Here is a 55,880-nt window from a genome sequence, read left to right as displayed (position 1 = left end):
CCTGGTCAAACTGGCCAGCAGCAATACCTCCGTTGGCGTAGACCTGCCGGCAGACTTCTTTAGCGGCAGCGTGAATATGAGCGGCGCATCCGGCAAGGTGGCGCTGGTCAATAACAATACGGCCCTGACGGGCGCGCAGCCAAGCAGCGCGTCGATCCAGGATGTGGTCGGCTACGGCACGGCCAACTTCTTCGAAACGGCGGCGGCGCCGGCCATGAGCGCGACCACCAGCCTGCTGCGCGCGGATGGCGGCTGCACCGACGCCAATAACAACGCGACCGACTTCAGCGCCGTGGCGCCGGCCTTCCGCAGCGCAGCCTCGCCGGCCAATGCCTGCAACAGCGGTCCTGTGCCGCAGCCTATCGTGACGTCTTGCCCGGCCAGCGCCTCGCTGGCATACGGCAGCGGCGGCAGCATTGCGCTGTCGGCTTCGGATGCGGACGGCATCGTCAACGGCGCAGTGATTACCTCCGCAGCAGTTTCAGGCATGAGCCTGGGCAGCCTGACGCCGGCTGCCGGAGTCGGCGGCAGCGCCAGCGTGTCGCTGGTGGCTTCGCCATCCGTGATGGCGGGTGTTTATCCGGTTGCCGTCAAGTTCACCAACGACCAGGGCCAGGATGCCAGCTGCACCATCAACGTCACAGTTGATGTGGGTTCCAGCGTCGTGCGCGTGCCGCAGATCCAGGGTTCGGGCGCAACTAGCCCATTCAATGGCGTGAAACTGACCGCCGAAGGCGTGGTGACGGCCAAGGTTGGCAGCGGCTTCTTCATCCAGGATGAAGCGGGCGACGGCGATCCAGGCACGTCGGACGGCATGTTTGTTTACATGGGGGCCGCGCCGGTGACTGTGGCGGTGGGCGATCTGGTGCGCGTGTCCGGCACCGTGACCGAATACAAGCCGAGCGGCGCCACCCGTTCCTACACCGAGCTGTCGACCGTGACCTCGGTGGTGACCCAGGGCAGCGGCCACTCCATCACTGCGGCAAATATCGACCTGCTGGACGTGAACCTGGCCAATTACGAAGGCATGCTGGTGCGCTTCCCGGGGCAGTTGACCGTCAACGCGACCGACTCGCTGGGCAGCCGCGGCGAACTGACGCTTTCCGTTGGACGCCGCGAAGTGCCGACCAACCGCTATCCTGCGCGCAGCGCCGATGCGGTGGCCATGGCGGCAGCGAATGCCGCCAATATGATTACGCTGGACGACGGCCTGTTCGTCACGCCGACCACCGTGCCTTACCTGGACCAGGATGGCACCGTGCGCGCCGGATATACGGTCAGCGGCCTGACCGGCGTGCTCGACTTCGGCGCGCTGGGCAGCGGCGGCGCGGGCTTCAAGGTGCAGCCGACCGAGGCGCCGATCTTCTCGCGCGACAATCCACGCACTGCTGCGCCGGTACTGGTGGCGGGCAACTTGCGCGTGGCAAGCGCCAATGTGCTGAACTTCTTCACCACCTTCACCGACGGCAGCAATGTGCTGGGCCAGACGGGGCAGGGCTGCACCCTGGGTTCGGGTACCAGCAAGTCCAATTGCCGCGGCGCCGACAATATGACGGAGTTCGTGCGCCAGCGCGATAAGATCGTCGCTGAACTGAAGGCGATCGATGCCGACGTGGTGGGCCTGATGGAGATCCAGAATAATGGCGACTATGCCGCCGGCTACCTGGTCGACAGCCTGAACGCCGCTTACGGCAAGGTGGAATATGCCTATGTGCCAAAACCAGCGGCCACCGGCACCGATGCCATCCGCGTAGCGATGATCTACAAGCCGGCCAAGTTGGCACTGGTGGGCGGCGCGCTGTCCGATGCAACTGCTGTCAATGACCGTCCGCCGATGGCTCAGACCTTCAAGGCCGGCAACGGCGCGAAGTTCAGCCTGATCGTCAACCATTTGAAGTCGAAGCGTTGCAACGGTGCGAGCGGCGCCAATACCGACCAGGGCGATGGCCAGAGCTGCTACAACGCCGACCGCGTGGCGCAGGCGCAGCAACTGGTGGACAACTTCGTACCGCAAGTGGTGGCAGCGGCCGGGGATCCGGACGTGCTGCTGATCGGCGACTTCAACTCGCACGGCTTCGAAGACCCGATCCTGTACCTGACCGCAGCGGATCGCCAGGTCCAGTTCGAGAACCAGCTGGAGCGCTTCGTGCGCCCGAACGGCATCCCGTACTCCTATGTGTTCGACGGCGAGAGCGGCTACCTGGACCATGCGCTGGCAAGCACCTCAATGAGCTCGCAAGTGGCAGGTGCGATGGAGTGGAATATCAATGCCGACGAGCCGGAAGTGTTGGACTTCAACCTGGATGGCAAGAACACTGCCGCACAGAACCTGTACAACGCGCTGCCATACCGCGCATCCGACCATGATCCGGTGGTGATCAGCCTGAACCTGGCGCCGGCCTATGTGGATGTGACGACCAGCGTGCAGGTCCAGCGCTCGGGCGTGGTGCAGGGCCGCTTCAGCAACGTTGGTACCGCCACGGCGTGGATCAGCAATACCAGCGGCGCCAACATGAGCGCATCGGTGCAATACGTGCTGCAAGGTTTGCCGGCTGGCGTCACCGTTGCCAACGCGACGGGCTATTTCAACGGCATGCCTTATATTACGGCCGCGCCTTCACTGGCCGCCGGCGCCCAGGCCACCGTGCAGCTGCAATTCAATAATCCAGGCCGCGTAGCCATCAACTACACGCCAAAAGTCTACAACGGCAGTTTCTAAGGACCAGAACCATGCAAATCAAATTCTTCTCCCGTTTCCTGCGTGCGCTGGCGCTGTTGCTGGCGCTGGGCGCCAGCAGCCATGCAATGGCCGATGTTGCGCGCCTGGTGACCCTGGACACTTCCGTCTATGGCGCCGGCCGCGCGGGCTACCTGGACTTCACCTTCAATGGTGTGGACGGCGCCCCTGCCGCTACTGCCACCATGACGCAGCTGCATGGCTTTAATATGGACCCGTCCAATTTCTCGCCTTGGGGCGACGCGTCGGCGGTGCCTGGCGGTTTCGCGATGCTCAATTCCATCAACTTGAACGACGTGTTGTACCAGGGCGTGTTCGGCGGTATGTTCAGCTTCGTGCTGACGATTTCGGGCGACGCTTCGGCGCTGCTGAATTCCGATTTCGGCGTGGTGGCGTACGACGACCAGTTCAACCAGATCAAGGGCAAGATCCTGGACCTGATGTTCGTCGCCGCACCGGATGGCAGCCCGGACCTGCAAGTCCTCTCCATCAACAACGCGATCGCCACCGTTGGCGATGCCCCGGCAGCCGCCGTGCCGGAGCCGGGTTCGCTGGCCGTTATCGCCCTCGGCCTGCTGATGCTGGCGCTGGCGCGCCGCCGCGCTTAAGCCCAGTCGGTTGCGCAAACGCCACAGGCACCTCGAGGGTTGCGGCCCCGAGGTGCCTTTTCACTTGAAAGTAACAGAGCGAAATCGGGATTTATTTCTTTCGAATATTAATACTTAAACAAAATTGTATTAGTGTGCATGACTTGGCATGCCTCATAGTTTTGCCATGTCCTTCCAAGTACTCGTCATCGACAGCGATCCTGCCGTGCAGCAGCTGCTGGCCCATAACCTGGGGCAGGCCGGCTACACGGTGCTTTGCCATGGCGATGCGAGCACGGCGCTGCAAGGAGATTTGCCCGAAGCGGTGCTGCTGGAATGGGATTTGCCGGGTGAATCCGGACTGTCATTAATCCGCCGCTGGCGCGCCGCGCCGCAAACCAGCGAACTGCCGATCCTGATGTTGAGCGCTCGCTGCGCCGAGCAGGACAAGGTGCTGGCGCTGGAAAGCGGCGCCGATGACTTCATCTGCAAACCCTTCGGCCCGCGCGAAACCATCGCCCGTCTGCACGCGGTGCTGCGGCGGCGCCGCCCGGCCGCCATGCCCGGCGCCTTGCAACTGGCCGGTTTGCGGCTCGACCCAAATACCCTGAGCGTGACGGCGGGCGAGCGCCAGCTGAACCTGGGCCGCGTGGAATTCCGTCTTCTGAACTACCTGATGCACCATCCAGGGCGCGTGCATAGCCGCGCGCAATTGCTGGACCAGGTGTGGGGCAGCCATGTCTACCTCGATGAGCGTACGGTTGACGCCCATGTGGGGCGCTTGCGCAATGCGCTGCAACCGAGCGGCCTGCACGATGCGATCCAGACCGTGCGCGGCAGCGGTTATCGCTTCCACGCCTAATGCTAAACACTAACTCCCGCGAGCAGGAGTACCTGCTGCACGCCATCGATGCGGCGCACGGCATCGCTACCCAGCGCGAACTTTTCCTATGGAGCCAGGGTGCTTTGCAAACCTTGCTGCCACACGGCGTGCTGCTGTGCATACAGCTCGACGACCAGGGAAGGGCGCGTAAGGTGGACTGCTTGCACAGCATGGTGCTGGCGCCGTCCGAACGCGCCTTGCTGTGCGATGCAGCCCAAGGGCCGGTTTCGGCTTGGCTGCGCCAGTGGCAGCAGGGCGGCGGCCAGCCGCTGGCGCTGCAGGCGGGCGATATGGGACATGGGATGGTGCACGGCAGCGGGGCGTTGGCTGCTGGCGGGAGCGCCTTCGTGCTGCTTGGTATGCCCTCGGTGGCCGGTTTCCGGGAATCGTGGCTGCTGCAATTGCTGCTGCCTTACCTGCACCTTGCGCTGCAGCGGATTGCTACTGCTGCCCTGGCGCCAGCAGTGGCGCCGTCGGTTTCGCCGCGGCAGGCGGAAATCCTGCAGTGGCTGCGTGAGGGCAAGAGCAACGAGGAGATCGGGTGCCTGCTGGGAATCAGTCCTCTTACCGTCAAGAATCATTTGCAGCGCTTGTACCGCCAGCTAGGCGTGAACAACCGTACCCACGCGGTGGCGCGTAGCGTGGGTTGACCGCGGGCGCTTGCGGCGCGATGATGGCCCATTCTTTCCTGGAGCTTTGCTATGAAACGTTTAGCTTTCCTGTTGGCCTGCCTGATGGCGGGTGCTTGCAGCCATGCCACCCCGGGCGGGCCGAAAACTCTTACTGAGCTTAAATCGCTGGGACGTGCGCTTGAGTGTCATTCGGATCAGCAGTGCAAGACGGTGCCGGTCGGGGCGAAGTCTTGCGGTGGACCGGAGTCGTTTATGGTGTATTCCACGCTTCATGCCAGTCCGGAGAAAGTGAATGCGGTGGCGGAGCGCTATCGCAAGGAGCGGGATGCGGAGAATAAGGCGAGTGGGATGGTGAGCGATTGCAGGATGCTCATGGATCCGGGGGCGCAGTGCAAGGCGGGTGCTTGCCAGTTGGGCGGGCCGAATGGGGCTTTGCAGTAAGAACCGGTAAAACGGTGTCTGACCCGCGGGATCAGACACCATTCACGCTTAGTCGCGGCGGGTGCTGGTGATGCGTTCCTGGGTCTGCTCAGGGACCGGGACGGTGGTGTCGACTTCCAGCAGGGTGCTGCTGGTCGTGCCGCCCGGGGCGGCGAACACTACTGCGCCGAGGTGCTTGGCGTTGCCAAGGCCGGACCAGGAGGCGCCAATGGTGGCGGTGGCGCCGGTGAACACCATCGATGGCAGGCCAAGCTTCAGGCCTCCGCCCATTTCATCCTTAGCGACGGTCCACGAGGACAGCGTGTAATTAGCGCTGCCGCCCAGCGGGGCGTAGCCGACTACGCATACCTTGTAGTCGCCGGCCGCTGGCTGACTCAGGGTCACCACTTCGTTGGAGGTCGAACCGCCGCTGGAGCCTACCTGCGTTCCGGCGCTGTTCAACACCACCAGGTCCAGGTCGTCGTGGTCGCCGGCCTGGTAGCCGGATGTGTCCACGTCGTACAGGGCGAAGCGCGCCACCAGGGCGTTGGCGGGCACGCTGACCGTGTGCATCCTGACGCCTGCGTTGCCGCCGGCCTTGCAGGCTGCCACGCCGCCGTCGCTGGAGGCATCGGTGCTGACGCTTGCCGCGCTGCGGGTAGCCGGTTTCAGTCCGCCCTTCATCGCCGCCAGCGGGCCGGTGAAGCCTGCTCCGATGGTGAAGGAGGTGCTGCCGGTGGCCGCTTCGTTATACACCTTCGATGGCACCGAAATCATGGCCGGGCGCGCGGTCAAGGGGCTGCGCACCACGTGGCCTGCATTGTCGGTCCAGGTCAGGTTGCCGTAAGCCCAGGCGTTGGCCGGAGCGCTGACATTGGTCAGGCTGACCGTGAAGCTGGCCTTGGCCCCCGGCGCCAGCGTCAGGCTCGATGGGCTGACCACCACATTGAAGCCGGGCAGGCTGGCATTGGCAGTGTAGGTCGCTTCCTGGCTGCCGACGTTGGTGACGGTGCGGCTCATGGTCAGCTTGCCAAGCACGGCGGACGCGGTCAGCGATGCCAGGTTCAGGTTGTACGGCTGGATGGCGCCGTATGGCGCGCAGAAGCTGGCCGTCAGGGTGCCTGGGATGCCGCACATGAAGCGGATCCAGTCGACCGGCCCAGAGTCATACACCAGGCCCGGGTCGGTTGCCTTGTTCGGGCGAACGTGGCCCGCGCCCTGGCCCCATGGCAGGGTGCCGGCCGCCATGCCTGGCTGGCCGTCGGCGAAGGTGTCATAGGCGGTGGTCATCAGGGCCGATTTGATGGCGGCCGGCGACCAGTCCGGGTGGGCCTGGCGCAGCAGGGCGCCGAGGCCGGCCACGTGCGGGCTGGACATCGAGGTGCCCTGGTAGCTGGCCCAGTTGGCGTCGGGGACCAGGGTGCCGTTGGCGATGGCGTCGCGGTCGGCCGGGTTGTTGTAGTCGGCGGTGACGGCGGCCAGAATATCCACGCCCGGCGCGGTCAGGTCGGGTTTGAGGATGTTGGCATTGTGCTTGTTAGGGCCGCGCGAGGAGAAGCCCGCCATTTGCGGCGCCGGCACGGTGCTGGTGGTCAGCACCGATTTGCCGATATTGCTCGCACCACTTGGGTGGTCCGTGATCCAAGTGCGGGCGGCGCTGCCGTCTGCAAAGTTCAGGTGCACGGCCGGGATGCTGTGCGGGTCGGCCACCGGCGCCTGGGCGGCGGAGGTATCCATCAGGATCATGCCGGCGCCGCCGGCTTCCTTGACGGCGCGCGACTTGTCGACGCGGGCGCTGTTGCCACGTTCGCACAGCAGCACCTTGCCGCTGGCCTTGGCCGGATCGAGGGCGGCGTCGCCGCCGCCGCCATAAGTAACGCGGTCTGCGGCGGTGTAGCACAGCCGGGCCGCGGCCTTGTCGGCGGTGCTCAGCTGGGCGTACGGCTTGATCGCTGCGTCGCGGGCCAGGATGGTCGGTGTGTCCGGCAGCGGGTTCTGGTTGTAGGAGGCGCCGCTGTAGCTGCCGCCGCCGACCAGGTTGATGGTGGCGATGCTGGCGCGGTTATGCGTGGACGCGGCCACGGTGGTCAGCCAGGGTGACAGGTGGGCCACCGCATTGCTCGGGCCGGAGTTGCCGCCCGAAGCAGCGACGAAGACACCGGCGGCAGCGGCATTGAAGAAGGCCATTTCAACCGGGTCGGTGACGCTGGTCTGGGAGCCGCTGATCGAGAAGTTCAGCACATGCACGCCGTCGGCCACGGCCTGGTCGATGGCGGCCACGCTGTCGGAGTTGAAGCAGGAATTGCGGGTGCCGGTGCCGTCGGTGGCGGTCGCGTCCGGGTAGGTCCAGCACACCTTGTACATGGCCAGGCGTGCACGTGGAGCCATGCCGGACATGCTGCCGATCGGGATGCCCGACAGCTTGCCCACGGCGCCAAAGTTGCCGCCGGCGGTGGTCGAGGTGTGATCGCCGTGGCCGCCATGGCCGGTGCTGCCGGCGATCGAGTCGCGTGGCGAGACGAAGTCGGTCCAGTGCAATGGACGGCCGCTGGCGAGGAAGCCGGAATTGAAGTAGCGCGCACCAATCAGCTTGTTGTTGCAATGGGAGGCGGTGAAGCCTTCGCCGGTGATGCAGGCGCCATGCCAGTTGCTCGGGGAGTCATATACCAGGGTGCCGCTGATATCGAAGGTAGGCTTGCCCTGTTCGTCCACGCGGTCGGCGTAGGAGGTGTGCTCGGGCCAGACGCCGCCATCGACAATGCCGATCACCACGTTCTCGCCGGCCTTGTCGATGCCGCCGGCCTTGGCCCACAGGCCGTCGCCCAGGCTATCGAGGCCGAGGAATTTCGGCGTGTAGTTGGTATCGAGGGAGCGCGCTTCGTCGGCGCTGATGCTCGCCACTGCGCTGGATTTCTTCAGGGCGCGCACTTCGGCATCGGTCAGGCGGGCGGCAAAGCCGTTCAACACCAGCTTGTACTTGTGGACGATCAGGGCGTCCGGCACCAGGGCGGTGGCGCTGCTTTGCTGCTGGTCCAGGTAGGAGATGTAGTCCTGCACGTTTTGCGCGGTGACGTCCAGGCGGGCGCCGGAGGCCGGCTTGGTGGCGGCCAGGCCATTCACGCCGCCGGCGTAGTTGGCGACCGGCGCGTCGGCCAGTTGCACGATATAGGAGTGGCGCGCTTCTTCGGCGCCGGCTTGCAGGGACAGGCCGGACAGGACGGCGATGACGGCCAGGGTCAGGGGTCTCATTTTCATGCTCTTATCCTTTCGTTTGGCGGTTGCGGCGACGCATGGCGCCCAAGCCGGCGAGGCCCAGCAACATCAGTGGAGCAGTGCCGGGCAGCGGCATCTCGACATCCAGGTCGTCGACCGCAAATTGGGCGGCGTAGGGCGCCCAGTCGGCCATATTGAAGCAGCCGCCATTGCCGTCGAACAGGCAGGCGCTGATGTTCATGCTGCGCAGGTTCAAGGCGGCGAAGCCGGCATCCAGGTTCCAGGTCGAGAACATGAAGTGGCCGTTGGCGTCCTGGCCGGCGAAATCGGCGCGGCGCACCACGCTGCTGCCATCCTGGGTGGTGGCATTCAGCACCAGCTGGCCGTAGCTGCCGTCCGGCTGGCCGCCGACCGGCGCGAAGAAGGAGAAGCGCAGCGAGCGCAGGGCAAAGACACCGCCGGGGCGGTCGACATCCACCGAACCATCGTTCCAGCCGGCGTAATACATGCTGCCATTACCGGACGGGCAATCGATCACCGCACCGCAGCTGTTTGGATTGCTGCCATCGAGGATTTCTCCGCCCATGCCGTCGCTGATGCCCAGCGACTGGACATAAGCTGAAATACGCGAGGTGAAGGTCAGGCCGCCATCCTTGAATTGCTCGCCATGGTTGTAGACCATGGGCGCCAGGGCGTCGAGGCTGGCGACGCCGGCGTGGGCCGGTGCCGCCAGGATGGCTGCGGCCCCCGCCAGCGTGCAGGCAGCCAGTTTGATGCGGGTGAAATGTCTCGTCATGATGCGTTCCCTTGCTCTTTTAAGTGGTCGAAAACGGCTTTCCCTGCGTTGCACAGGTTGCAAGAAATATAGCAACCGCACGATTGAAAGTGGTTAAAAATTCAATGACAAATATTCAATTTTATAAAAGGAAAAACAAACAATGTTCGGCAAGGCCTATGGCCGGAGGGCATTTGCTTTCGATTTCACTTGTGAATAAATCGCGACACTTTTAATAACAAACAAGCGAAAAATGTCTCAGCTGAGACAAGCGTCCCGCACACCGTAGAAAATGTTGTCGGAACCCAAACCTGCGTGGTAGCCTCTGCCTTCTAACTTGGCGGAGGTTTCCCGGATGTTTGCAGCACGGATTCATAGCAAGGCTGGTCGAGGTTTCACCCTGCTCGAATTGCTGGTGGTGATCGTCATCATTGGCCTGCTGGCCGCCTACGTAGGGCCCAAATATTTCGGCCAATTGGGCAAAGCTGAAGTCACAGCCGCCAAGGCGCAGATCGAGGCCTTCGAAAAGGCGCTCGATGCCTACCGCCTCGATGTGGGCCGCTACCCGAGCACCGAAGAGGGCCTGAACGCGCTGGTCGCGGCGCCTGCCACCGCCGGCGCGAAATGGAATGGTCCTTACTTGAACAAGGTCGTACCGCTCGATCCTTGGGGCCGTCCATATCAATACAAGGCGCCCGGCGCCAAGGCGGAATTCGAAATCATCTCCCTCGGCAAGGATGGACAGCCGGGCGGCGAAGGCCAGAACGCCGACATCGGCGTCCAGTAATCGCAGCGCGGCCTGACGCTTATGCAGTTCGAAGTTCGCACTCTGTCGCCCGACATGGCGATCGGCCAGTTGGTGATCGATGGCCGCGACGAAGCCGATGCACGGCGCCAGGTGGAGGCGCGCGGCCTGTTCGTCAGCGCCATCACGCCGCGCCGCTCAGGGCTGGGCACAGGCAAAGCCAAGGCGATTTCCCTCGTACTGTTCAGCCAGGAGCTGCTGGCGCTCTTGAATGCGGGCCTCGGTGTCGTGGAAGGCCTGGAAGCCTTGCTGGAAAAGGAAGCGGCGCCTGCGACGCGCGCCGTGCTGGAACGCTTGCTGTCCGGCCTGCGCGAGGGCCAGCGTTTTTCTACCGTACTGGCCGAGCAGCCGCAGTTGTTCCCGCCTTTATATGTGGGCATCGTCAAAGCGGCCGAAGGCACCAGCGACCTGCCGCGCTCCCTCGAACGATTTATTGATTACCAGCTGCGGGTGGACCTGGTGCGCACCAAGCTGGTAAGCGCCGCCATCTATCCTTGTATCCTGATGCTGGTGGGCGGCGGGGTGTCGCTTTTCCTGATTTCCTATGTGGTTCCGCGTTTCGCCGAGGTGTACCAGGGCGCGGGCCGCAACCTGCCTTGGATGTCGCAGGTGATGTTAAGTTGGGGCCAGTTCGCGGCGGCCCATACCACGCCGCTGCTGGCCGGTATCGCCGCCCTGATCGGCGGTGCGGTGTTCGGCGTGCGGCGCCTGGTGCGCAGCGGCGGCATGGCCCGTTTGCTGGCGCGCTTGCCGGGTGTAGGTGAACGCATACGCATTTATGAATTGTCTCGCTTGTACCTGACGCTGGGCATGCTGAGCGAAGGCGGCATCACCATCCTGAATGCGGTCGATACCGTGCAGGCCATGGTGTCGGCGAATGTGAAGGATGGCCTGCAGGGCGCGCGCGCCATGATCGAAGCGGGGTTGCCGCTTTCGTCGGCCTTTGAAGCGAATGGACTGACCACGCCGATTTCCCTGCGCATGCTGCGCGTCGGTGAGCGCACCGGCGAGATGGGCGCCATGCTGACGCAGTCTGCGGCCTTTTACGACGGCGAGATCTCGCGCTGGATCGACCGTTTTACCCGCACTTTCGAACCCTTGCTGATGGCAGCCATCGGCATTGTGGTGGGTGCTATCGTGGTGCTTTTGTATATGCCGATTTTTGACCTGGCCGGAGAAATGGCATGACAGTCCCGGTACTTGACGCAAATGTGCTGGCCAAGGCGCGCGCACAATGCGCGCACTCCAAGCGCAGCCTGGTGGAGGAGCTGGAGGCCCTGACCGGTATCGAGCCGCGCATGGCCGTGCGGGCGCTGGCGCTGCCCTTCGGGCTGGCCGTGCTGGAGACGGCGGATATGCTGGCCTTCGAGCCGGCCTTTGACCTGATGCCGCTGTCGCAGGCGATGGCGCGTCATTGCGTCTTGCTGCGTTCCCACGATGGCGCGGCGGTGGGCGTGATTGCCGATCCTTTCGACCTCGATTTGCAAACCTGGCTGGCGACGCAGGCGCGCTGCTCGGCTTCTGCGCCGCTGCAATTGCGGCTGGCGCTGCAGTCCGATATCCAGGCTTACCTGTCCAAGCAGGAGGAATCGGCGCGCGCCGTCGATACCCTGGTGTCGGGCGCGGAAGGGCAGCGGCGCGATGGCAAGACAGCCGCTGTGCTGTCCTTTGCCTCTGTGTCGGAAGGCGCTAGCCCGGCGGTGCGCCTGGTGAATTCGACCCTGTACGATGCGCTGAAAGCCGGCGCGTCCGACATCCACCTGGAATCGACTGCCGGCGGCCTGGCTGTGAAATACCGGGTCGACGGGGTGCTCGACCATGCGACAGCCGTCAACGGCATCGACGTGGCGGAGCAGATCATTTCGCGCCTGAAGGTGCTGGCCGAGCTGGATATCGCGGAACGCCGCGTACCGCAGGACGGCAGCTTCCGCGTCGAATCGATGGGGCGTGAGATCGACTTGCGCGTGTCGATCATGCCTTCCATCCATGGTGAAGACGCGGTGATCCGTATCCTGGATAAGCGCGCCATGATTGAATCCTACGGCGCGCTGACGCTGGAGGCGCTGGGCTTTGATGCGGCGTCGCTGGCGACCTTGCGTTCGCTGGCGCAGGAAGCTTACGGCATGCTGCTGGTGACCGGTCCGACCGGTTCCGGCAAGACCACAACGCTGTATGCGGCGCTGACCGAAATCCATAACGGCCGCGAAAAGATCATCACCATTGAAGATCCGGTCGAATACCAGCTGCCGGGCATTCTGCAGATTCCGGTCAACGAGAAGAAGGGCCTGACCTTCGCCAAGGGTTTGCGTTCGATCCTGCGCCACGACCCAGACAAGATCATGGTGGGCGAGATCCGCGACCGCGAAACGGCGGAAATCGCGGTGCAGTCAGCGCTGACGGGTCACCTGGTGCTGACCACCGTCCACGCCAACAATGTGTTCGATGTGTTCGGCCGTTTCACCCACATGGGCATCGATCCGTATGCCTTCGTGTCGGCGCTGAACGGCATCTGGGCGCAGCGCCTGGTGCGTATCAACTGCCCGCATTGCGCGGTGGAGGTGACGCCATCCGACGATGAACTGGCTAGCGTCGGCCTGGCGCGCGGCGATGTCTATGAGTACACCTTCAAGGAAGGCAAGGGTTGCGGCGATTGCCGCGGAACCGGCTTCAAGGGCCGCCGATCGATCGCGGAAATCCTGACCCTGAATGATGAAATCCGCGAGCTGATCGTGGAAAAACGGCCAATCCGCCAGATCAAGGCTGCCGCCTACGCCAACGGCACTCGCAGCCTGCGCCACGCCGCGCTTGAAGTGGTGCGGCGCGGCGATACCACGCTGGCGGAAATCAAGCGGGTGACCTTGCATGCTTAAGAATTTTACCCAGTCCCTGCGGATCGAAGTCACGCCGCAAGCCTTGCGCCTGCTGCGTGTGCGGCGCTGGAGCAAGGGCGCGCCGGAGTTGCTGGCCGAGCAGGCGCTGGCCGCGGAAGCTTTGCCTTCGGGCGCTGTAGCCGAAGTGCTGCCAGGCGCGCTTGCCGGCTTGCTGGCCGGACAGGACGCCAGCGGAAGCGCTGCCTGCTTTGTGCTATCGGACGAACTGGTGCGCCTGTGGCAAGTGACGCCGCCGGTGCAGGCCGCACGCCTTGCCGACCTGGAAGGCGCCACGGCGCTGCGCTTCCACACCCTGTACGGCGAAGCGCCGGCCGCCTGGCATATCAGCGCGGACTGGAACGCCTCAGCGCCCTTCATGGCTGCCGCCATCCCGCGCCTGCTGAAAAGCGTCATCGAAAACGCCGCTGCACAGCATGAGCTGACGGTCACCGCCATCATGCCTAACTTCGTCGCCGCCTGGAACCGCCATGCCGGCGCGCTGAAAAACGGCGCATGGTTCGGTGTCGCGCAGGCGGATGTGCTGGCGCTGGCTGCCTGCGAAGAGGGCCAGTTGCGCGCATTGCGCCATATCGCCATTCCGCACGGCGCCGACCATTACTGGCTGACGCAAGCCGCCCAGCGCGAGGCCCTGCTGCTAGGACTGCAGCAGCCGTCCCTGATCCAATTGAGCGGCGATGTGCCGGCTGCCCTGGCAAAACCCGCCGGCAGCGACAAGCACATCGCGACCGCAGCCCTGGGAGTCGCAGCATGAAGCCGATGCTGATCGACTTTGCCACGCCAGGCTGGCGCGCCGTGCTATACCGCACCCATCCCGCCATGCTGGCGGCTGGCGTGCTCGGCACGGCATTGCTGCTGGCCGGCGCTGCAACCGGCATACAGGCTGCGCAGCAGCAAGCTGTCCGTGAGGAAGCCCTGCACGCGCAGCAGCGCAAGCTGGCGGCCGCTGCGCGCACCCCGGAACGCAAGCCGGAAACCGCGATTCCTGAAGCACAGGCCGCGGCGGTCAACGCCGCCATCCTGCAACTGAACCTGCCGTGGCGCCAGCTGCAGGACGCGATTGCCGCCGCCAATTCGCCCGCCGTCGCCCTGTTGTCGCTCGATCCCGATCCGCGCAAGCAGACGCTGAAGATCACCGCCGAGGCCAAAAACAGCGATGATATGGTTGGCTATATCGAACAGCTGAAGCAGCAGGAATTTTTCACTGGCGCCGCCTTGCTGCGCCATGAGACCAATGAGCAGGACCCGAACCACCCGCTGCGCTTCCAGGTCGAAGTGCAATGGAGGGCGCGATGAACGCGGCCGCCCTGATGTTGCGCCTGCGCCTGGCCGCCATGCGCCTTGGTGTCGTGGGTTGTGCTGCGCTGGCTTTGCTGCTGGCCGGCGCACTGGCGCTGGCATGGTCGATCAAGGCGCGCCAGCTGGCTGATGCCCCTTTGCCGCCGGCACCGGCGCAGCTTGCCCAGGCCGCGCCGCCCCCAACATCCAACGAGAACCTGGATCACTTCTACGTCTCGCTGGGTGACAAGCGCTACGCCGAACAACAGGTCAAGCAATTGTTCGACATTGCTGCCAAGACCGGCCTGGCTCTGGACCAGGGCGATTACAAATTCAGCGTGGACAAGGCCAGCCGCGTGGCTGCCTACCAGGTCACATTGCCGGTCAAGGGCGCTTACCAGAACATCTGGCAATTCAGTCTGCAGGCGCTGACGGCGATTCCGTTCGCGGCGCTGGACGATATCGCCTTCCGCCGCGAGACGATCAGCGAGCCGGTGGTTGAGGCGCGCCTGCGTTTCACCTTGTACCTGAAGGAGAAGCCATGAAGCCGCGCCATATCGTCATGGGTGTGACACTGGCTGGCGCCGCCGCGCTGGTAATCTTCGGCGACAAGTCTCCCAACAGCACCGTGGCGGAAGCTGTCGACCGCCGGCCGGCGCGCGCCACGCCTGCAACGGCGCGCTCACCTGCGGCAACGGCGACCACTGCGAACGCGCGTCCTGGCGAAACAGCCATCCTGCGCCTGGTGCCGCGCGAAGAATTGATCGGCGACGCCGGTGAAGGCTCCTTCAAGAGCAAGGACGGCGTCTTCGGCGGGCAGTCCTGGAACCCGCCGCCGCCACCGCCATCGGCAGCAGAATTGAGACCGGCGCCACCGCCGCCGCCAAGCGCGCCGCCATTGCCATTCCAGTACCTGGGCAAGGCGGCAGCAGACGGCCAATGGGAAGTTTATCTTGGCCGGGGCGAACAAACCTTTGTGGTGAAGAAGGGCATGCAGATCGACGGCGCCTACCGCGTGGACGCGATTGCCCCGCCAACCCTGACCTTGACCTACCTGCCCATGAACCAGGTGCAGCAGCTAAATATTGGAGTAATTGAGTGAAGCCAAGTTTGAGAACGCTGACCCTGTCGGTCATGGTGCTGGCGCTGTCCGGCTGCGCTGCCGACAAGGCATATCGCGATGGCAGCGAGCTGGTTGAAAAAGACCAGGTGGAAGCCGGCCTGATGAAATACCAGGAAGCGATCAAACGCGATCCGGACAATGCCATTTACCGCAAGGCTTACCTGGAAGTGCGCGACCGCGCCAGCGCGCGCCTGCTGGAGCAGGCCGACCAGATGCGCAGTGAAGGCAAATACGGTCAGGCAGGGCAGAATTACCAGCGCGTGCTGGTGATGAACCCGCAGAACGAACGCGCTCGCGCCGGACTGCGTGCGCTCGAGATGGCTGATCGCCACGAAAAGCTGCTGGCGCTGGCCGGCGATTCGCTGGACCAGAAGGATTTCGATGCGGCGAAGAGCCGTGTCAGCACCGTGCTCGCTGAAAACCCCGACCACGCGCGCGCCCGTTCGATGATGCGGGCGATCAATGAGCAGATGCCGCAGGCAGCGCCGGAGAATGGCTTGTCGAAGGCGTACAAAACGCCGATCACGATCGAGTTCCGCGATGCGCCGCTGAAGCAGGTGTTCGACATCATCTCGCGTCGCTCGGGCCTGAACTTCATCTTCGACAAGGACGTCAAGAGCGACGCCCGCACCACCATCCTGCTGAAAAACAGCACGGTGGAATCGGCCATTTACTTCCTGCTTATGACGAACCAGCTGGAGCAGCAGGTCATGGATAGCAACACCATCCTGATCTACCCGAACACGGCGGCCAAACTGAAGGAATACCAGGAGACGGTGGTGCGCACCTTCTACCTGTCCAATGCCGAAGCCAAGACCGTTGCCAACACCTTGAAGACGATCCTCAAGTCGCGCGATGTGGTGGCGGATGAAAAACTCAACCTCGTTATCCTGCGCGACAGCGCCGATGCGGTGAAACTGGCCGAGAAGATCGTCGCCATGCAGGACCAGGCCGAGCCTGAAGTCATGCTGGACGTGGAGATCCTGGAGATCAAGCGCAGCCGCCTGATGGAGCTGGGCGTGGAATGGCCAAGCTCCGTCGGCCTGTCGATCCTGAACAGCGACAAGAAATCCACGCCGCTGACCTTGCGCGACCTGGACTTCATCAACCGCAACTACATCGGCGTCAGCCCCCTGAGCGCGACTATCAACGTCAACAAGACCGATGGCGACACCAACCTGCTGGCCAGTCCGCGCATCCGCGTGCGCAACAAGGAAAAGGCGAAGGTTGTGATCGGCGAGAAGGTGCCGGTAATTACCACTACCGTGTCGCCTGGCACGCAGGGCTTCGCCTTTGAATCGGTGAGCTATGTTGATGTCGGCCTGACGCTCAATGCGGAGCCAACGATCTACCTGAATAACGAAGTGGGCATCCGTATTGCGTTGGAAGTATCCAGCCTGCTCGGCAAAATTCAGACCGCGTCCGGCACCACCGCTTACCAGATCGGCACGCGTCAGGCTTCCACCTTCCTGCAGCTGAAGGACGGCGAGAACCAGGTACTGGCTGGCCTGATCAACAGCGAAGAGCGCAGCACGGCCAACCGCGTGCCTGGCCTGGGCGACCTCCCGATCCTGGGGCGCCTGTTTGGTTCGCAGACCGACGACAAACAAAAGACCGAGATCGTGCTGTCGATTACGCCGCACCTGGTACGCAACCTGCAGCGTCCTGAAATTTCTGCGGCAGAATTCTCCGCCGGCACCGAGGCTAACTTCCGCCGCAAGCCTGACGTCACGCCGCGCCCGCCCGTAGTGATGCCTGGCGCCCGTCCAGCCGGCGGCGCGCCTCTGCCAGCGGGCGCCGCGCCAGTGCCAGCCGCGCCGACGCAGGGCGAAGTCCCGGCTGCGGTGCAGCCAGCGTTGCCGGCGCCGCTGCCCGCACCAGCCGCAGGCGATTCGGCCGCACCGCAAGGACTTCCGCTCTCCAACAGCCAGCCTGGCGCGGCGTCCAGCGTGACCAAGCCTAAGACACAATAAGCATGCGCGCGCGCGGATTCACCTTGATCGAATTGCTGGTGACGCTGGCCATCCTTGCCCTGCTCGCCACACTGGCGATCCCGGTCGGCCAGACTGTGGTCCAGCGCCGCAACGAACAGGACTTGCGCCGATCGCTGCACGAAATCCGCAAAGCGCTGGACGAGTACAAGGTGGCTTACGACGAAGGCCGCATCGCCAAGTCGATCACCGGCAACGGCTACCCGCGCACGCTGGAAACGCTGGTGGAAGGCGTAGTCGACCAACGCAACCCCAAGCGCGCCAAGATCTTCTTCCTGCGCCGCATTCCGCGCGACCCGTTCAGCAGCGACAGCAATGCCAGCAATGCCCAGACCTGGGGCAAGCGCAGCTACGCCAGCGAGGCCGACGACCCGCGCGAGGGCGAGGATGTATTTGACGTGTATTCGACTTCGGAGCAGGCAGGCCTGAACGGCGTGCCTTACAAGAAATGGTGAACAAAAAGGGCTTCACGCTGATCGAGTTGCTGGTGGTACTGGGCATTATCGCCTTGCTGCTGACGCTCGCCGTACCGCGTTATTTCCCGAGCGTGGACAAGACCAAGGAAACTATCCTGGCCGATAACCTGCGCAGTACGCGCGCCATCATCGACCAATACTACGGCGACACCGGCAAGTTCCCGGACAGCCTGGAGCAGCTGGTGGAGAGGAAATACCTGCGCGCGCTGCCGATCGACCCGATCACGGAAAAGAGCGACACCTGGGTCATCGTGCCACCGGACGATGTGACCAAGGGCAGCGTGGCAGACATCAAGAGCGGAGCGCCGGGCAATGACCGCAGCGGCAAGCCTTATTCGGAGTTCTAAACAGCAGGGGTTCACCTACGTCAGCGTGGTGATCCTGGTGACGATTATCGGCCTGGTAGGCGCGGCTTCGCTGCGCCTTGGCGTGACATTGCAGCGCGCCTTCGCAGAACAGGCTTTGCTGGATATCGGCCTGGAGTACAGCAATGCGCTGGCCAGCTATGCGGCCGCCACGCCGCAGGGCCAGCCCAACTATCCCAAATCGTTTGCGGAATTACTGAAGGACCCGCGCTTCCCGCAGCTGCGTCGCCATTTGCGCCGCATCTACGTCGACCCGATGACGGGCAAGGCGGAGTGGGGGATTGTGAAGGCCACCGAGAATGGCGGCATCCTGGGGATATTCAGCCTGTCGAAAGCGGTACCGATCAAGATCGGCAACTTCCCGGCACGCTTTTCGGCATTTGAGGGCCGCACCAGCTATGCGGACTGGAAGTTCAGCGGCGAAGGCGTGCAGGTGCCGGGTACGAAGGGCGGTGACGGGCAGCAGTCAGGCCAGCAACCCGGCCAGCCATCCAAGCCTGGATCCGGCATGCCGCCAAGCCCGATGACCGGCACGCAGCCGGGGACGCCAATCGGCGGCAAGCCAGGGACGCCGCAACAAGACCAGTCCAAGCCAAACGAGCCCGAACCGGCGCCGGAGCCGGAACCGCCGCAGGAGCCCCCGCAAGAACCGCAGGAGGCGCCGCAGGAGCAGCAGCCGGCGCAACCCGAGGAACCGGCGCGCGAACAGCCTGCGCCATCGAAGCGCAGCTGATTACTTTGCGCGGCGCTTGAAGTCTTTCAGGCGGAAACCGAGCGCGAACAGGGTGCCGAAATACACCACCACGCTGCCGCCAATCACCAGCAGCAGGGCGCCGGCGCGCAGGATGCCGTGGTGGCGCATGCCCAGCCAATCGAACTGCTGTCCGCCAAACCAGGCGGCCACACCCATCACGGCAATCGCGACGACCAGTTTGGTGAAGAAGCCCGACCATCCCGGCTGCGGCGCGTAAATGCCTTTCTGGCGCAGGCCGCGATACAGCAGGCTGGCATTGAGCAGGGCGGCAACGCTGATTGACAGCGCCAGGCCAGCGACGTTCAGCTTGAATACCTGGATAAAGACAAGGTTCAGCAACTGCGTGACCACCAGTACCAGCAAGCCAATGCGCACCGGCGTGCGCACGTCCTGGCGTGCATAGAACGCTGGTGTCAGCGACTTCACGAGGATGATGCCGAGCAGGCCAACCGCGTACGCCAGCAGCGGCTTGGCCGACTCGATCGCGGCCTTGTCGGTGAATTCGCCGTGATGGAACATGGTGGCGATCAGGGGCAGCGCCAGGACCGCGATGCCGACCGCCGCCGGGAAGGCAAGCAGGAAGGTCAGGCGCAGGCCCCAGTCCAGCAGGGCAGAGTATTCGGCGTGGTCCTGTTCCTGGCTGGCCTTGGACAGGCTTGGCAGCAGGATGGTGCCAAGCGCAACGCCCAGCAGCGCGTTAGGGAATTCCATCAGGCGGTCGGCGAACGTCAGCCAGGACACGCTGCCTTCCTCCATCCAGGAGGCATAGGTAGTGTTGATCATCAGGCTGATTTGCGCGACGGAGACGGCAAACACCGCCGGACCCATATTCTTCAGCACGCGGCGCACGCCCGCATCGGACAGGCCGACGCGCGGATTCCATGACAGTCGTGGCAGCATGCCGATCTTCACCAGTGAAGGCACCTGGATCGCCACCTGCAGAAGACCGCCTGCCATGACCGCGATGGCCATGGCATACACCGGCTGTTTCAGGTGCGGCGCCAGGAACAGGGCGGCGGCGATAAAGGAGAGATTGAGCAGGACGGGCGTGAAAGCCGGGATCTTGAACTGGCGCCAGGTATTCAGCACGCCGCTGGAAAGCGCGACGAAGGACATGCAGGCGATGTAAGGGAACATCAGGCGCGTCATCCAGACTGCCGCGTCGAACGAAGCTGGATCCTTGCTCAGGCCCGAACCAATCAGGTAGACGAACAATGGAGCGCCTATAATACCGACTGCACTTGTCGCCAGGGTGGCCCAGACCAGGACGGTCGCCACATGGTCCACCAGGGTGCGGGTGGCTTCCTCGCCTTGTTTGTTTTTGTATTCTGCCAACATTGGCACAAATGCCTGGGAAAACGCCCCTTCGGCAAACAGGCGCCGCAGCAGGTTGGGAATGCGGAAGGCAATGTAGAAGGCGTCGGTCAAGCCGCCGGCGCCGAAGGCACGGGCAAACAGGATGTCGCGCAGGAGTCCCGTGATGCGGGACAGCATTGTCATGCTGGAAATAGCAGCGAGGGTTTTGAGCAAGTTCATGGGGGGCGATTATATTTTGAATTGCCCTGACAGCAAAACCCCGTTATAATTTAAGGCTGTACAGAATTCAGTATGGCAGGCAACGACGTTCAGCCGGCTCTGAAAACACCGCACCGGTTTGGCAAACGCTATTGTTTGCAAACGAACTTTGACAACGAATTAGGATTCTCAAATGGCAAATACCGCACAAGCGCGCAAACGCGCTCGTCAAGCAGTTAAGCAAAACGCTCACAACTCCGCTCAGCGTTCGACCCTGCGTACCGCTATCAAAGCTGTTCGCAAGGCTATCCAGGCTGGCGACAAAGCTGCTGCTACCACCATCTTCCAAGCTTCCGTGTCGACCATCGACTCGATCGCTGACAAGAAAATCATCCACAAGAACAAGGCTGCTCGTCACAAGAGCCGTCTGGCAGCTGCCCTGAAGGCACTGTCCGCCTAAGTTCGTGTGCTGGCGGCACTAGCCGCCAAACAGGTGTACCGGAATAACCCGCATGGCATTGCGCCATAGCGGGTTTTTCGCTTTCTGCTTTTACTTCATAGAGGCCATCGAGGCGGCCGAAGCTGCTGCGGAGGCGGAGGCTGAGGCGGACGCTGCGTGTTTTTTCGTTTTGTGCTTAGCCATTGGGGCCGAGGACATCGACGCAGCGGAAGCAGCCGATGCCATGGAGGCGGCCGAAGCAGCCGAAGCCATGGAGGCAGCTGAAGCGGCGGAAGCCGCGGCCGAAGCAGAGGCTTTCATATGGTGGTCGGCAGCGAAGGCGGAGACGGAAAGCAGGGAGGCAAGCAGCGCGACAGTAGTCTTAGACATGACGAACTCCTTTTATAGTGGATAAAGGTTCAGGTGAACCTGATTCATCAACGCTGCCGGAACTTGCCCGGTTGACTTATTTATTCTGGCTTGAGGTCGTCCGGCGAGACTTCCATCCACTCGCCTGGCAGCAGCGGGTGGCTGGACAGGGAAATGCCGCCGATGGCCGAGCGCACCAGGCGCAGGGTAGGGTGGCCGATGGCCGCCGTCATGCGGCGCACCTGGCGGTTCTTGCCTTCTTGTAAAGTAATCGCAATCCAGGAGGTCGGCTGGCCGGCGCGCTGGCGGATCGGCGGATTGCGCGGCCACAGCCAGCCCGGTTCGGCGATGCGCACTGCCTGGCAGGGCTGGGTGGTGAAGTCGCCCAGGTCCAGCGGCGCCTGCAAGCGGGCCATGGCGCCGGCGTCGGGCACACCTTCCACCTGCACAAGGTAGGTTTTGGCTTCCTTGCGGTCGGGGTGGGCGATCTTGTGCTGCAGCTTGCCGTCATCGGTCATCAGCATCAGGCCCTCGCTGTCATAGTCGAGGCGGCCGGCTGGATAGATGTTCGGCGTCTTGATGTAGTGGGCCAGGGTTTCCTTATCTCCAGAGGGGGAAAACTGGCACAATACCTGGAAAGGTTTGTTAAAAAGTATCAGAGGCATAGGTTGCTAGTATAGCGCCCGGTAAAATACTGGTGCATAATGTGGAACGCTTGAGTCTTATGTCTTATAGAAGACTGCAAAAACCCTTCTTCGGAGAACACGATGTACCAACATATCAAAGTACCTGCCGACGGCCAGAAAATCACCGTAAACGCCGATTATTCCCTGAACGTGCCTGACACCCCGATCATTCCTTACCTGGAAGGCGACGGCACCGGCGTGGATATCACCCCGGTGATGATCAAGGTGGTGGATGCGGCTGTTGCCAAGTCTTACGGCGGCAAGCGCAAGATCAGCTGGATGGAGATCTTCGCCGGTGAAAAGTCGACCAAGGTCTATGGTCCGGACGTGTGGCTGCCGGAAGAGACCCTGAAGGTACTGAAGGATTATGTTGTGTCGATCAAGGGCCCGCTGACCACGCCGGTCGGCGGCGGCATCCGTTCCCTGAACGTGGCCCTGCGCCAGGAGCTGGACCTGTACGTCTGCCTGCGCCCGGTGCGCTACTTCAAAGGCGTGCCTTCGCCAGTGCGCGAGCCTGAGAAGACCGATATGGTGATCTTCCGCGAAAACTCGGAAGACATCTATGCGGGTATCGAGTGGCAGGAAGGTTCGGAAGGCGCCAAGAAGCTGATCGAGTTCCTGACCAAAGAAATGGGCGTGAAGAAGATCCGCTTCCCTGGCACCTCCGGCATCGGCGTCAAGCCGGTTTCGCGCGAAGGCACCGAGCGCCTGGTGCGCAAGGCGATCCAATACGCGATCGATAATGACAAGCCGTCCGTTACCATCGTCCACAAGGGCAACATCATGAAGTACACCGAAGGTGGCTTCCGTGACTGGGCCTACGAACTGGCACAGAAAGAATTCGGCGCGCAACTGATCGACGGCGGCCCATGGTGCAAGTTCAAGAATCCAAAGACCGGCCGCGAGATTACGGTGAAAGATTCGATCGCCGACGCCTTCCTGCAGCAGATCCTGCTGCGCCCAGCGGAGTACTCGGTGATCGCCACCCTGAACCTGAACGGCGACTACATCTCCGACGCGCTGGCAGCGCAAGTGGGCGGCATCGGTATCGCTCCGGGCGCCAACCTGTCCGACTCCGTGGCCATGTTCGAAGCGACCCACGGCACTGCGCCGAAGTACGCCGGCAAAGACTACGTGAACCCGGGTTCTCTGATCCTGTCCGCAGAAATGATGCTGCGCCATATGGGCTGGACCGAAGCGGCTGACTTGATCATTTCCTCGATGGAGAAGGCCATCGCCTCCAAGAAAGTCACCTACGACTTCGCCCGCCTGATGGAAGGCGCGACCCAGGTGTCGTGCTCCGGTTTCGGCGACGTGATGATCGAGCAGATGTAAGCTGAGCCAGCTCTCCAGCAAACCCCGCCATCCGCAAGGAGGCGGGGTTTTTATTTTGCTGCGCACGGAACTTCGTTGCGGCCCGATTGTCCAACGGTTGGGTCAAAGCGAAGGGAGATTGCCATGGAACGTGCGCCGATGGACGACGACAAATCGGCGAAGTCGCCAAGCGTCTGGACCGCCAGTATGATCGGATGGACCGGCTCGACACGCGTGTTGAACGGGTCGAGACGCGTGTGGATATCCTTGGCGATGCCTCTGGCTGAAAAGCGTAAGCATCAGGGCCGTGGGACGGGTTCCGCATATATTTTCAACAGCTTGCGGGAAGCTTTTGCCGATCGCGCCAGCTATGCAGCTGCGAGTCATGATGGACGTTGGCTGGCGCAGATCAGGATTCCAGCATGAATGTTCTGATCGTGGAAGATGAACCCCTGATCGCCCTGCGACTGGCGCGGGAGGTGCGTGCGTTTTTCGGGCCGCGCTTGGTCAAACTCGCACAGGGCGAGGATGTCGATGAGGTGCTCGACATATTGCATGCGGGGGAGGTCGACCTGCTGCTGCTTGATCTTAATTTGCATGGGGATGATGGCTTCCGCTTGCTTGACTTGGTCAGCCAAGGAAAATTCCGTACCATCATCGTCTCCGCCCACGCCGAGAGGGCGCTGCAAGGCTTTGATTTCGGTGTTCTCGACTTTGTCGCCAAGCCATTCAGCCAGGCCCGCCTTCACCAGGCATTCCAGCGCTTTGCCGAGAGCGCGGAGCAAGGGAGGGGGAGCTCATTGGTCGTCAAGAAAATGGGAGGTATCGAGTTGTTGCCATTCGACAAGATCAGCTTTATCGGCGCAGATGGGCACTACACACGGATCCACATGTGCGATGGCAGTGGACATTTTCATGACAGTCCGCTGGATAAGCTGATGGCCGGCCTGCCTGCCAATTTTTTGCGGGTACATCGCTCCTATGCGGTAAACATGCGCCACTTCGCCCGCTTGCGCATTGAAGCAGGCGGCAAATACCTGATTGATACGCTCAGCGAGCAGAGCATACCTGTTTCGCGCAGCCTGTATCCCGCCGTGAAAGACGTGTTGGCGAAACTCTGAGCGAGCGCAAAGTGGCCCTGCGTGGCGGGATGGACAATGGAACGTCCCCCGCCACGCAAGGAGTCTTCCATGTCGCAGAGCTTGCTTGACGATCAATCGTACCCGTCGGAAGATGATAAAGAAGCGCGAATTCACCAGCTGGAGAAAAAGGTGGATACCCTTAATTGCGAACTGGCCTTATTAAGACAGCACGTGGATAACGGCTTTGTCCTGGTTCGTTCCGACTTTGCAGCCCGTTTTTCCGAATCGGACTTGAAAAATGTCGAGCGATTCGCCGAGGCAGAACGCAAAAACGTTGAGCGCTTCGCCGAGTCGGAACGCAAAAACGTCGAGCGATTTGCCGGGATTCAATCTGAAATGCGCGATCGATTCGAGGAATCTGCGCGGCGCCAGGAGGACAGCATAAAAGCCCTTGGAAGCGAGCTGCGGGCCCAGATGCTTGAAATGGACAAGCGACAAGAGGCGCGCATTGTGGAAATGTCGCGGCGGCAGGATACATTCAGCCGCTGGATGGTCGGCCTCAGTTTAAGCGTGGTGATCTTGTTTGCCAATATGGCCAGCCGGCTCTTCTAATTGTGGCGGTAATGCAGGCAGGCCAGCGGGTGTTCCGCGACGACAGCGACAATAGGCGAAGGGCCGGCAAGCGAGAAGCCGGCGCGCTCCAGGACACGGGCGGAGGCGGCGTTGGCGATGGTGACGTGGGCGTCGAGGCCCGTTAGCTGCCATTGGCCGTAAGCGAGTTCCATCAAGTGTGAAAGCGCGGCGCCAGCCAGGCCGCGGCCGCAGGCGTAGGATGCAATGCGGTAGCCAACTTCGGCGCGCTGGGAAGCGTGGTCGATATCTTTCAGGTTGCAACGGCCGATAATCGCCCCATCTTCCTCCACAAGCAGGCAAGGATGCATGTCGCCAGCGGCAAAACGGGCCAGGTAGTCTTCTATATGGGACGCCACGCCGGCAAGCGTATAAAAGCCGGGCGAGCGGGCATCGACTTGCGATTCAAACCAGCCCCGGTTGGCGAGCTCGAATTCGAGCAGGGCGGGCGCGTCTGCTAGGCTGAGGGTACGAGTTTGCATGACGAATTTGGCATAATGCGCGCCCTGGTGGGGCGAAAAAAAACCCCGCGGGGCGGGGCTTTTCGTTGTCCGAGGCCGGGATTAGGAGGCCTGGATATTGGAAGCTTGCTTGCCTTTAGGGCCTTGCGTGACTTCGAACTGCACTTTTTGACCTTCTTTCAGGGTCTTGAAGCCGTTCATGTTAATAGCGGAAAAGTGCGCGAACAAATCCTCACCGCCATCATCAGGAGTGATGAAGCCAAAACCTTTGGAGTCATTGAACCACTTAACGGTACCAGTTGCCATATTAAAAAAACCTTCATTAAAAACGAATCACACGAGCCATAAAAGCAAGAAGCTTCCTGCCCCCTCCTCGACAACTCACTTCTTACCAACATGTACAGATCTGCACAAAGTCGATATCGCATTGTTGGCGTAACAATTTTTAATGTCAAGAGCTTTCACTAGCACATGGTGAGATTTATGCAACAGCTATTTTTCGACCTCTTGATTTTAGCCAAGCTGACCGCCATCTGCGGCAATGGACGAAAACGCGTAAGATGAGTACTGATGGAAATGCCCCTCTTAAATGGGCGTTGCATCCAGTCTGAAAGCATTAGAATATAAGCGTATGGCAACCAAGCAAGACACAGAAACCGTCCTGGAACGGCAGGCAATTAAGCCGCCACCTATGTACCAGGTGGCGTTGCTCAATGACGACTACACACCAATGGAGTTTGTAGTGGCGATCATCCAGGAGTATTTCAATAAGGACCGGGAAACGGCCACACAAATTATGCTGAGTGTCCATCGCTACGGCAAAGGCGTGTGCGGCGTTTTCTCTAAAGATATAGCTTCAACCAAAGTGGAGTTTGTTTTAACGCATGCACGCAAGGCGGGGCATCCCCTGCAATGTGTGATGGAGGAAGTATGATTGCGCAGGAATTAGAAGTAAGTTTGCATATGGCCTTTGTCGAGGCGCGGCAGGCACGGCATGAGTTCATCACCGTGGAACACCTGTTGCTGGCGCTGCTGGACAATCCATCGGCAGCCGAGGTGCTGCGCGCCTGCGCGGTGAATATTGAGGACCTTCGCAAAACGCTGACGAACTTCATCGGCGATAACACCCCGACCGTGCCTGGCACCGGCGAAGTGGATACCCAGCCAACCCTGGGCTTCCAGCGCGTCATCCAGCGCGCGATCATGCACGTGCAGTCGGCCTCCAACGGCAAGAAGGAAGTCACCGGCGCCAACGTGCTGGTTGCGATCTTCGGCGAGAAGGACTCCCACGCTGTTTACTACCTGCACCAGCAGGGCGTAACCCGCCTGGACGTGGTCAACTTCATTTCGCACGGCGTACGCAAGGACCAGCAAATGGATTCCGGCAAAGCGTCCGAGGGCGTGGAAGAGGGCACCGTGCCCGAAGGCCAAGCCAAGGAATCGCCGCTGGACCAGTTCACGCAGAACCTGAACAAGGCCGCCGCCGAGGGCAAGATCGATCCGCTGATCGGCCGCGAAGACGAAGTGGATCGCGTGATCCAGGTACTGTGCCGCCGCCGCAAAAACAACCCGCTGCTGGTGGGCGAAGCCGGCGTTGGCAAGACCGCTATTGCGGAGGGCCTGGCTTACCGCATCACCCAGAACGACGTGCCTGAAGTACTGACTAATGCTGTCGTGTACTCGCTCGACATGGGCGCGCTGCTGGCCGGTACCAAATACCGCGGCGACTTCGAACAGCGCCTGAAGGCCGTGCTCAAGCAGCTGAAAGACAATCCGAACGGTATCCTGTTCATCGACGAGATCCACACCATTATCGGCGCCGGTTCGGCATCGGGCGGCACGCTGGACGCGTCCAACCTGCTGAAACCAGCTTTGGCGAACGGGCAACTGAAGTGCATCGGCGCGACTACCTTCACGGAATTCCGTGGCGTGTTCGAGAAAGACCATGCATTGAGCCGTCGCTTCCAGAAGGTCGACGTTAACGAACCGACCGTGGAACAGACCGTGCAGATCCTGCGCGGCCTGAAGTCGCGCTTCGAAGAACACCATGGCGTGAAGTATTCCTCGTCGGCGCTGACTACGGCGGCTGAACTGGCGGCGCGCTTCATCAACGACCGCCACCTGCCGGACAAGGCGATTGACGTAATCGACGAGGCGGGCGCTGCACAGCGTATCCTGCCGAAGTCGAAGCAGAAGAAAACCATCGGCAAGACCGAGATCGAGGAAATCATTTCCAAGATCGCACGTATCCCGCCGCAGACCGTCAACCAGGACGACCGCAGCAAGCTGGCCACCATCGACCGCGACCTGCGCAACGTGGTGTTCGGCCAGGACCCTGCGATCGATGCGCTGGCTTCCGCGATCAAGATGTCGCGCGCCGGCCTGGGCAAGCAGGATAAGCCTATCGGTTCCTTCCTCTTCTCCGGCCCGACCGGCGTCGGCAAGACCGAGGTGGCCAAGCAGCTCGCCTTCATCCTGGGCATTGAGCTGATCCGCTTCGACATGTCGGAATACATGGAACGCCATGCGGTGAGCCGTTTGATCGGCGCGCCTCCTGGTTACGTGGGTTACGACCAGGGCGGCCTGCTGACCGAGGCGATCACCAAGAAGCCGCACGCCGTGCTGCTGCTGGACGAAATCGAGAAGGCGCATCCGGATATCTTCAATATCCTGCTGCAGGTGATGGACCACGGCACGCTGACCGACAACAACGGCCGCAAAGCCGACTTCCGCAACGTGATCATCATCATGACCACCAATGCCGGCGCGGAAAGCCTGCAGAAGCGTTCGATCGGCTTCACCGACAGCAAGGAAGCCGGCGACGAGATGGCGGACATCAAGCGCATGTTCACGCCGGAGTTCCGCAACCGTCTGGATGCGACCATCAGCTTCCGCGCGCTGGACGAGGAAATCATCCTGCGCGTGGTGGACAAGTTCCTGATGCAGCTGGAAGAGCAGCTGCACGAGAAGAAGGTGGAAGCGATCTTCAGCGAGAAACTGCGCAAGTTCCTCGCGAAGAAAGGTTTCGATCCTTTGATGGGCGCGCGCCCGATGTCGCGCCTGATCCAGGACCTGATCCGCAAGGCGCTGGCCGACGAGCTGCTGTTTGGCCGCCTGGTATCCGGTGGCCGCGTGATCGTGGAACTGGACGACGCCGAAGCGATCAAGCTGGAATTCCCGGAACCGGATGCGACGCCAACGCCGCCGCCGGAAACCGTCGAAGTCGAATAAGCGGCCCACCGCTTTTCCAACGCCGCAGCGCAGCACCGAAAATCGGCACAACCCGCCCACTGGGCGGGTTTTTTATTGCACAATCTCGTGCATGAAAATTTCTCTCGCGCTCTCGCTTGGCCTTCTGGCTACCTCTGCCCACGCAGCCGATCCCTATCTCCGTTTTCCTGCTGTGCGCGGCGACACCGTGGTGTTCACCGCCGAAGGCGATTTGTGGAAAACCGGCCTGCAAGGCGGGGCGGCGCAGCGCCTGACCACCCATGCCGGTACCGAGTCGATGGCGGCGATTTCGCCGGACGGCGAGTGGCTGGCCTTTGTCGGCAGCTACGAGGGCACGCCCGAAGCGTATGTGATGCCGCTCGCCGGCGGCTTGCCGAAGCGGCTGACCTTCGCTAACGAGAATGTTCGGGTGCTGGGCTGGACCGCCCAGGGCGAGGTGCTGGTAGCGATGCCGGCGCAGGTCGGGCCGCGCAACCAGTGGGAAGTGTCGGCCGTGAAGCCGGCCACGCTGGCGCGCCGCACCTTCCAGGTGGCCGATGCCAACGACGCCGTGCTGGATGATGGGGGCAAGACCCTGTACTTCACCCGCCTTGGCCTGGTGATGACGGGCGATAACGTCCGTCGCTACCGCGGCGGGGCGCATGCGCAGCTGTGGCGCTACGATCTCGGAGGCGGCGAGGCGCGCCAGGTGTTCGGCGCCGATGCGGGCAACAACAAGCGCCCGATGTGGTGGAATGGCCGTCTGTATTTCATCAGCGACCGCGATGGCTCGGACAATATCTGGTCCAGCGACGCGAATGGCGGCGACCTGCGCCAGCACACCAGGCATAAGGACTGGGACGTACGCAATGCGGCCTTGGGCGATGGCCGCATCGTCTACCAGTTGGGCGCGGACGTGCAGGTGCTGGAGCTGGCCGGCGGCGCCTCCAAGCCGCTGAAAGCGTCGCTGCTGTCCGACTTCGACCAACAGCGCACGCGCCAGATCCGCTCGCCACTGGACGCTCTGACCAGCACCGCCTTGTCCGCGCGCGAGGAGCGTGTGGTGATCACAGCGCGAGGCCGGGTAAGCATTGCCGGAACCGGCAGCTTGCGTCGGGTGGAGATCGCCATTCCGGAAGGCGCACGCGCGCGTGACGCGGTGTTCAGCCATGACGAGAAGTCGGTGTACGCGATCGTCGACACCAGCGGCGAAAACGAAATCTGGAAATTCGCTGCCGACGGTTCGGGCAAGGGCGAGCGCCTGACCACGGACGGTAATAACCACCGCTGGGCGCTGTATCCTTCGCCGGACGGCAAGTGGCTGGCGCACACCGACAAGAAAGGGCGTATGTGGCTGCTGGACCTGGCCACGCGCTCGAACGCGCTGATCGACGATGCCGGCAAGGCGGGCGTCGACCAGCATGATACCGCCGTGTGGTCGGCCGACGGGCGTAACCTGGCTTTCGTACGCTCGGATACCAGCGCGCAGCGTGACCAGATCGGCCTGTACTCCGTGGAGAACAGGCAGCTGGCCTTCGTTACCGGCGACCGTTATCCGTCCGAATCGCCGGCGTTCTCGCCGGATGGCCGCTGGCTTTACTTCCTGTCGGCCCGCAATTTTACGCTGGCCAATGGTTCGCCATGGGGCGACCGCAATATGGGGCCGGTGTTCGATAAGCGCGTCGGCGTGTTCGCGCTGGCGCTGCAGCCTGGTAATCGCTTCCCCTTCAAGGCCGATGATGAATTGAGCAAGGCCGCCGCCAAGCCGGCCGAGACGCCTGAAGACAAGGCCGCCGAGAAGGCGGTGGAGAAGGCTGCCGACAAGGCGGCCGACGCCAAGGCCACGCCGGGGGCGGGCGGCGCCAAGACTGGTGCCGCGGCCAAACCGCTGCCGGCCATCGTGTTTGCCGGCCTGTCCGACCGTGTGTACGAAGTCCCGCTGGCCGCCGGCAATTACCGCGACCTGGCGGCGGACGACAAGCGCCTGTACTTCCTCGAGCGCGAAAGCAACGAGGGCCGCTACGCGCTGAAGACCTTGGCTATTGCCCGCACCAGCCCACAGCCGGAAACCTTCATGGCGGGCGTGCGCAGCTATGACCTGTCCGGCGACCATAAGCACGTGTACTACCGTACCTTCTCCGCCAGCGGTCCTGGCGACATGATGATCGTGGAGGCGGGCGCCAAGGCGCCGACCGACACCAGCAAGGCCAAGGTGCGCGTGGACGACTGGATGCTGATCTCGAACCCGCGCCTGGAATGGACGCAGATGTTCAACGACGCCTGGCGCATGCACCGCGATTTCCTGTACGACGCCAAGATGCGCGGCGTGGACTGGAATGCCGTGCGCTCCAAATACACCCCGCTGGTCGAGCGTGTCAGCGAGCGCGCGGAATTGAACGACATCCTCGGCATGATGGTGGCGGAAGTGGGGGCTTTGCATTCGCAGGTGGCGCCAGGCGATATCCGCCGTCCCGCACCGGAAGGCAGCCCGGCCGCCCTGGGCGCCGTGCTGGCCCGCAGCGATAAGGGCTATCGCGTTGAACACATCTACCGCACCGAACCCGAGCAACCGAACGCCCGCTCGCCGCTGGCGCAGCCGGACGTGGACGTGCATGAAGGCGACGTCATCACGGCAGTCAACGGCAAGCCGGTACTGGAAGCGCGCGATATTTCCGACTTGCTGCTGAACCAGGCCGACAAGCAGGTGCTGTTGAACGTGACTACCGCCAAAGGCGCCGCGCGAACCGTGATCGTGACGCCGGTGGCGCAGTCGCGCCAGGCAACGCTGCGCTATGGCGATTGGGAGCAGGGCCTGGCGCACCAGGTAGGCCAGGCCTCGAAAGGCCGCATCGGCTACCTGCACCTGCGGGCCATGGGTTCGGGCGATATTGCTACCTTCGCCCGCGAGTTCTACGCCAATGTCGACCGCGATGGCCTGATCATCGACGTTCGCCGCAACCAGGGCGGGAATATCGACAGCTGGATCATTGAAAAGCTGCTGCGCAAAGCCTGGGCATACTGGGCGCCGCCATCTGGCCGCACTTACCCGAATATGCAAAACACCTTCCGGGGCCACTTGGTGGTACTGGTCGATGAGCTGACTTATTCGGACGGCGAGACTTTCGCAGCCGGCATCAAGTCGCTGGGACTGGCGCCGCTGGTGGGCAAGCGCACCGCCGGCGCTGGCGTCTGGCTCAGCGACCGTAATCGCCTGGCCGACAACGGCATGGTGCGCGTGGCCGAGAATGGCCAGTTCAGCGAAGCGGACGGCCAGTGGCTGATCGAAGGCGTGGGGGTGGTGCCGGATGTGGAGGTGGATAACCTGCCGCACGCCACTTACGCGGGCCGCGATCGTCAGCTGGAAGTGGCGATTGAAATGCTGCAGAAGAAACTGAGGGAGCAGCCGGTGAAGCCGCTGCAGCCGCAGGCGATTCCAGCGCTGAAATAAGAAGCGTCAGAATTCCTGCAGCTGCTTGAGCGCCGCCGCCCGGCGGCGCGATACTTCCACATCCAGATCGGGCAGGCGCAGGGTCAGGCCGCCGCCTTCATCGCTATCGATGCTGCGCACCGCAGCCAGGTTGACGATATGGCGGCGGCTGGCGCGGAAGAACTGCTGCGGGTCCAGGCGTTGCTCCAGTTGCAGCAGTGAGCGCGCCAGCAGCGGCCTGGCGTCGTCGAAGTAGAGGCGGGTGTAATTGCCCTCCGACTCGAATAGACGGATATCTTCCAGCCGCACGAACCAGCAGCGTTCACCGTCGCGGATAAACAGCTTGCGCGGCGTGCTGCTTGGTGTGGGCGCCAGGCCAAGACGAGCGGCAGCGCGTTCCAGTGCCGCAGTCAGTCGCTGAGGTTCGATGGGCTTCATCAGGTAATCCAGCGCGCTGGCTTCAAAGGCTTGCAGCGTGTACTGGTCGAAGGCGGTGGTGAAGATCACCTCAGGCGCATCGTCCAGGGCCGCAAGCAGGTCGAAGCCGCTGCCGCCGGGCATTTGCACGTCCAGCAGGAGCAGGTCGGGGTCGAGCGAGGCCACCAACTGCGCGGCTTCCGCCGCATTGGCTGCTTCGCCGATGATTTCGACTCCGGGATGCTTGGAGAGCATGCGGCGCAATTCGGCGCGCGCCAGGCGCTCGTCGTCGACGATCAGGACGCGCATCATGCGGCCACCGGGAATTGCAAGGTTGCACGCACCCAGCCGCTGCTCTCGCTCAGTTGCAGGCTGGCTTCCTCGCCCATCGACAGGGCCAGGCGCTTGCGGGTGTTGGTCAGGCCGACTTTCGTTGAATCGCCGATGGCGCGGATGGCGCCGGCATTGGCAATTTCAATCAGGGCGTTTTCGCCGGCGCGGCGCGCGGTGATGCGGATTTCGCTGCCGGTGGTGCTCATTTCCACGCCGTATTTGACCGCGTTTTCCACCAGGGTTTGCAGGGACATCGGCGGGATCCGCACGTCTTCCAGGCCCGGCTCAATCTCGATGCTGGCGCGCAGCCTTTCTTCAAAGCGGATCTTTTCGATGGCCAGGTATGCTTCCACAGCTTCCAGCTCCTTGTGCAAAGGTACGGTATCGGACTGGCCGGATTGCAGGGCATAGCGCATCAGGCTCGCCAGCTGGTCGATCATCTGCGCGGCCGAATCAGGCTCTTCGTAGACCAGGGCGCGGATGCTGTTCAGGCTATTGAAGAAGAAGTGGGGATTGACCTGGGCTTGCAGCGCGCGCAGTTCGGAATCCTTGGCCTGGATTTCCATGCGCAGGGCGGTGGCTTCAAACTGGTTGGCGCGGCGCAGGGCCATCGCTGCAAGGTAGCCGATATGCCACACCAGGAAAATGCATATCCAGAATGCCAGTGCGCTTGGGAGCCACGCCAGGCCATCGACCTTGCCGAGTTCAAAGTAAATGGCCGTCGCGACACTCGCTGTCTGCAGTGGTCCGAGCAGGAAGACTGGGCCCAGGAGCATGCGCCATTTGATTGCACCGACATTCCATCGGCGCGCCTTGATCACGCGGTGCCACAGGTCCGACAACATCAAGCCGCTCACGCCGTACCACGCGCAGGTGGCGATGCTCAGGAAGCGGCCGTAGGTCAGTACAACCACGATGAACACCAGCGCCCAGCCAATCAGCTGAAGAATCCAGTACCAGTTAAGCCTTGCCAGCAGCGGACGCGCGGTGTGTGCCATGGTTTGCGAATTATTGGATAAATTGGTCGATGCGAGCATACATCCATTCCGGCTCGTCGTACATGATGAAGTGACGGGCGGTGTCGGCCAGCTCCACTTTCACACCCGGCAGTTTGGCGTATTGGGCTTTGAACAGTCCTTCGATGGCTTCCTTGGGAGCGTAGGCCTTGTAGGAGATCCAGGTGCCGAGTACCAGCGTCGGAGCCTTGATGCGTCCGATGTCTTCGCGCAGGTCGGTGGACATGATGTCGTACATTGCGTCCGTGATAGTGGCGCGGTCGGACTGCTTGCCCCAGTCGGCAATGCGCTTTGCATTTTCCGGTGCGGTGACCAGGGTGGCCGCGCTACGCAGCTGCATGGCGCCGAAGGTGGCGTCGTCTTGGCCGCGCATGCCATCGCGCATTTGGGTGGCAACAGCTTGCAACTGGTCCTTGGTGATGGTCGGGTTGCGGGTGGCGCCCATCGCAGGGAAGCTGTCAATGATGACCAGGCGGCCGACTTTTTCTGGATAATCGCTGGCGAGTTTCATGCCGAGGAAGCCTCCCAAGCTATGGCCGATCACAGTTGGTTTGACCAGCTTGTTGGCGGTGATGTATTCGGCCAGCTGCTTTTCGGCGGCCGGCAGCAGGTTTTCGCCGGAGAGGGCGGGCACGCCGGCGAAACCTGCCAGGGTGAGGATATGGCACTGGTGTTTAACGCACATATGGGCGGCGGTGTCTTTCCACACTTCGCCGGACGAGGCCAGACCAGGGATCAGGATGACCGGCTCGCCGCTACCTTTTACTTCAGCCTTGAAAGCCGTTGCTGCGACAGCTGGGATGGACGCTGCGGCCAGCAGCAGGGAGACGGCAACTTGAGCAAATTTGGTTTTCATTTGGTGTTTCCTCCTTGTGAAGCAAACTTTATCGGCGTCGTCGCCAGCGCAAAATCGAAAACGTGATGAACGGTCAAACTGCGTGATGAGCGGCGGGGAAGGTGAGCGTGGCGCACACCCAGCCATCGCGTTCGCTGAGGTCCAGGCTGGCCTGCTCGCCCTTGGCAAGCGACAGGCGCTTGCGCGCGTTGCTGACCCCTATACGCGTGGAAGTGGAGTTGGCGAGCAGCTTGCCCTGGTTGGCGACTTCGATCACGGCGCAGCCGCTTTGCAGGCGCGCGGCTATGCGGATCTCGCTGCCTTCCGTGCGGCGTTCAACGCCATACTTGACGGCGTTTTCGACCAGTGTCTGCAAAGTCATCGGCGGCAAGGTCACTTGCGCCACCCCAGGCTCGATCTCGAAATGCATGCGCAGGCGCTCCTCGAAGCGGATCTTTTCAATGGCCAGATAGGCGCGAACGGCATCGAGCTCCTGCTGCAGCGGCACGCAACCGTTAAAGGTGGACAACAGCGTATAGCGCATCAGCGTTGCCAGGCGGTCGACCATATTGGCAGCATTGTCAATGTCTTCGTACATCAGGGCGCGAACGCTGTTCAGGCTATTGAAGAAGAAATGCGGATTAACCTGCGATTGCAGTGCGCGCAATTCGGCTTCCTTGGCCAGCAGTTCCAGGCGCAAGGTTTCGGCTTCGAGCAACAGGGCCTCTGCCTCCAGCCTCTGATTGCGCCTGATCGAGAGCGCCGCCATATAGCAGGCATTCCAGGCCAGCATGGTGCCGATCCAGAACGTCAGCAGCGAGAGGATCCAGGCCAGGTTGCCGGGACGCCAGCTCGCGCCGGATACCGCCATGTCGACCAGCGTATTGCTGGCCGACTGGATCAGGCCCAGGACGACGGAAGCGATGATGGCGGCCGGCCAAGCCAGCTGCTTGCCGCACTTCAGGCGCAGCTTGCACACCTGGCGCCACAAGGTGGTCAGCGCAATACCGCTCACGCCGCACCATGCCGAAAGCGGCATGAATCTCACTTCGAGCCGGTCGACGAAGACGGTGAATAGCGCCACGCCACTCCAGCCAAGCAGTTGGAGCAGCCAAAAATATTGGGTCCTTTTCATGGGGCTGGAGCATACCGTATCCAGTGTCTCCGGTTGAAGCTTGGGTGACGAATGGTCGAAACAAGTGATGGATGGTTAGCTGGCGGATTCTTCGCGCAGGCGGCGCCACAGGGTGGTGCGGCTGATGCCGAGGTAATCGGCGGCGGCATCGCGGCGGCCGCCGAAGCGGGCAAGTACTTCGGTGGCGCTTTCGGCGTTGCTGGCACGGGGTGCCGCAGTTGCGGTCAGCGCCGATGCCGGAGCCGCCAGCAGTGGCATGACCGACGATGCGGAGCTCAGCTCAGGTGCGACGCTGGCGACGAAGCTTGGCGTCAGGGCTTGCAGCGGTTCGGCGGCGAGGAAGAGCGCGAGGCGTTCGGTCAGGTTGCGCAGTTCGCGTACATTTCCTGGCCAGTCGTATCGCAGCAGCAGGGGCGCGCAGGCGGCCAGTTCGGCCGGCAGGTTGGGGTGGGCGCGCGCACTAAGGCTGGCAAGCGCGGTGCGCAGCGACCATTCGGCCAGCGGCAGGATATCGGCTGGACGTTCACGCAAGGGCGGCAGCGACATGCGCAACACAGCCAGGCGGTAGAAAAGGTCAGCGCGGAAGCGGCCTTCACGCACGCGCGCCTCCAGGTCGCAGTGGGTGGCGCTGATGATGCGTACATTGATCGGAATCGGCCGTGTGCCGCCGACTCGCACAACTTCGCGTTCTTCCAGCACGCGCAGCAAGCGCGTTTGCAGCGTAAGCGGCATTTCGCCGATTTCGTCGAGGAACAGGGTGCCGCGGTTGGCCGCTTCGAACAGGCCCGCGTGGCCGCCGCGCCTGGCGCCGGTGAAGGCGCCTTCTTCATGGCCGAACAGTTCGGATTCCAGCAGGGATTCGGCGATGGCGCCGCAGTTCACAGCCACGAAGGGCCGGTTGGCGCCGCCCATGGTGCGCGGGGATTCTCGGTGGATGGCTTGCGCCACCAGCTCCTTGCCGCAGCCCGTTTCGCCTTGAATCAGTACCGTGGCGGGGGATTTTGCATACAGCACGACAGCCTGGCGTACGCGTTCCATGGCGTCGGACTCGCCGCGCAGGTCGGCCAGTCCGTGCTTGGCGCGCAGGGTGTCGGCCACCACGTGGCGCCTGCTGCGGTTGGTCTCCAGCTGCGCCAGGCGCGCCAGTTCCAGTGCATCGTCAAAGGCCTGGCGAATCGAGGCGGCGGAATAGACGAACACGCCGGTCAGGCCGGCTTCTTCAGCGAGGTCGGTAATCAGGCCGGCGCCGACGATGGCCTTGATGCCCGAAGCCTTGAGGTCATTGATCTGGGCGCGCGCATCCTCTTCCGTAGCGTAAGTGCGCTGCTCGATCGGCACGCCGAAGGTGTTGGCGAATTCGGCCAGCGCCGGTATATCGTCCTGGTAGGTGATCACGCCGATGCGGTCGGACACCTTGCGCGCGCGGGCCAGCGCCTGCATGAAATCGAAGCCGCTGGCCTTGGCGATCACCACCGGTACCGACAAGCGGCCCTTTAAATAAGCTGCATTCGATCCGGCCGCAATCACGGCATCGCAACGTTCCGTCGCCAGTCGCTCGCGGATATGGCGCGCCGCTTCGTCAAAGCCAAGATTGATCGGCTCGATGTCGGCCAGGGCATCGTACTCCAGCGTGATGTCGCGGAACAGTTCCGACAGGCGCGAAACGGAAACCGTCCAGATGACCGGTTTGTCGGCGGGGTCGAAGGGTAGGGGCGTGGAATGTCGCATGTTTCAATGTTGCATTTCAATGTTTCAACTTGAAACATAGCACTCTGGGCAGAATGTTGCAAGTGCTTGATTTTTCAGGAGTGGGCCGGCTGGCACGCCACTTGCACTATGCACGGCAGACTTCTCAATTACTTTTAAGGACACCATGAGCCAATATTCCGCAGGCGCCGCCTTCCGCAAGGCCGTGCAAGAAGAGTCCCCGTTGCAGGTTGTAGGCGCGATCAACGCCAACCACGCCTTGCTGGCCAAGCGCGCCGGTTTCAAGGCGATCTACCTGTCGGGTGGCGGTGTGGCTGCCGGCTCCCTGGGCCTGCCGGACCTGGGCATCTCCGGCCTGGACGACGTGCTGACCGACGTGCGCCGCATCACCGATGTGTGCGACCTGCCGCTGCTGGTGGACGTGGATACCGGCTTCGGCTCCTCCGCCTTCAACGTGGCGCGCACCGTCAAGTCGATGATCAAATTCGGCGCCGCCGCCATGCATATCGAAGACCAGGTGGGCGCCAAGCGTTGCGGCCACCGTCCGGGCAAGGAAATCGTGTCCAAGGGCGAAATGATCGACCGTATCAAGGCCGCAGTTGACGCGCGTACCGATGAAAACTTCGTGATCATGGCCCGTACCGATGCACTGGCCGTGGAAGGCCTGGACGCCGCGATCGACCGTGCAGTCGCTTGCGTGGAAGCCGGCGCCGACATGATCTTCCCTGAGGCGATGATCTCCCTGGACATGTACAAACAGTTCGCCGCTGCCGTGAAAGTGCCGGTGCTTGCCAACATCACCGAATTCGGCTCGACCCCGCTGTTCACCGTGGAAGAACTGAAGTCCGCCGACGTGGGCCTGGTGCTGTACCCGCTGTCCGCCTTCCGCGCCATGAACAAGGCTGCCGAGAATGTCTACACCGCGATCCGCCGCGACGGCACCCAGCAAGCCGTGATCGACACCATGCAGACCCGCGCCGAACTGTACGAGCGCATCAATTATCACGATTTCGAACAGAAGCTCGATGCACTGTTCGCAGCCGCTAAAAAATAAATCAATCGATTCGAGGAGAGACCAACATGACCGAAGCAGCTCCAGCCTTCAAACCAAAGAAATCCGTCGCCCTGTCCGGCGTTGCAGCCGGCAATACCGCCCTGTGCTCCGTCGGCAAGACCGGCAATGACCTGCATTACCGCGGCTACGACATCCTGGACGTCGCCACCACCTGCGAATTCGAAGAAATCGCCTACCTGCTGGTGCACGGCAAGCTGCCGAATGTGGCCGAACTGAAAGGCTACAAGAAAAAGCTGAAGTCCCTGCGCGGCCTGCCGCAAGGCGTGAAGTCCGCCCTGGAAGCGCTGCCAGCCTCCGCCCACCCGATGGACGTGATGCGCACCGGCGTGTCCGTGCTGGGCTGCTGCCTGCCTGAGAAGGACGACCACAATATCGCTGGCGCGCGCGACATCGCCGACCGCCTGATGGCATCGTTCGGCTCCATGCTGCTGTACTGGTACCACTTCAGCACCAACGGCAAGCGCATCGACGTGGAAACCGACGACGAAACCATCGGCGGCCACTTCCTGCACCTGCTGCACGGCGAAAAGCCTTCCGAATCGTGGGTTCGTGCGATGCACACCTCCCTGATCTTGTATGCGGAACACGAGTTCAACGCTTCCACCTTCACCAGCCGCGTCATTTCCGGCACTGGTTCCGATATCCACTCCGCCATTACCGGCGCGATTGGCGCACTGCGCGGCCCTAAGCACGGCGGCGCCAACGAAGTGGCGCTGGACATCCAGCAGCGCTACGAAAACGCCGATGAAGCGGAAGCGGACATCCGCAACCGCGTCGCCAACAAGGAAGTGGTGATCGGCTTCGGCCACCCTGTGTACACCATCTCCGACCCGCGTAACGTGGTAATCAAGGAAGTGGCGCGTACCCTGTCGCAGGAAGCCGGTTCGACCAAGATGTTCGACATCGCCGAGCGCCTGGAATCCGTGATGTGGGAAATCAAGAAGATGTTCCCGAACCTGGACTGGTTCTCCGCCGTTTCGTACCACATGATGGGCGTGCCAACCGCCATGTTCACCCCGTTGTTCGTGATCTCCCGTACCTCGGGCTGGGCTGCCCACGTGATCGAACAGCGTATCGACAACAAGATCATTCGTCCAAGCGCCAACTACGTCGGCCCTGAAGACCTGGGCTTCGTACCATTGAAGGACCGCAAGTAATCATGAACAGCCAATACCGCAAACAACTCCCGGGCACCAAGCTCGATTACTTCGACGCGCGCGAAGCCGTCGATGCAATCAAGCCGGGCGCCTACGCCACGCTGCCGTACACCTCGCGCGTACTGGCGGAAAACCTGGTGCGCCGCTGCGACCCGGCGACGCTGACCGCCTCGCTGTCGCAGCTGATCGAGCGCAAGCGCGACCTGGACTTCCCATGGTTCCCGGCGCGCGTGGTCTGCCACGACATCCTGGGCCAGACCGCCCTGGTCGACCTGGCCGGCCTGCGCGACGCGATCGCGGAGCAGGGCGGCGATCCAGCCCTGGTCAATCCTGTGGTGCCGACCCAGCTGGTGGTCGACCATTCGCTGGCCGTGGAATGCGGCGGTTTCGACCCGGACGCGTTCAACAAGAACCGCGCCATTGAAGACCGCCGTAACGAAGACCGCTTCGACTTCATCAACTGGACCAAGAAGGCTTTCCAGAACGTCGACGTGATCCCGCCGGGTAACGGCATCCTGCACCAGATCAACCTGGAGCGCATGTCGCCGGTCATCCAGGTGAGCGACGGCGTGGCCTACCCGGACACCCTGGTCGGCACCGACTCCCACACCCCGATGGTGGACGCGCTGGGCGTGATCGCCATCGGCGTGGGCGGCCTGGAAGCGGAAACCGTCATGCTGGGCCGCGCTTCCTGGATGCGCCTGCCGGACATCATCGGCGTTGAACTGACCGGCAAGCCGCAGCCTGGCATTACCGCCACCGACACCGTGCTGGCGCTGACCGAATTCCTGCGCAAGGAAAAAGTCGTCTCGGCCTACCTGGAGTTCTACGGCGAAGGCTCGACCGCGCTGACCCTGGGCGACCGCGCCACCATCTCCAATATGGCGCCGGAATTCGGCGCCACCGCGGCGATGTTCTCCATCGATGCGCAAACCATCAAGTACCTGAAGCTGACCGGCCGCGATGACGACCTGGTGGAATTGGTGGAAACCTACGCCAAGCACACCGGCCTGTGGTCGGACGACCTGGCCAAGGTGGAATACGAGCGCGTGCTGAAGTTCGACCTGTCGAGCGTGGTGCGCAATATCGCCGGCCCATCGAATCCGCACAAGCGCGTTCCTACCTCCGAGCTGGCAGCACGCGGCATTTCCGGCGTGGTGGAAAACGAGCCGGGCAAGATGCCTGACGGCGCCGTGATCATTGCCGCCATCACCAGCTGCACCAACACCAACAATCCGCGCAATATGATCGCTGCCGGCCTGCTGGCCCGCAATGCGAACAAGGCCGGCCTGCTGCGCAAGCCTTGGGTCAAGTCCTCGCTGGCGCCAGGCTCCAAAGCCGTGACGCTGTACCTGGAAGAAGCAGGCCTGATGCCTGAACTGGAAAAGCTGGGCTTCGGCGTTGTGGCTTACGCCTGCACCTCCTGCAATGGCATGTCCGGCGCGCTGGATCCGGTGATCCAGAAGGAAGTCGTGGAGCGCGACCTGTACGCAACCGCTGTGCTGTCGGGCAACCGCAACTTCGACGGCCGTATCCACCCGTACGCCAAGCAGGCTTTCCTGGCTTCGCCGCCGCTGGTGGTGGCCTACGCCATCGCCGGCACCATCCGTTTCGATATCGAAAAGGATGTGCTGGGCCACGATGCATCGGGCAAGGCAATCACCCTGAAGGACCTTTGGCCGACCGACGAAGAGATCGACGCCATCGTCGCTTCCTCCGTCAAACCGGATCACTTCCGCAAGGTCTACATTCCGATGTTCGCGCGCAGCGAAGAGAACGCCGAAAGCGCCGATCCGCTGTACGACTGGCGTCCGCAATCGACCTATATCCGCCGTCCGCCGTACTGGGAAGGCGCACTGGCCGGCGAGCGTACCCTGAGCGGCATGCGTGCACTGGCCGTGCTGGGCGATAACATCACCACCGACCACCTGTCGCCATCGAACGCGATCATGATGGATTCCGCTGCAGGCGAATACCTGCACAAAATGGGCCTGCCTGAAGAGGACTTCAACTCTTACGCAACCCACCGCGGCGACCACCTGACCGCGCAACGCGCCACCTTTGCCAACCCAACTCTGAAGAACGAAATGGTGCGCAGCGCCGACGGCAGCATCAAGGCCGGCTCGCTGGCCCGCGTTGAGCCGGAAGGCAAAGTGACCCGCATGTGGGAAGCCATTGAAACCTATATGGACCGCAAGCAGCCGCTGATCGTGATCGCCGGCGCCGACTACGGCCAGGGCTCCTCGCGCGACTGGGCAGCGAAGGGCGTGCGCCTGGCCGGCGTGGAAGCGATTGTGGCCGAAGGCTTCGAGCGTATCCACCGCACCAACCTGGTCGGCATGGGCGTGCTGCCGCTGGAGTTCAAGCCGGGCGTGAACCGCCTGACCCTGGGCATCGACGGCACCGAGACCTTCGACGTGATCGGTGAGCGTGCACCGCGTGCAACCCTGACCCTGGTGATCAACCGTAAAAACGGCGAACGCGTTGAAGTGCCGGTGACCTGCCGCCTCGATTCGTCGGAAGACGTGTCGATCTACGAGGCAGGTGGCGTGCTGCAGCGCTTTGCGCAGGACTTCCTCGAATCTGCAAAGGCGGCCTGAATGACGTATAGACCGCAAATCAAGGTACCGGCCACGTATATGCGCGGCGGCACCAGCAAGGGCGTGTTCTTCCGGCTGCAGGACCTGCCGGAAGCCGCGCAAGTGCCAGGCAAGGCGCGCGACGCCTTGCTGCTGCGCGTGATCGGCAGCCCCGACCCATACGGCAAGCAGATTGACGGCATGGGCGGTGCGACTTCGAGCACCAGCAAGACGGTGATCCTGTCCGCCTCCACCCGCGCCGATCACGACGTGGACTACCTGTTCGGCCAGGTCAGCATCGACAAGGCTTTCGTTGACTGGAGCGGCAACTGCGGCAACCTGTCGGCAGCCGTTGGCGCCTTCGCCATCAGCGGCGGCCTGGTTGCGCCGGCCCGTGTGCCGCGCGACGGCATGGCCGTGGTGCGTATCTGGCAAGCCAATATCGGCAAGACCATCATCGCCCACATCCCGATGACGAACGGCGAAGTGCAGGAAACCGGCGGCTTCGAGCTGGATGGCGTAACCTTCCCGGCCGCCGAGGTGCAGCTGGAATTCATGGACCCGGCGGCGGAAGAAGAGGGCGCCGGCGGCTCGATGTTCCCGACCGGGAACCTGGTCGACGACCTGGAGGTTCCAGGTGTCGGCACGCTGAAGGCGACCATGATCAACGCCGGCATCCCGACCATCTTCATCAATGCCGACGCCATCGGCTACGACGGTACCGAGCTGCAGGAAGCGATCAACGGCGATGCCGCCGCGCTGGCGAAGTTCGAGACCATCCGTGCCCATGGCGCGCTGCGTATGGGCCTGATCAAGGACCTGTCGGAAGCGGCCTCCCGCCAGCACACGCCGAAAGTCGCCTTCGTCGCGCAGCCGGCCGGCTACAACGCATCCAGCGGCAAGCAGGTGCAGGCTGCCGATATCGACCTGCTGGTGCGCGCGCTCTCCATGGGCAAGCTGCACCACGCGATGATGGGTACGGCTGCCGTGGCAATCGGCACGGCAGCCGCCATTCCCGGCACCCTGGTCAACCTGGCGGCAGGCGGCGGTGAGCGTGAAGCGGTGCGCTTCGGCCACCCTTCGGGCACGCTGCGCGTTGGCGCACAGGCGACGCAGGAAAACGGCGAGTGGACTGTGAAGAAGGCCATCATGAGCCGCAGCGCACGCGTGCTGATGGAAGGCTGGGTGCGCGTGCCGCAGGAGTAGTTTCAACCGTGCGTTGATATTCGGCGCAATTTGCTATCGTCCGCGAGTTTGCTTATTTGATAAGTTTACTTGTGATTCGATAGGAGTTGCCCGAATGTCGTTTGGACCGTTGGATGGCAGGACCGCGCTCGCCGCGCCGCTGGCAGGCGAGTCGCTGGGCGTATCGCCCCTTGTCGGCAAATTGGCCGACACCGCATTACCCGCCGCAAGCGACCTGGCCGCAGGAGCGCTCGCCAAAGAGCTGCCGCCGCATACCGCCCCGCTCGCGCAGCGCGGCGCATCGGCCGCTGCCGACGCCATGATGTCGGCAGCGCATTCCAGCGCGCCAACAGGCGCTACCGCATCCCCAGCGTTGGCATCGCCCGCAGCGCCCCCGCCAGCACCGGCCGCAGCGCTCAGCGCCGCAGCCGGCGAAGCTGTTCAGGGCGCAGCCGTGCAAGCCCTGCACATCGAGGAACACCCGCTGGCCGGCATGGCCATCAGCGACTTCATGTCGCCCGCGCCGGAATTCGCCCCCGCCGTGATCGAGCCTCGCCAAGCTGAAATGCAGCAGGCATCGGGCAGCTCGCCCTTTAGCGCCTTCCACGAAGGCAGCCGCCTGCTGCGTTTCTATTCGCCGCTGGAAGGCGAGAAAGCCTTGCTGGCCGAATCCGTGACCGGCGGTTCCTCACTTTCGGCGCCATACAATTTCACGCTTCGCCTGCTGTCGAAGAGTGCCGATATCGACCTGCAGGACCTGCTGGGCAAGAACGTCAGCGTCGGCGTGCGGTTGGCCGACGGCAGCGAGCAATACATCAACGGCTACGTCAACGTCTTCGGATTTACCCATTCCGACGGCGGCTTTGCCTTCTACCATGCCGAAATCGTCCCCTGGCTGGCCTTCCTGCAGCATCGCACCAACTCGCGCATCTTCCAGGATGCCAGCGTGCTTGACGTGCTGCGGCAGGTCTTCACCGACGGCTACGGAACGCTGGCCGCCTACGAATTCAGGACCGGGAAAACCTATCTGCCCGAGAATTACATCGTCCAGTACGGCGAGAGCGACGAACACTTTGCCAGCCGGCTGATGGAAAAATACGGCCTGTTCTACTACTTCGAACACAGCGAAGCGGGCCACACAATGGTGATCAGCGACGATTCGCGCGACAGTGCATTCTGCCCGCCGCAAAAGGCGCATGCGGAAGTTGAATTCAACGGTGGAAACCGCTGGCGCAACCGCGATGTCGTGACGGCCTTCACTGCACGCCGCGTCCTGCAGCCAACCAAGGTCGCCCTGAACACCTTCGATTTCAAGTCGCCCAACACTGTGCAGTACGTTGAACTGCCCACAGCCGCACGCCAGGGAGATGTACCCACGCTGGAAATCTACGACGGCAATCCTGCGTTCTCGTACAAGGACCGCGACAGCGGCGAGCGCGAAGCACAGCTACGCATGGAGGCGATGGAATGGCAGGCCAAGCTATTCGCCGGCGAATCCGATTGCCGCGGACTGTTGCCGGGCCATACCTTCAAACTGCTTGGACACCACTGGTTCGACGTCACGGACGAGAAGGACAACGACTTTCTGGTCATCGGCGTGCAGCTAGATTGCCGAAACAACTTCTTCGCCAGCGACCAGGAAGACGTGTACCGCAACAGCTTTACCGCGATACGCCGCAAGATCCCATATCGTCCGCTGCGCGCCCACCAGCAGCCGCGCATGCCGGGCCCCCAGACCGCGACGGTGGTCGGCCCCAAAGGTCAGGAAATCCACACCGACCAGTTTGGACGCATCAAGGTGCAGTTCCATTGGGACCGTTACGGCCGGCGCGACGAGTCGGCATCCTGCTGGATCCGCGTCTCGCAGCCGTGGGCAGGCAAGGGCTGGGGCACGGTTTCCATTCCCCGCATCGGCCAGGAAGTGCTGATCGACTACCTGGAAGGCGATCCCGACCGCCCCGTCTGTACCGGGCGCCTGTTCAACGCCGACCAGCCGGCGCCTTACGCGCTGCCGGAAGGCGCCCACATGATGGGGTTCAAGAGCCGCTCCACGCCGGGCGGCGGCGGTTTCAGCGAGATGGTGATCCACGACGCCAAGGGCAAGGAGCTTATCAACATTCACGCACAGAAGGACATGGTGACGACCGTGCAGAACGAGCACGCTACCACGGTGAATGGCCCCAGCCAGACCAACACCGTCACCAACGGCTTCCATGCCAGCACCGTCAAGCAGCAGATCGAAATGACATCGCAGACAGGGCATATCGGCCTGACCGCGAACAAGCATTTCGCCGCCACGGCGGAAACCGAACATGCCGCCATCACGGCCAAGAAGCATATTGCGCTGACTGCGGAAACCGAGCATATCGTCATGACGGCGCAAAAGGCCCTCGAAGCCACGTCGAACACGGAGCACATCTACCTCAAGGCCAACACCCACATCACGCTGGAAGTAGGCGCCAGCAAGATCGAGTTGCGTCAGGACGGCACCATCACCATCAAGGGCGTCCACGTGGACGTGATCGGAAGCGACCGCATTGACCTGAATAAATGACCATGGAAACCACGCACTACGAGGCACACCACGCCACATTCTCTTTGCCGGAGCAACTGCGCGACCGCACCATGCACATGTTCGTGCTGAAGGACGACGGCCCGAACGATTTCAGTTTCGTCGTTTCCTACGCGGACACACAGGGCGAAGAAGACCTGGCCGAATTCGGCGATCGCCTGATCAAGGAAATGTCGCGCGCCTTGCCCAAGTTCCTGCTGCGCGGCATGCAGGAACGGCGGCTGGACGGCTCGCCCGCCATCGAGCTGACCTACAGTTGGCGCAATAACGGCATCTTCATGCACCAGCGCCAGGTTGTCGTGCTGGTGCAGGGCGGCATGCCCGGCAGCAAACAGGCCATGCTGCTGGCAGGCACCTGTCCGAATGGCTTCAGCGAAGAATGGCTGGAAGCCTTCGACAATATCCTGGCGAGTGTCAAGCTGCGTCGCCCGCTGGACGCGCATGCGCAGCTGCCCAATCCGCAGCGTCCGGAACTGCCGTTTGTATTTGCTTTGTCTGAACGCCGCCGCCTGCTGCACGCCTTCCCCGACCGCGAAACGGCATGCCGCCGGACCGACCCCCGGGAGGTCGAGCGCAGCACCTGGGAGTTCTTCGACGCCCTGGGCCAGCCGTTGCAGCCGCGCTTCACTTCGCCTAATGCGGAATGGCTGTACGGCCAGCCCGGCAGCTACGTGCTGGAAGCGGTGCGCGGCAACGAGCCCCCGCCGCTGGCTGCACGCCTGCACTTGGCCAGCGCACTGGAGCCGCACGAAGGCGTCCCTCTCACGGACCTGGCGGCAGTGCGCACCCTGTTGGATCTGGGCTAAGCAATGGCATTCGCTGCAAGGCTGAACGACCCAATCGGGCATAGCCCCACCATGAGCTGGCTGCTGGCCGGCCTGCTGGCAGCTGCCGCCATTGCTGTCGCCGCCGTGGCGATTGTCGGCACGGGCGGCCTGGCTGCCGTCGCCATCGTCGGCGGCGCCGCTGCAGCCGGGGCGGGATTGGGCGAAGTGATGAGCACCATGAGCTGGGCGCCGAAGGAAGTGGTGGGCAAGATTGTCGGCGCCTGCTCGCCGACGGTCTTTATCAACGCCATCGCCGCCGCACGCGCCCACGTCGACATGACGGAATGCGAGAAGCACTCAGGCTCCAAGCCGATCGCCACCGGCAGCGGCAAGGTCTTCATCAACAGCATGCCCGCCGCGCGGGTGGATGACAAGACCACCTGCAGCGCCACCATTACCGAAGGCTCGAAGAATGTGAACATCGGCGGCGAAACCGTGCAGACCGATGAAATTGCACCGGAAGACCTGGTGCCGGGCTGGGTGCACGTCACGCTGCTGGTGGTGGGTATCGGATCGGCCATCGTGCTGGGCGGCCCTTTGCTGGCGGCAGGAGGCCTGATCGGCGGCTTCGCCGGAGGCCTGGGAGGAAACTGGCTGGGTGGGAAAATTTTCGGCGAAGGATCGGATGGGCAGAAGTGGTCCATGCTGGGCGGCAGCTTCCTCGGCGGCTGGTTTGGCGTTAAAGGTGCGAAAATATGGACCGCACCGCGCCCCAGCATCAGCATTTACGGTTTTCGTGGCGCTGGCACGCCGAAAGACCTGCTTGGACCGAATCCACCACACCCTTATCGTGTAACAGGCCACGTCGGTTATTCGCTAGATAATGGCAAAACAATTTATGGCTTCGGTCCCCATGTTGAGGAAGGAACGATATTCGATGCTGTGCAGTCGCTGCGCGATGGTAAAGCTTATCCTGGAAAGATTACCGATGATACTTTCGTCTTTGAATCGGTAGCGGATATCCCTGGCATAGGCCGTGGTGGCCAGCCACAGGTGGTCTATGAACAGCGCATACCAGTGAGCCGTGCTCAATATGAGCAAATCCTGGCGGAGCATAATGCGCGTGGCGTGGACGTGCCGATGAATGGTGTGCTATACAGCTTCCCTGGCAAGAATGAGGGCGCATACAATTGCGCGACTTACCCAAGTCGGTTTGGAGTTCCAATTCCGGAGAAATCCGGTGTGATGAAGGACTATATGGTGGAACTGGAAAAACTTGGCAAACCATGGAAACCGCAATGAACGAGTCCAAAGTATTTTTGTCGGAGCAAGGCCTGCGCTGCGATGCTGTGCTGCTGGAGGTGACTGCTGCTCCGGAGCCGCAGCATCGGCTGGCGCAAGTAATCGAAGTGTTCTCGGCGTCCCATGGCGCGAGCCGCGATATGCCGGGAAATGAAATCAGATTCGTTCACGCACCCAGTACTTGGGGAAACGTTCCCATCAAAGTTGGTGATATTGCATTAGTGTTCCTGCGTTCAATCAGGGGGACGCTTTATGAATGCGCTTGGAACGGCCATTTCCTCCTTGAAGTTCATAATGGTCAGCGATTCATTGTTTATGAATTTCCGCAACTTTGGCTTAATGATGAAGTCCCCCTATCACTTCGTGAGCATATTCGCGAAGACCCGCAGCGCCCTCAGGTGAGCTTGGTACAGCTTGCGTCATTGATCCGCTATTTGCAAAGCCTGCGGGAGGCTGGGTGAAGGGATTTCTGGAGGAACAGATGGCGCTCCATGATGCCGTGATGCTTCATGTTCTTGGAATCTGTCAACCCCAGCACCTGCGTGCACGGGTTGATGCAGTCTACTCAACAGAATGCACGCGACAGGACCCATTGCGTTCAAAAAATGCAGCGCGATCCGATTGCAGCCGTTGGTCGAATACATTCAGCAGGAGCGTTGATGAACAAAGAAAAACTGGACCTGGGGCCGATCTGTATGCGTGCCCGCAGCTACGCCGCGCGCGGACATGTCGACGATGCGCTGGATTTGTATGGTGATGTACTGAAAGTCGATCCGGAATTTTCTCTCGCTTACGCTGATCGGGGAACCGTATTGGCCATGTCGAAACAGTTTGAGCCGGCGATGCGGGATCTGGAACGCGCATTTTCCCTCGGCTACTCGGACGCGTCAGCCTTTAGTACTGCGGGCACCATTTGCATGGAGAACGGTAGCTTCGAAAGATCGCTTACGTATTTTGGACGGGCGCTTCAGCTGAGCCCGAACTACCCGTTTACTTATTTCAATCGAGCATCCGTTTACGCTGCCATGGGAAACGGCAAAGCCGCCATCGCAGACCTGGAGCAATGCTTGCGCTTAGGGCCGGAAGACGATTTCAAAGAGTTGATTTTGCAAAGGTTGGCAACGTTGCAGAAGGGGTAATCGTTTTACTGGAACTGCTGCACTGCGGTAAAAATTCATGTGTTTGTTGTAACGATGCCAGCAGCCCCGGGGCTTTTCTTTGAGTAGCCAGTTTTGTACGCTATGATCGACTGGATACCCGAAAGCCCAGGCGTTCATGAATTCTGTGTCAAGCAATGTTGAAGTTGTAGTCAATGCCCTGCAGTTGATCGGCATGCCCGCTTGCGCGTGCGATGCCGACGGCGTGGTATTCGCCTCCAATACAGAATTCGACGCTTTGCTGCAGTCCGACCCGCGCGGCCGCAACCTGGTGGAATTATTCGCGCGCCATGTCCGCGCTGAAGCCAGCGCGCAGCTGAACGCAGCCCTGGTGGTATCGGCAGCCTTGCCGAATATGGCTCCGCGCACCGCGCCCAAATGGGACAGCGTGCTGACGAATGCCAGCGGCAATTACGTCGCCGTGCAACTGACGGTTAAAGCACTGCCAGGCGGTCTCGATGGCGGCGCCACGATTATCTTCAATGACATCAGCAGCGCACAACGCGACCAACGCGCACTGCGCAAGGCCATGCTGGAGCAGCAAGCCATCCTGGAAAATGCGGCAGTCGGCATCATCCTCGCCAAGAATGGCTATGTCGTTGAATGCAATATGCGCGCCGCTGAAATGTTCGGATATGCACGGCATGAGCTGGAAGGTGCGCCGAGCGACATCCTGTATCCAACGCCGGACGAAGCGCTGCGCATCCGCAATGAGTACTTCCCGATCCTTGCGCAGGGCACGCCGCTGACGCTGGAACTGCAGTTGCGCCGGCGCGATGGAACGCTATTCTGGTGCCGCACCAACGGGCGCGCGCTGGACCCGACCGATGCGCGCGAAGGTACGGTCTTCATCCTGGAAGACATCAACGAACAGCGCATCGCCACTGAAGCCATGGGCCGCTTGCTGCTGGAGCAGAAAGCGATCCTGGATAACGCCTCGGTCGGCATCCTGTTCACCAAGAACCAGCAGATCCTGACCGTTAATCCGCGCATGGCTGAAATGTTCGGCTACGAAGAATCAGAATTGCGCGGCCGTCGCGCGGCGGAATTATTCGAGACGGCAGAGGAGTATGCCGAATTCGGGCGCCTCGCCTCGCCATTGCTTGGCGCCGGCGAGTTGTTCGAAATGCGCGAGTGCCAGCTGGTGCGCAAGGATGGCGTGAAGATCTGGTGCCGCGTGCGCGCGGAAGCGGTAGACCAGGTCCACAACGATGGCGGCACCATCTGGATCCTGGAAGACGTTACGGTGTCGCGGGAAGTGCAGATGGAAGTCGAGGCCATCATGACCAATGCCTCGATCTCCATCCTGTTCACGAAGAACCGCGTCGTCACGCGCTATAACCGCGGTTTTGCCGAAATGTTCCGCTACGACGGCGACGAAGGCCTGGGCATGCCCGGCCGCGCCATCTATCCCGACGACGAAACCTATGCGCGTGTCGGCGCCATGGCCGGCCCGCTACTCAGCGTCGGCAAGCCATTCCATTCCGAGACGCTGATGCGCCGCAAGGACGGCAGCGATTTCTGGGCGCAGTTGATCGGCTACGTTGTGAATCCGGACGACCCGACCCAGGGCACGATCTGGATCATCGAGGACCGCACCGCGCAAAAGCAGGACGAGGAATCGCTGCGCAATGCGCTGCTGGAAAACCAGGCGATCCTGGACAGCGCGGTGATGGGGATATCCGTTTGCGAGAAAGGCCGCAACCTGCGCTGCAACGCCAAGATGGAAGAACTGTTTGGCTACGGGCCGGGCGAAATGGCCGGCGTCAGCGTGCAAACTTTCTACCCCGACCTGGCCGCATGGGATGGCGCGCGCAAGGCGACCGAAAAAGAATTCCTGGCCGGCCACGCCAGCTCCTACGAATACCAGCTGGTGCGCAAAGACGGCAGCAGCTTCTGGGCGCGCCTGTCCGGCCGTCCTTTCGACATGGCCGACCCCAAGGGACGCTCGGTATGGCTGATCGACGACGTGACCTCGCGCCGTGAAGCCGCTGAAGCCGTGCGCCGCGCGCGCGACGAACTCGAAGTACGCGTGCTGGAACGCACGGCCGAACTGGCGGGCGCCAATGCCCAGTTGCAGGCGGAGATTGTCGAGCGCCGCCAGGCGGAAGCCCGCGTGCACCACATGGCTTACCACGACAGCCTGACCGGGCTGCCGAACCGTGCGCTGCTGGCCGACCGCCTGGACCGCGCCATGCTGGCCGCGCAGCGCTCGGAACGCCGTCTTGCCGTCATGTTCATCGATCTTGACCGCTTCAAGACGATCAACGATTCGCTGGGCCACATGACCGGCGACGCCTTGCTGAAGGAAGTCGCGGGCCGCCTGGTTGGCGCCGTGCGCGCCAGCGATACGGTAGCGCGCCTGGGCGGCGATGAATTCGTGGTGCTGCTGCCTGGCATACACACCACGGAAGAATCGAGCCACGTCGCGCAGAAGATCATCGATACGCTGGCCGAACCATTCCCGCTGGAAGGGCGCCTGCTGCACATCACGCCATCGATCGGCATCTGTACCTATCCGGACGACGGCAATGACGTCGCCACCCTGATGCGCAACGCCGACGCGGCGATGTACCATGCCAAGGCTGCAGGCAGAAACAATTACCAGTACTTCAACGAAGAGATGAATATGGCGGCGGCCATGCATTTCGAAATGGAGAGCGCGCTGCGTTCCGCACTGCAGCTTGGCCAATTCGAATTGCACTACCAGCCGATCATGGACATCGCCACGCGCCGCCTGGCGACGCTGGAAGTACTGCTGCGCTGGCGCCGTCCGGCCGGCGGCCTGGTGATGCCGGACCAGTTCATCCCGCTGATCGAAGACAATGGCCTGATCGTGCCGATCGGCGAGTGGGTGCTGCGCCGCGCCTGCGAACAAAGCATGGAATGGCAGCGCCAGGGCATTGTCCCGGTGCCGATGGCGATCAACCTGTCGGCGCGCCAGTTCATGCACCGCGGCCTGGTCGACTCGATCCGCCGCACGCTGGAAGAAACGGGCATCGACCCGGCCCTGATTGAATTCGAGATCACTGAAACAGCGCTGATGCAGCACGGCGAACAGACGTTGGAAATCCTGGGGCAGATCAATGCGATGGGCATCCGCCTGTCGATCGACGATTTTGGTACCGGCTATTCCTCGCTGGCGTATTTGAAGCGCTTCCCGGTGCGCAAGATCAAGATCGACCGCGCTTTCATCAAGGACCTGGAAGAAAGCGCGGAAGACCGCGCCATCGTGGCCGCGATCGTCGCGCTGTCGGACAGCCTGCAGCTATCGGTGGTGGCGGAAGGTGTTGAGACGGAAGGGCAGTTCCAGCTGCTGCGTGAGCAAGGCTGTACTTATGCCCAGGGCTACCTGTTCTCGAAACCTGTGCTGGGCGTGCGTGCCCAGCTCATGATGGATAAAGCCGCGGCTTAAGCGCCCAGCGTTGCAATGACCGGGGCGTGGTCGGAAGGCTGCTGCCATTTGCGCGGTGCGCGGTCGATCACGCAGGAAACGCAGCGCTCCTTCAATGGCGCCGACAGCAGGACGTGGTCGATGCGCAGGCCCTTGTTCTTCTGGAAGCCCAGCATGCGGTAATCCCACCACGAGAAGCTCTTCTCCGCCTGTTCGAACAGGCGGAAGGAATCGTGCAGGCCCAGGTCGAACAGCGCTTGCAGTGCTGCGCGCTCTTTCTCGGAGCAGAAGATATCGCCTTCCATCGCAGGGTCGTGCGTGTCGCGCACATGCGGCACGATGTTATAGTCGCCCAGCACTGCGAGCTGGCTATTGCCCGCCAGTTCTTCGTCCAGCCAGTCGCGGAAAGCGGCCAGCCAGCCCAGTTTATAGGTGTACTTGTCCGAGTCCAGCGCCTGGCCATTCGGCACATAGGCATTGACCACGCGGATGCCGTTGATGGTGGCGGCCAGGATGCGCTGCTGCTCGTCCGGATACTTCGGGTTGTTCTTGACCACGTCTTCCATCGGGTGGCGCGACAGGATAGCCACGCCGTTGTAGGTTTTCTGGCCGTTGAACACGACCTGGTAACCCATTTCCTCGATTTCCTTGGCCGGGAACTTGTCGTCAGTAAGCTTGGTTTCCTGGATGCAGAGCACATCTACGGGGTTTTCTGCAAGCCATTTCGTAACGTGCGGCAAGCGAACATTCAATGAGTTAACATTCCAGGTGGCAAGCTTCATGTGATATGTAATTCCGTTTAAATTCAGTTGGTTGAGAGCTTGTCTTGAGGCTAAATCCTGTTTGGCTACCCGGCTGGCTACCCAGTTTTGGGGCGCTAGGCGTCACGACAAGTCTGTTGCGTCGGCGCCATAATACACGGTGTGCAAACCTTATCCTGATGTGGTGGCAAAGTGGCCATGCGATGCCGCCCAAGTGGAGCGCAATTTCGGTCGGGCATGATTGGTGATTATTGGTGAGAATTGCGTCATCGTCGAGAGTTATAATTGCTGAGTTTCATCTTTCCCTACAACTCTTGGCGCACGGCACTTGCTTGACCACATACCGAATGAGGTATAATGTATAAGTTAACGATCGAAGCAGAGGCTAAAAGAGACATCCAAAGCATGATTGCTCAGGGTGGTGACGCCAAGGCCTATGCTCTCCGAATCGTTGCGCTCTTGCAGGAGATTGCTAATTCGCAACCGCTTCTTGGCGAATTGCTTACGCAAAAGTTTGCAAACGATCAGTTCAATGTTGATAAGTTTATCGAGCTTTACGATGCCGGACTGAATGTCTGGCGTATTGCTCTTTTTAGGCTGGATGTCGACGTACAGCGCCGTGCACAAATTCCATATCGAGTACTTTATGGTTACGACCAGCCTTGCTTCACATTTAGGGTGTTAGGCATTCTTCCGCGCGATTTTAATTACGATCCCAATCATGAACTCTGCCAACGTATTCTTCGTAGCTACCACGAGCTTGGTTTGCCCCAATATCGTGTTTACCAACGTTCCACAAAGCGTAACACCACCCATTGAATCTCGCGTCGTAATTTCCACAAACACTCGATCCGCCGAGCAAGAGCAGGGTAATGATCTTGATAGCTTTGTCGCTTCGTTGGAAGCGGAGTTTGGTGTCGGTGCGGATCTGGCGGCAGCTCGCCAATGGGTGGCCGAAACTTACACGTCAGTTTTTTCGTCCTTGAAGCAGGCTCGACTTGCCCAGGGGTTGTCTCAGAAAGATTTGGCCGAAAAGGTTGGTTTGAAGCAGCCGAATATCAGCGCAATCGAGTCCGGCTTGCGCCGCCCGAGTTTTGACACTGCGAAGAAAATTGGGGATGTTTTGGGCCTGACCGCCGAACAGGTCTATGCAGCAATTACTAACCGAGACGCAGCATGAAAGAAATTATCCTTTTTGTGACTTATTGTGATGACGTTCGATTAGAAGTCGGCGGGAAACAGTCATTAATGGGTATTTATCATGGGGAGCTCGTTTCGCAGCAGCTCCCGGTCATTTTGCCAAAGCTGTGCGCCAGCGTCATGATTAACGTGCCGCCGCGTACCAAAGTCGAGTCACTGAGCGTACGGTGTGAGTTAAACGGGAACGTTTTAGGCGAAAGCATAGTTCCGCAGGGAGACATTCCTAATCTTCAGAAAACTCTCGACGACTGCGATGCCGACAAATGGCTTGCCTCGAATTTCACGTTTATGTTTGCTCCTGTACAGATAGATGGTCCTAGCAAACTGAGTGTAATCGCGACTGTCAACGGTGAATCGATTAAGGGCAATGCATTGGAAATTCGAGTGGCGAAGCCTGAAGAGAATATCTTCGGAGCACTTGGCTCGGTGGCCGTGCTATGACAAAAAAGCCAGCTAAGTTAGCTGGCTTTTTTATTGCGGGGAATCCTTGCGTTAATCATGGTAGAGCTAATGTAGAGGCTGTGCCGAACGTGTAGCGGGTCGTGCTCAATGAGGCCTGCTAGTTTCTGGACGCCAACTACATTTGGTGATGGCAGCCACCACGTTAAGTGGTGCTTCGAAAGGGTGTCTCATCAATGCAGCGCGTATGAATGTTTTGGTCCCAGTGCCAGGGGGCTGACGATGGCATGGCTGTGAGCGCGCACAAACGGCCATCAGCGGACCATCGAATGAGGTATATGGAGCACAACGTGAAATTATCGGTTCAAAAGAATTTCCTAATTGCGATATGCGGCTTGATGCTTCCCTTGGTGGCAAGCGCTTCCCGACCGTGTCCACCTGCCCCATGCGACGATGAAAATTCTTCGGCTTGCAAAGAGGCCACTGAATGGATAGCCGAAGGCATGATCACCGAAATTCGGTATAAGAATGTTCCAGCGTATCCACCGCTACCGAGCCTGCCCGGAGAACCAGATCCGCATTTTACGGTGCCAGCAGCAATTGTCTTCGCACCAGCTCGCGTCATTCAGGGTGATGTCCCAGCGGGTGAGGTGACCATTAAAATACCGAGCTATTGTTTTCGCGGACCACCGACACTGGACGATTTGCGACGAGCCTTGCCAGTCGTGGTACGAGTTGAGGCAGGAGTGCTTGTAACTTTTTCTACTGGAAAAAAACCGAACTATGTTCCGAAATAGAGGCTTGCTAACCGCATGACTCTTAACGGCCA

The 55,880-nt window shown here is 61.6% G+C and carries 50 protein-coding genes; 37 read left to right on the top strand and 13 right to left on the bottom strand.

Annotated features, from left to right (window positions below; all coding sequences use genetic code 11):
- From AC1RTP_RS27695 to AC1RTP_RS27675, 5 genes are all read left to right on the top strand, one after another.
- Positions 1-2,719, top strand: a 2,719-nt coding sequence (locus tag AC1RTP_RS27695; RefSeq protein ID WP_498611864.1) for an ExeM/NucH family extracellular endonuclease, incomplete at its 5' end; no start/stop codon positions are given.
- 11 nt (positions 2,720-2,730) lie between these two features.
- Positions 2,731-3,345, top strand: a complete 615-nt coding sequence (locus tag AC1RTP_RS27690) for an NF038129 family PEP-CTERM protein (protein ID WP_498611863.1) — start codon at positions 2,731-2,733, stop codon at positions 3,343-3,345.
- Positions 3,346-3,511: 166 nt separating this feature from the next.
- Positions 3,512-4,186, top strand: a complete 675-nt coding sequence (locus tag AC1RTP_RS27685; RefSeq protein WP_498611862.1) for a winged helix-turn-helix domain-containing protein — start codon at positions 3,512-3,514, stop codon at positions 4,184-4,186.
- Positions 4,186-4,857: a LuxR C-terminal-related transcriptional regulator gene (locus tag AC1RTP_RS27680; RefSeq protein WP_498611861.1), complete on the top strand. Its 672-nt coding sequence runs from the start codon at positions 4,186-4,188 to the stop codon at positions 4,855-4,857. The genes AC1RTP_RS27685 and AC1RTP_RS27680 overlap by 1 nt, the downstream gene beginning before the upstream one ends.
- Before the next feature lie 51 nt (positions 4,858-4,908).
- Entirely contained in the window at positions 4,909-5,280 is a 372-nt protein-coding gene (locus tag AC1RTP_RS27675) for a hypothetical protein (RefSeq protein WP_498611860.1), read from the top strand.
- A gap of 48 nt (positions 5,281-5,328) precedes the next feature.
- Here the strand turns inward: AC1RTP_RS27675 and AC1RTP_RS27670 are convergent, their stop codons facing one another.
- A complete protein-coding gene (locus AC1RTP_RS27670) occupies positions 5,329-8,514 on the bottom strand; it encodes a S8 family serine peptidase (RefSeq protein ID WP_498611859.1) in 3,186 nt (1,061 codons plus the stop codon).
- A 4-nt stretch (positions 8,515-8,518) separates the two neighbouring features.
- Positions 8,519-9,268 carry an NF038120 family PEP-CTERM protein gene (locus tag AC1RTP_RS27665; protein WP_498611858.1) on the bottom strand — a complete coding sequence of 250 codons (750 nt, stop codon included), beginning with the start codon at positions 9,266-9,268 and terminating at the stop codon, positions 8,519-8,521.
- A 334-nt stretch (positions 9,269-9,602) separates the two neighbouring features.
- On the opposite strand from AC1RTP_RS27665, the gene gspG reads away from it, so the two are divergent.
- From gspG to AC1RTP_RS27610, 11 genes are read left to right on the top strand one after another with little or no spacing between them, the layout of a single operon-like run.
- Entirely contained in the window at positions 9,603-10,034 is a 432-nt protein-coding gene (gene gspG / locus AC1RTP_RS27660; protein WP_498611857.1) for a type II secretion system major pseudopilin GspG, read from the top strand.
- A gap of 21 nt (positions 10,035-10,055) precedes the next feature.
- A complete protein-coding gene (locus tag AC1RTP_RS27655) occupies positions 10,056-11,240 on the top strand; it encodes a type II secretion system F family protein (RefSeq protein WP_498611856.1) in 1,185 nt (394 codons plus the stop codon).
- Positions 11,237-12,922, top strand: coding sequence for a GspE/PulE family protein (locus AC1RTP_RS27650; protein WP_498611855.1), 1,686 nt, complete (start codon positions 11,237-11,239; stop codon positions 12,920-12,922). The genes AC1RTP_RS27655 and AC1RTP_RS27650 overlap by 4 nt, the downstream gene beginning before the upstream one ends.
- Positions 12,915-13,694, top strand: a complete 780-nt coding sequence (locus tag AC1RTP_RS27645; RefSeq protein WP_498611854.1) for a hypothetical protein — start codon at positions 12,915-12,917, stop codon at positions 13,692-13,694. The genes AC1RTP_RS27650 and AC1RTP_RS27645 overlap by 8 nt, the downstream gene beginning before the upstream one ends.
- Positions 13,691-14,236, top strand: a complete 546-nt coding sequence (locus tag AC1RTP_RS27640) for a hypothetical protein (protein ID WP_498611853.1) — start codon at positions 13,691-13,693, stop codon at positions 14,234-14,236. The genes AC1RTP_RS27645 and AC1RTP_RS27640 overlap by 4 nt, the downstream gene beginning before the upstream one ends.
- Positions 14,233-14,763: a hypothetical protein gene (locus AC1RTP_RS27635; RefSeq protein ID WP_498611852.1), complete on the top strand. Its 531-nt coding sequence runs from the start codon at positions 14,233-14,235 to the stop codon at positions 14,761-14,763. The genes AC1RTP_RS27640 and AC1RTP_RS27635 overlap by 4 nt, the downstream gene beginning before the upstream one ends.
- A complete protein-coding gene (locus AC1RTP_RS27630) occupies positions 14,760-15,320 on the top strand; it encodes a hypothetical protein (protein WP_498611851.1) in 561 nt (186 codons plus the stop codon). Before AC1RTP_RS27635 ends, AC1RTP_RS27630 begins: the two co-directional genes overlap by 4 nt.
- On the top strand, positions 15,317-17,314 hold the full coding sequence (locus AC1RTP_RS27625; RefSeq protein WP_498611850.1) for a secretin GspD/PilQ domain-containing protein: 1,998 nt from the start codon (positions 15,317-15,319) through the stop codon (positions 17,312-17,314). Before AC1RTP_RS27630 ends, AC1RTP_RS27625 begins: the two co-directional genes overlap by 4 nt.
- A gap of 2 nt (positions 17,315-17,316) precedes the next feature.
- Positions 17,317-17,787, top strand: a complete 471-nt coding sequence (locus tag AC1RTP_RS27620; RefSeq protein WP_498611849.1) for a prepilin-type N-terminal cleavage/methylation domain-containing protein — start codon at positions 17,317-17,319, stop codon at positions 17,785-17,787.
- A complete protein-coding gene (locus tag AC1RTP_RS27615; protein ID WP_498611848.1) occupies positions 17,781-18,155 on the top strand; it encodes a type II secretion system protein in 375 nt (124 codons plus the stop codon). Before AC1RTP_RS27620 ends, AC1RTP_RS27615 begins: the two co-directional genes overlap by 7 nt.
- Entirely contained in the window at positions 18,121-18,906 is a 786-nt protein-coding gene (locus AC1RTP_RS27610; RefSeq protein ID WP_498611847.1) for a type II secretion system protein, read from the top strand. Before AC1RTP_RS27615 ends, AC1RTP_RS27610 begins: the two co-directional genes overlap by 35 nt.
- Here the strand turns inward: AC1RTP_RS27610 and murJ are convergent, their stop codons facing one another.
- Positions 18,907-20,463 carry a murein biosynthesis integral membrane protein MurJ gene (gene murJ, locus AC1RTP_RS27605; protein WP_498611846.1) on the bottom strand — a complete coding sequence of 519 codons (1,557 nt, stop codon included), beginning with the start codon at positions 20,461-20,463 and terminating at the stop codon, positions 18,907-18,909.
- Between the two features lie 172 nt (positions 20,464-20,635).
- Here murJ and rpsT point away from each other — a divergent pair, with 172 nt between their 5' ends.
- Entirely contained in the window at positions 20,636-20,902 is a 267-nt protein-coding gene (rpsT, locus tag AC1RTP_RS27600) for a 30S ribosomal protein S20 (RefSeq protein WP_055937377.1), read from the top strand.
- Positions 20,903-20,992: 90 nt separating this feature from the next.
- On the opposite strand, the gene AC1RTP_RS27595 is transcribed toward rpsT, so the two are convergent.
- Both AC1RTP_RS27595 and AC1RTP_RS27590 read right to left on the bottom strand, forming a co-directional pair.
- On the bottom strand, positions 20,993-21,271 hold the full coding sequence (locus tag AC1RTP_RS27595) for a hypothetical protein (protein WP_498611845.1): 279 nt from the start codon (positions 21,269-21,271) through the stop codon (positions 20,993-20,995).
- An 80-nt stretch (positions 21,272-21,351) separates the two neighbouring features.
- The gene (locus AC1RTP_RS27590; protein WP_498611844.1) at positions 21,352-21,915 is read right to left on the bottom strand and encodes a pseudouridine synthase; all 564 of its coding nucleotides are present in this window, start codon (positions 21,913-21,915) and stop codon (positions 21,352-21,354) included.
- A 102-nt stretch (positions 21,916-22,017) separates the two neighbouring features.
- On the opposite strand from AC1RTP_RS27590, the gene icd reads away from it, so the two are divergent.
- The 4 genes from icd (at position 22,018) to AC1RTP_RS27570 (ending at position 24,944) form a co-directional block, all read left to right on the top strand.
- A complete protein-coding gene (gene icd / locus AC1RTP_RS27585; protein ID WP_498611843.1) occupies positions 22,018-23,271 on the top strand; it encodes an NADP-dependent isocitrate dehydrogenase in 1,254 nt (417 codons plus the stop codon).
- A 123-nt stretch (positions 23,272-23,394) separates the two neighbouring features.
- Positions 23,395-23,676: a hypothetical protein gene (locus tag AC1RTP_RS27580; RefSeq protein ID WP_498611842.1), complete on the top strand. Its 282-nt coding sequence runs from the start codon at positions 23,395-23,397 to the stop codon at positions 23,674-23,676.
- Positions 23,673-24,371: a LytR/AlgR family response regulator transcription factor gene (locus AC1RTP_RS27575; RefSeq protein WP_498611841.1), complete on the top strand. Its 699-nt coding sequence runs from the start codon at positions 23,673-23,675 to the stop codon at positions 24,369-24,371. Before AC1RTP_RS27580 ends, AC1RTP_RS27575 begins: the two co-directional genes overlap by 4 nt.
- 69 nt (positions 24,372-24,440) lie before the next feature.
- The gene (locus AC1RTP_RS27570) at positions 24,441-24,944 is read left to right on the top strand and encodes a hypothetical protein (RefSeq protein WP_498611840.1); all 504 of its coding nucleotides are present in this window, start codon (positions 24,441-24,443) and stop codon (positions 24,942-24,944) included.
- Here the strand turns inward: AC1RTP_RS27570 and AC1RTP_RS27565 are convergent.
- Together AC1RTP_RS27565 and cspE are read right to left on the bottom strand one after the other, a co-directional pair.
- A complete protein-coding gene (locus AC1RTP_RS27565; RefSeq protein WP_498611839.1) occupies positions 24,941-25,444 on the bottom strand; it encodes a GNAT family N-acetyltransferase in 504 nt (167 codons plus the stop codon). The genes AC1RTP_RS27570 and AC1RTP_RS27565 overlap by 4 nt on opposite strands.
- An 81-nt stretch (positions 25,445-25,525) precedes the next feature.
- Positions 25,526-25,729 (bottom strand): transcription antiterminator/RNA stability regulator CspE, encoded by a 204-nt coding sequence (gene cspE / locus AC1RTP_RS27560; RefSeq protein WP_107141363.1) that lies wholly within the window; start codon positions 25,727-25,729, stop codon positions 25,526-25,528.
- A 325-nt stretch (positions 25,730-26,054) separates the two neighbouring features.
- Between cspE and clpS the strand changes: the two genes are divergently transcribed.
- From clpS to AC1RTP_RS27545, 3 genes are all read left to right on the top strand, one after another.
- The gene (gene clpS / locus AC1RTP_RS27555; protein ID WP_498611838.1) at positions 26,055-26,357 is read left to right on the top strand and encodes an ATP-dependent Clp protease adapter ClpS; all 303 of its coding nucleotides are present in this window, start codon (positions 26,055-26,057) and stop codon (positions 26,355-26,357) included.
- Entirely contained in the window at positions 26,354-28,654 is a 2,301-nt protein-coding gene (gene clpA, locus AC1RTP_RS27550; RefSeq protein ID WP_498611837.1) for an ATP-dependent Clp protease ATP-binding subunit ClpA, read from the top strand. Before clpS ends, clpA begins: the two co-directional genes overlap by 4 nt.
- Before the next feature lie 91 nt (positions 28,655-28,745).
- Entirely contained in the window at positions 28,746-32,081 is a 3,336-nt protein-coding gene (locus AC1RTP_RS27545; protein ID WP_498611836.1) for a S41 family peptidase, read from the top strand.
- Between the two features lie 6 nt (positions 32,082-32,087).
- Here AC1RTP_RS27545 and AC1RTP_RS27540 read toward each other — a convergent pair whose 3' ends face one another.
- From AC1RTP_RS27540 to prpR, 5 genes are all read right to left on the bottom strand, one after another.
- The gene (locus AC1RTP_RS27540; RefSeq protein WP_498611865.1) at positions 32,088-32,786 is read right to left on the bottom strand and encodes a LytR/AlgR family response regulator transcription factor; all 699 of its coding nucleotides are present in this window, start codon (positions 32,784-32,786) and stop codon (positions 32,088-32,090) included.
- A complete protein-coding gene (locus tag AC1RTP_RS27535; protein WP_498611835.1) occupies positions 32,786-33,808 on the bottom strand; it encodes a sensor histidine kinase in 1,023 nt (340 codons plus the stop codon). Before AC1RTP_RS27535 ends, AC1RTP_RS27540 begins: the two co-directional genes overlap by 1 nt.
- 10 nt (positions 33,809-33,818) lie before the next feature.
- Positions 33,819-34,682, bottom strand: coding sequence for an alpha/beta fold hydrolase (locus tag AC1RTP_RS27530; protein WP_498611834.1), 864 nt, complete (start codon positions 34,680-34,682; stop codon positions 33,819-33,821).
- 73 nt (positions 34,683-34,755) lie between these two features.
- On the bottom strand, positions 34,756-35,796 hold the full coding sequence (locus tag AC1RTP_RS27525) for a sensor histidine kinase (protein ID WP_498611833.1): 1,041 nt from the start codon (positions 35,794-35,796) through the stop codon (positions 34,756-34,758).
- Between the two features lie 75 nt (positions 35,797-35,871).
- Positions 35,872-37,524, bottom strand: coding sequence for a propionate catabolism operon regulatory protein PrpR (gene prpR, locus AC1RTP_RS27520; RefSeq protein WP_498611832.1), 1,653 nt, complete (start codon positions 37,522-37,524; stop codon positions 35,872-35,874).
- Between the two features lie 145 nt (positions 37,525-37,669).
- Between prpR and prpB the strand changes: the two genes are divergently transcribed.
- The 10 genes from prpB to AC1RTP_RS27470 all read left to right on the top strand — a co-directional run bounded on the left by prpB (position 37,670) and on the right by AC1RTP_RS27470 (position 52,712).
- Positions 37,670-38,557 (top strand): methylisocitrate lyase, encoded by an 888-nt coding sequence (prpB, locus tag AC1RTP_RS27515; protein ID WP_498611831.1) that lies wholly within the window; start codon positions 37,670-37,672, stop codon positions 38,555-38,557.
- Between the two features lie 26 nt (positions 38,558-38,583).
- Positions 38,584-39,735, top strand: a complete 1,152-nt coding sequence (gene prpC, locus AC1RTP_RS27510) for a bifunctional 2-methylcitrate synthase/citrate synthase (RefSeq protein WP_498611830.1) — start codon at positions 38,584-38,586, stop codon at positions 39,733-39,735.
- Positions 39,736-39,737: 2 nt separating this feature from the next.
- A complete protein-coding gene (gene acnD / locus AC1RTP_RS27505; RefSeq protein WP_498611829.1) occupies positions 39,738-42,335 on the top strand; it encodes a Fe/S-dependent 2-methylisocitrate dehydratase AcnD in 2,598 nt (865 codons plus the stop codon).
- On the top strand, positions 42,336-43,520 hold the full coding sequence (gene prpF / locus AC1RTP_RS27500; RefSeq protein WP_498611828.1) for a 2-methylaconitate cis-trans isomerase PrpF: 1,185 nt from the start codon (positions 42,336-42,338) through the stop codon (positions 43,518-43,520).
- Between the two features lie 94 nt (positions 43,521-43,614).
- Positions 43,615-46,053 (top strand): type VI secretion system tip protein TssI/VgrG, encoded by a 2,439-nt coding sequence (gene tssI, locus AC1RTP_RS27495; RefSeq protein ID WP_498611827.1) that lies wholly within the window; start codon positions 43,615-43,617, stop codon positions 46,051-46,053.
- A gap of 2 nt (positions 46,054-46,055) precedes the next feature.
- Positions 46,056-46,877, top strand: a complete 822-nt coding sequence (locus AC1RTP_RS27490) for a DcrB-related protein (protein ID WP_498611826.1) — start codon at positions 46,056-46,058, stop codon at positions 46,875-46,877.
- A gap of 3 nt (positions 46,878-46,880) precedes the next feature.
- Complete coding sequence (locus AC1RTP_RS27485; protein ID WP_498611825.1) at positions 46,881-48,140, top strand: PAAR domain-containing protein; 1,260 nt, start codon at positions 46,881-46,883, stop codon at positions 48,138-48,140.
- On the top strand, positions 48,137-48,601 hold the full coding sequence (locus tag AC1RTP_RS27480; RefSeq protein ID WP_498611824.1) for a hypothetical protein: 465 nt from the start codon (positions 48,137-48,139) through the stop codon (positions 48,599-48,601). The genes AC1RTP_RS27485 and AC1RTP_RS27480 overlap by 4 nt, the downstream gene beginning before the upstream one ends.
- A 198-nt stretch (positions 48,602-48,799) precedes the next feature.
- Positions 48,800-49,279 carry a tetratricopeptide repeat protein gene (locus AC1RTP_RS27475; protein WP_498611823.1) on the top strand — a complete coding sequence of 160 codons (480 nt, stop codon included), beginning with the start codon at positions 48,800-48,802 and terminating at the stop codon, positions 49,277-49,279.
- A 136-nt stretch (positions 49,280-49,415) separates the two neighbouring features.
- Positions 49,416-52,712: a sensor domain-containing protein gene (locus AC1RTP_RS27470; protein WP_498611822.1), complete on the top strand. Its 3,297-nt coding sequence runs from the start codon at positions 49,416-49,418 to the stop codon at positions 52,710-52,712.
- On the opposite strand, the gene xth is transcribed toward AC1RTP_RS27470, so the two are convergent.
- Complete coding sequence (xth, locus tag AC1RTP_RS27465; protein ID WP_498611821.1) at positions 52,709-53,473, bottom strand: exodeoxyribonuclease III; 765 nt, start codon at positions 53,471-53,473, stop codon at positions 52,709-52,711. The genes AC1RTP_RS27470 and xth overlap by 4 nt on opposite strands.
- 336 nt (positions 53,474-53,809) lie before the next feature.
- Here xth and AC1RTP_RS27460 point away from each other — a divergent pair, with 336 nt between their 5' ends.
- Genes AC1RTP_RS27460 through AC1RTP_RS27450 form a run of 3 tightly spaced genes read left to right on the top strand, consistent with a single transcriptional unit; the run spans position 53,810 to position 55,093 of the window.
- Entirely contained in the window at positions 53,810-54,271 is a 462-nt protein-coding gene (locus AC1RTP_RS27460; protein WP_498611820.1) for a hypothetical protein, read from the top strand.
- Positions 54,231-54,632 carry a helix-turn-helix transcriptional regulator gene (locus tag AC1RTP_RS27455; RefSeq protein WP_498611819.1) on the top strand — a complete coding sequence of 134 codons (402 nt, stop codon included), beginning with the start codon at positions 54,231-54,233 and terminating at the stop codon, positions 54,630-54,632. The genes AC1RTP_RS27460 and AC1RTP_RS27455 overlap by 41 nt, the downstream gene beginning before the upstream one ends.
- Positions 54,629-55,093, top strand: coding sequence for a DUF6941 family protein (locus AC1RTP_RS27450; RefSeq protein ID WP_498611818.1), 465 nt, complete (start codon positions 54,629-54,631; stop codon positions 55,091-55,093). Before AC1RTP_RS27455 ends, AC1RTP_RS27450 begins: the two co-directional genes overlap by 4 nt.
- The last annotated feature ends 787 nt before the right edge of the window (positions 55,094-55,880 follow it).

This window comes from Pseudoduganella sp. GW821-FHT11H04 (assembly GCF_058807935.1).
This window is presented reverse-complemented; position numbering and strand designations above follow the sequence as displayed.

What these genes read in the sequence shown, in the direction of transcription:
- AC1RTP_RS27690 (WP_498611863.1), top strand. Translation starts at nt 2,731, where the DNA reads ATGCAAATCAAATTCTTCTCCCGTTTCCTGCGTGCGCTGGCGCTGTTG.
- AC1RTP_RS27685 (WP_498611862.1), top strand. Translation starts at nt 3,512, where the DNA reads ATGTCCTTCCAAGTACTCGTCATCGACAGCGATCCTGCCGTGCAGCAG.
- AC1RTP_RS27680 (WP_498611861.1), top strand. Translation starts at nt 4,186, where the DNA reads ATGCTAAACACTAACTCCCGCGAGCAGGAGTACCTGCTGCACGCCATC.
- AC1RTP_RS27675 (WP_498611860.1), top strand. Translation starts at nt 4,909, where the DNA reads ATGAAACGTTTAGCTTTCCTGTTGGCCTGCCTGATGGCGGGTGCTTGC.
- AC1RTP_RS27670 (WP_498611859.1), bottom strand. Translation starts at nt 8,514, where the DNA reads ATGAAAATGAGACCCCTGACCCTGGCCGTCATCGCCGTCCTGTCCGGC.
- AC1RTP_RS27665 (WP_498611858.1), bottom strand. Translation starts at nt 9,268, where the DNA reads ATGACGAGACATTTCACCCGCATCAAACTGGCTGCCTGCACGCTGGCG.
- gspG (WP_498611857.1), top strand. Translation starts at nt 9,603, where the DNA reads ATGTTTGCAGCACGGATTCATAGCAAGGCTGGTCGAGGTTTCACCCTG.
- AC1RTP_RS27655 (WP_498611856.1), top strand. Translation starts at nt 10,056, where the DNA reads ATGCAGTTCGAAGTTCGCACTCTGTCGCCCGACATGGCGATCGGCCAG.
- AC1RTP_RS27650 (WP_498611855.1), top strand. Translation starts at nt 11,237, where the DNA reads ATGACAGTCCCGGTACTTGACGCAAATGTGCTGGCCAAGGCGCGCGCA.
- AC1RTP_RS27645 (WP_498611854.1), top strand. Translation starts at nt 12,915, where the DNA reads ATGCTTAAGAATTTTACCCAGTCCCTGCGGATCGAAGTCACGCCGCAA.
- AC1RTP_RS27640 (WP_498611853.1), top strand. Translation starts at nt 13,691, where the DNA reads ATGAAGCCGATGCTGATCGACTTTGCCACGCCAGGCTGGCGCGCCGTG.
- AC1RTP_RS27635 (WP_498611852.1), top strand. Translation starts at nt 14,233, where the DNA reads ATGAACGCGGCCGCCCTGATGTTGCGCCTGCGCCTGGCCGCCATGCGC.
- AC1RTP_RS27630 (WP_498611851.1), top strand. Translation starts at nt 14,760, where the DNA reads ATGAAGCCGCGCCATATCGTCATGGGTGTGACACTGGCTGGCGCCGCC.
- AC1RTP_RS27620 (WP_498611849.1), top strand. Translation starts at nt 17,317, where the DNA reads ATGCGCGCGCGCGGATTCACCTTGATCGAATTGCTGGTGACGCTGGCC.
- AC1RTP_RS27615 (WP_498611848.1), top strand. Translation starts at nt 17,781, where the DNA reads ATGGTGAACAAAAAGGGCTTCACGCTGATCGAGTTGCTGGTGGTACTG.
- AC1RTP_RS27610 (WP_498611847.1), top strand. Translation starts at nt 18,121, where the DNA reads ATGACCGCAGCGGCAAGCCTTATTCGGAGTTCTAAACAGCAGGGGTTC.
- murJ (WP_498611846.1), bottom strand. Translation starts at nt 20,463, where the DNA reads ATGAACTTGCTCAAAACCCTCGCTGCTATTTCCAGCATGACAATGCTG.
- rpsT (WP_055937377.1), top strand. Translation starts at nt 20,636, where the DNA reads ATGGCAAATACCGCACAAGCGCGCAAACGCGCTCGTCAAGCAGTTAAG.
- AC1RTP_RS27595 (WP_498611845.1), bottom strand. Translation starts at nt 21,271, where the DNA reads ATGTCTAAGACTACTGTCGCGCTGCTTGCCTCCCTGCTTTCCGTCTCC.
- AC1RTP_RS27590 (WP_498611844.1), bottom strand. Translation starts at nt 21,915, where the DNA reads ATGCCTCTGATACTTTTTAACAAACCTTTCCAGGTATTGTGCCAGTTT.
- icd (WP_498611843.1), top strand. Translation starts at nt 22,018, where the DNA reads ATGTACCAACATATCAAAGTACCTGCCGACGGCCAGAAAATCACCGTA.
- AC1RTP_RS27580 (WP_498611842.1), top strand. Translation starts at nt 23,395, where the DNA reads ATGGAACGTGCGCCGATGGACGACGACAAATCGGCGAAGTCGCCAAGC.
- AC1RTP_RS27575 (WP_498611841.1), top strand. Translation starts at nt 23,673, where the DNA reads ATGAATGTTCTGATCGTGGAAGATGAACCCCTGATCGCCCTGCGACTG.
- AC1RTP_RS27570 (WP_498611840.1), top strand. Translation starts at nt 24,441, where the DNA reads ATGTCGCAGAGCTTGCTTGACGATCAATCGTACCCGTCGGAAGATGAT.
- AC1RTP_RS27565 (WP_498611839.1), bottom strand. Translation starts at nt 25,444, where the DNA reads ATGCAAACTCGTACCCTCAGCCTAGCAGACGCGCCCGCCCTGCTCGAA.
- cspE (WP_107141363.1), bottom strand. Translation starts at nt 25,729, where the DNA reads ATGGCAACTGGTACCGTTAAGTGGTTCAATGACTCCAAAGGTTTTGGC.
- clpS (WP_498611838.1), top strand. Translation starts at nt 26,055, where the DNA reads ATGGCAACCAAGCAAGACACAGAAACCGTCCTGGAACGGCAGGCAATT.
- clpA (WP_498611837.1), top strand. Translation starts at nt 26,354, where the DNA reads ATGATTGCGCAGGAATTAGAAGTAAGTTTGCATATGGCCTTTGTCGAG.
- AC1RTP_RS27545 (WP_498611836.1), top strand. Translation starts at nt 28,746, where the DNA reads ATGAAAATTTCTCTCGCGCTCTCGCTTGGCCTTCTGGCTACCTCTGCC.
- AC1RTP_RS27540 (WP_498611865.1), bottom strand. Translation starts at nt 32,786, where the DNA reads ATGCGCGTCCTGATCGTCGACGACGAGCGCCTGGCGCGCGCCGAATTG.
- AC1RTP_RS27535 (WP_498611835.1), bottom strand. Translation starts at nt 33,808, where the DNA reads ATGGCACACACCGCGCGTCCGCTGCTGGCAAGGCTTAACTGGTACTGG.
- AC1RTP_RS27530 (WP_498611834.1), bottom strand. Translation starts at nt 34,682, where the DNA reads ATGAAAACCAAATTTGCTCAAGTTGCCGTCTCCCTGCTGCTGGCCGCA.
- AC1RTP_RS27525 (WP_498611833.1), bottom strand. Translation starts at nt 35,796, where the DNA reads ATGAAAAGGACCCAATATTTTTGGCTGCTCCAACTGCTTGGCTGGAGT.
- prpR (WP_498611832.1), bottom strand. Translation starts at nt 37,524, where the DNA reads ATGCGACATTCCACGCCCCTACCCTTCGACCCCGCCGACAAACCGGTC.
- prpB (WP_498611831.1), top strand. Translation starts at nt 37,670, where the DNA reads ATGAGCCAATATTCCGCAGGCGCCGCCTTCCGCAAGGCCGTGCAAGAA.
- prpC (WP_498611830.1), top strand. Translation starts at nt 38,584, where the DNA reads ATGACCGAAGCAGCTCCAGCCTTCAAACCAAAGAAATCCGTCGCCCTG.
- acnD (WP_498611829.1), top strand. Translation starts at nt 39,738, where the DNA reads ATGAACAGCCAATACCGCAAACAACTCCCGGGCACCAAGCTCGATTAC.
- prpF (WP_498611828.1), top strand. Translation starts at nt 42,336, where the DNA reads ATGACGTATAGACCGCAAATCAAGGTACCGGCCACGTATATGCGCGGC.
- tssI (WP_498611827.1), top strand. Translation starts at nt 43,615, where the DNA reads ATGTCGTTTGGACCGTTGGATGGCAGGACCGCGCTCGCCGCGCCGCTG.
- AC1RTP_RS27490 (WP_498611826.1), top strand. Translation starts at nt 46,056, where the DNA reads ATGGAAACCACGCACTACGAGGCACACCACGCCACATTCTCTTTGCCG.
- AC1RTP_RS27485 (WP_498611825.1), top strand. Translation starts at nt 46,881, where the DNA reads ATGGCATTCGCTGCAAGGCTGAACGACCCAATCGGGCATAGCCCCACC.
- AC1RTP_RS27480 (WP_498611824.1), top strand. Translation starts at nt 48,137, where the DNA reads ATGAACGAGTCCAAAGTATTTTTGTCGGAGCAAGGCCTGCGCTGCGAT.
- AC1RTP_RS27475 (WP_498611823.1), top strand. Translation starts at nt 48,800, where the DNA reads ATGAACAAAGAAAAACTGGACCTGGGGCCGATCTGTATGCGTGCCCGC.
- AC1RTP_RS27470 (WP_498611822.1), top strand. Translation starts at nt 49,416, where the DNA reads ATGAATTCTGTGTCAAGCAATGTTGAAGTTGTAGTCAATGCCCTGCAG.
- xth (WP_498611821.1), bottom strand. Translation starts at nt 53,473, where the DNA reads ATGAAGCTTGCCACCTGGAATGTTAACTCATTGAATGTTCGCTTGCCG.
- AC1RTP_RS27460 (WP_498611820.1), top strand. Translation starts at nt 53,810, where the DNA reads ATGTATAAGTTAACGATCGAAGCAGAGGCTAAAAGAGACATCCAAAGC.
- AC1RTP_RS27450 (WP_498611818.1), top strand. Translation starts at nt 54,629, where the DNA reads ATGAAAGAAATTATCCTTTTTGTGACTTATTGTGATGACGTTCGATTA.